Source organism: Natronoglycomyces albus (assembly GCF_016925535.1).
Taxonomy (GTDB): Bacteria; Actinomycetota; Actinomycetes; order Mycobacteriales; family Micromonosporaceae; genus Natronoglycomyces; species Natronoglycomyces albus.
In genome coordinates, this window is the sequence record NZ_CP070496.1 from 1785843 (window position 1) to 1843184 (window position 57342).

The 57342-nt window shown below is 60.8% G+C and carries 55 protein-coding genes and 1 pseudogene (2 of these 56 running past the window's edge); 33 read left to right on the forward strand and 23 right to left on the reverse strand.

The annotated features are described in order from the left end of the window. The 6 genes from JQS30_RS07530 to JQS30_RS07555 form a co-directional block, all read right to left on the reverse strand. Window positions 1-475, reverse strand: partial view of an ABC transporter permease gene (locus JQS30_RS07530; protein ID WP_213172739.1) — the 5' portion only. 2066 nt of this gene lie to the left of the window's left edge; the window shows 475 of its 2541 coding nt (coding positions 1-475); it begins with the start codon at window positions 473-475; its stop codon lies off the left edge, out of view. Next, window positions 475-1278, reverse strand: coding sequence for an ABC transporter ATP-binding protein (locus JQS30_RS07535; RefSeq protein WP_213172740.1), 804 nt, complete (start codon window positions 1276-1278; stop codon window positions 475-477). The genes JQS30_RS07530 and JQS30_RS07535 overlap by 1 nt, the downstream gene beginning before the upstream one ends. Before the next feature lie 461 nt (window positions 1279-1739). Continuing rightward, complete coding sequence (locus JQS30_RS07540) at window positions 1740-2903, reverse strand: low temperature requirement protein A (protein WP_213172741.1); 1164 nt, start codon at window positions 2901-2903, stop codon at window positions 1740-1742. A 797-nt stretch (window positions 2904-3700) separates the two neighbouring features. Then, on the reverse strand, window positions 3701-4306 hold the full coding sequence (locus JQS30_RS07545; RefSeq protein WP_213173007.1) for a response regulator: 606 nt from the start codon (window positions 4304-4306) through the stop codon (window positions 3701-3703). An 80-nt stretch (window positions 4307-4386) separates the two neighbouring features. After that, window positions 4387-5634 (reverse strand): sensor histidine kinase, encoded by a 1248-nt coding sequence (locus JQS30_RS07550; RefSeq protein WP_213172742.1) that lies wholly within the window; start codon window positions 5632-5634, stop codon window positions 4387-4389. An 84-nt stretch (window positions 5635-5718) separates the two neighbouring features. Further along, complete coding sequence (locus JQS30_RS07555; protein ID WP_213172743.1) at window positions 5719-6537, reverse strand: RecB family exonuclease; 819 nt, start codon at window positions 6535-6537, stop codon at window positions 5719-5721. A 50-nt stretch (window positions 6538-6587) separates the two neighbouring features. Between JQS30_RS07555 and JQS30_RS07560 the strand changes: the two genes are divergently transcribed. Together JQS30_RS07560 and JQS30_RS07565 are read left to right on the forward strand one after the other, a co-directional pair. Then, entirely contained in the window at window positions 6588-7694 is a 1107-nt protein-coding gene (locus JQS30_RS07560; protein ID WP_213172744.1) for a M50 family metallopeptidase, read from the forward strand. Between the two features lie 235 nt (window positions 7695-7929). Next, on the forward strand, window positions 7930-8799 hold the full coding sequence (locus JQS30_RS07565) for a tRNA (adenine-N1)-methyltransferase (protein ID WP_213173008.1): 870 nt from the start codon (window positions 7930-7932) through the stop codon (window positions 8797-8799). 208 nt (window positions 8800-9007) lie between these two features. Here the strand turns inward: JQS30_RS07565 and JQS30_RS07570 are convergent, their stop codons facing one another. Further along, window positions 9008-9289, reverse strand: a complete 282-nt coding sequence (locus JQS30_RS07570; protein ID WP_246498142.1) for a ferredoxin — start codon at window positions 9287-9289, stop codon at window positions 9008-9010. 123 nt (window positions 9290-9412) lie between these two features. Between JQS30_RS07570 and arc the strand changes: the two genes are divergently transcribed. The 10 genes and pseudogenes from arc to JQS30_RS17315 form a co-directional block, all read left to right on the forward strand. After that, window positions 9413-11200, forward strand: a complete 1788-nt coding sequence (gene arc, locus JQS30_RS07575) for a proteasome ATPase (protein ID WP_213172746.1) — start codon at window positions 9413-9415, stop codon at window positions 11198-11200. Between the two features lie 445 nt (window positions 11201-11645). Next, a complete protein-coding gene (dop, locus tag JQS30_RS07580; protein WP_213172747.1) occupies window positions 11646-13151 on the forward strand; it encodes a depupylase/deamidase Dop in 1506 nt (501 codons plus the stop codon). A gap of 476 nt (window positions 13152-13627) precedes the next feature. Continuing rightward, window positions 13628-13843, forward strand: coding sequence for a ubiquitin-like protein Pup (locus JQS30_RS07585; protein WP_213172748.1), 216 nt, complete (start codon window positions 13628-13630; stop codon window positions 13841-13843). Between the two features lie 763 nt (window positions 13844-14606). Then, complete coding sequence (gene prcB, locus JQS30_RS07590) at window positions 14607-15401, forward strand: proteasome subunit beta (protein WP_213173009.1); 795 nt, start codon at window positions 14607-14609, stop codon at window positions 15399-15401. 36 nt (window positions 15402-15437) lie between these two features. Beyond that, window positions 15438-16205, forward strand: a complete 768-nt coding sequence (gene prcA, locus JQS30_RS07595; protein ID WP_213172749.1) for a proteasome subunit alpha — start codon at window positions 15438-15440, stop codon at window positions 16203-16205. Between the two features lie 243 nt (window positions 16206-16448). Continuing rightward, a complete protein-coding gene (gene pafA, locus JQS30_RS07600) occupies window positions 16449-17807 on the forward strand; it encodes a Pup--protein ligase (protein ID WP_213172750.1) in 1359 nt (452 codons plus the stop codon). Window positions 17808-17817: 10 nt separating this feature from the next. Beyond that, a complete protein-coding gene (locus JQS30_RS07605) occupies window positions 17818-18138 on the forward strand; it encodes a hypothetical protein (RefSeq protein ID WP_213172751.1) in 321 nt (106 codons plus the stop codon). A gap of 181 nt (window positions 18139-18319) precedes the next feature. Then, window positions 18320-18676, forward strand: coding sequence for an ArsR/SmtB family transcription factor (locus JQS30_RS07610; protein ID WP_213172752.1), 357 nt, complete (start codon window positions 18320-18322; stop codon window positions 18674-18676). After that, entirely contained in the window at window positions 18673-19773 is a 1101-nt protein-coding gene (gene arsB / locus JQS30_RS07615) for an ACR3 family arsenite efflux transporter (protein ID WP_213172753.1), read from the forward strand. The genes JQS30_RS07610 and arsB overlap by 4 nt, the downstream gene beginning before the upstream one ends. After that, window positions 19770-20174: pseudogene (locus JQS30_RS17315) on the forward strand (arsenate-mycothiol transferase ArsC); the annotation flags it as partial. The gene arsB and the pseudogene JQS30_RS17315, both read left to right, overlap by 4 nt. 21 nt (window positions 20175-20195) lie before the next feature. On the opposite strand, the gene JQS30_RS07620 reads toward JQS30_RS17315, so the two are convergent. Further along, entirely contained in the window at window positions 20196-21593 is a 1398-nt protein-coding gene (locus JQS30_RS07620) for an FAD-dependent oxidoreductase (protein WP_213172754.1), read from the reverse strand. A 108-nt stretch (window positions 21594-21701) separates the two neighbouring features. Here JQS30_RS07620 and JQS30_RS07625 point away from each other — a divergent pair, with 108 nt between their 5' ends. From JQS30_RS07625 to JQS30_RS07640, 4 genes are all read left to right on the forward strand, one after another. Next, window positions 21702-22058 carry an ArsR/SmtB family transcription factor gene (locus JQS30_RS07625; protein ID WP_213172755.1) on the forward strand — a complete coding sequence of 119 codons (357 nt, stop codon included), beginning with the start codon at window positions 21702-21704 and terminating at the stop codon, window positions 22056-22058. A 101-nt stretch (window positions 22059-22159) separates the two neighbouring features. Then, the gene (locus JQS30_RS07630; RefSeq protein WP_213172756.1) at window positions 22160-23257 is read left to right on the forward strand and encodes an NUDIX hydrolase; all 1098 of its coding nucleotides are present in this window, start codon (window positions 22160-22162) and stop codon (window positions 23255-23257) included. Further along, window positions 23254-24021 (forward strand): hypothetical protein, encoded by a 768-nt coding sequence (locus tag JQS30_RS07635; protein ID WP_213172757.1) that lies wholly within the window; start codon window positions 23254-23256, stop codon window positions 24019-24021. The genes JQS30_RS07630 and JQS30_RS07635 overlap by 4 nt, the downstream gene beginning before the upstream one ends. Window positions 24022-24178: 157 nt before the next feature. Then, window positions 24179-25030 carry a hypothetical protein gene (locus JQS30_RS07640; protein ID WP_213172758.1) on the forward strand — a complete coding sequence of 284 codons (852 nt, stop codon included), beginning with the start codon at window positions 24179-24181 and terminating at the stop codon, window positions 25028-25030. 64 nt (window positions 25031-25094) lie between these two features. Here JQS30_RS07640 and JQS30_RS07645 read toward each other — a convergent pair whose 3' ends face one another. The 3 genes from JQS30_RS07645 to JQS30_RS07655 form a co-directional block, all read right to left on the reverse strand. Further along, window positions 25095-25757, reverse strand: coding sequence for an HAD family hydrolase (locus JQS30_RS07645; RefSeq protein ID WP_213172759.1), 663 nt, complete (start codon window positions 25755-25757; stop codon window positions 25095-25097). 147 nt (window positions 25758-25904) lie between these two features. Next, entirely contained in the window at window positions 25905-26252 is a 348-nt protein-coding gene (locus tag JQS30_RS07650; RefSeq protein ID WP_213172760.1) for a hypothetical protein, read from the reverse strand. Beyond that, window positions 26249-26551 (reverse strand): hypothetical protein, encoded by a 303-nt coding sequence (locus tag JQS30_RS07655; RefSeq protein WP_213172761.1) that lies wholly within the window; start codon window positions 26549-26551, stop codon window positions 26249-26251. The genes JQS30_RS07650 and JQS30_RS07655 overlap by 4 nt, the downstream gene beginning before the upstream one ends. 425 nt (window positions 26552-26976) lie before the next feature. On the opposite strand from JQS30_RS07655, the gene JQS30_RS07660 reads away from it, so the two are divergent. Both JQS30_RS07660 and JQS30_RS07665 read left to right on the forward strand, forming a co-directional pair. After that, entirely contained in the window at window positions 26977-27798 is an 822-nt protein-coding gene (locus JQS30_RS07660) for a helix-turn-helix domain-containing protein (protein WP_213172762.1), read from the forward strand. Continuing rightward, window positions 27776-28141, forward strand: coding sequence for a DUF397 domain-containing protein (locus tag JQS30_RS07665; RefSeq protein WP_213172763.1), 366 nt, complete (start codon window positions 27776-27778; stop codon window positions 28139-28141). Before JQS30_RS07660 ends, JQS30_RS07665 begins: the two co-directional genes overlap by 23 nt. On the opposite strand, the gene JQS30_RS07670 is transcribed toward JQS30_RS07665, so the two are convergent. Further along, window positions 28041-29126, reverse strand: a complete 1086-nt coding sequence (locus tag JQS30_RS07670; RefSeq protein ID WP_343076153.1) for a DUF3866 family protein — start codon at window positions 29124-29126, stop codon at window positions 28041-28043. The genes JQS30_RS07665 and JQS30_RS07670 overlap by 101 nt on opposite strands. Window positions 29127-29222: 96 nt before the next feature. Here JQS30_RS07670 and JQS30_RS07675 point away from each other — a divergent pair, with 96 nt between their 5' ends. The 5 genes from JQS30_RS07675 (at window position 29223) to tatC (ending at window position 32949) form a co-directional block, all read left to right on the forward strand. Beyond that, window positions 29223-30209 (forward strand): helix-turn-helix transcriptional regulator, encoded by a 987-nt coding sequence (locus JQS30_RS07675; protein WP_213172764.1) that lies wholly within the window; start codon window positions 29223-29225, stop codon window positions 30207-30209. After that, window positions 30206-31168, forward strand: a complete 963-nt coding sequence (locus JQS30_RS07680; RefSeq protein WP_213172765.1) for a helix-turn-helix transcriptional regulator — start codon at window positions 30206-30208, stop codon at window positions 31166-31168. Before JQS30_RS07675 ends, JQS30_RS07680 begins: the two co-directional genes overlap by 4 nt. Beyond that, on the forward strand, window positions 31165-31395 hold the full coding sequence (locus JQS30_RS07685) for a hypothetical protein (protein WP_213172766.1): 231 nt from the start codon (window positions 31165-31167) through the stop codon (window positions 31393-31395). Before JQS30_RS07680 ends, JQS30_RS07685 begins: the two co-directional genes overlap by 4 nt. 283 nt (window positions 31396-31678) lie before the next feature. After that, window positions 31679-31960 carry a Sec-independent protein translocase subunit TatA gene (gene tatA, locus JQS30_RS07690; protein WP_213172767.1) on the forward strand — a complete coding sequence of 94 codons (282 nt, stop codon included), beginning with the start codon at window positions 31679-31681 and terminating at the stop codon, window positions 31958-31960. Between the two features lie 110 nt (window positions 31961-32070). Continuing rightward, window positions 32071-32949 (forward strand): twin-arginine translocase subunit TatC, encoded by an 879-nt coding sequence (gene tatC / locus JQS30_RS07695; protein WP_213172768.1) that lies wholly within the window; start codon window positions 32071-32073, stop codon window positions 32947-32949. A gap of 129 nt (window positions 32950-33078) precedes the next feature. Here the strand turns inward: tatC and JQS30_RS07700 are convergent, their stop codons facing one another. Next, the gene (locus JQS30_RS07700) at window positions 33079-33816 is read right to left on the reverse strand and encodes an HAD family hydrolase (RefSeq protein ID WP_213172769.1); all 738 of its coding nucleotides are present in this window, start codon (window positions 33814-33816) and stop codon (window positions 33079-33081) included. Window positions 33817-34030: 214 nt separating this feature from the next. On the opposite strand from JQS30_RS07700, the gene JQS30_RS07705 reads away from it, so the two are divergent. After that, entirely contained in the window at window positions 34031-36748 is a 2718-nt protein-coding gene (locus JQS30_RS07705) for a DEAD/DEAH box helicase (RefSeq protein ID WP_246498113.1), read from the forward strand. Window positions 36749-36753: 5 nt separating this feature from the next. Here JQS30_RS07705 and JQS30_RS07710 read toward each other — a convergent pair whose 3' ends face one another. Next, window positions 36754-37647 carry a 5'-3' exonuclease gene (locus JQS30_RS07710; RefSeq protein WP_246498114.1) on the reverse strand — a complete coding sequence of 298 codons (894 nt, stop codon included), beginning with the start codon at window positions 37645-37647 and terminating at the stop codon, window positions 36754-36756. A gap of 381 nt (window positions 37648-38028) precedes the next feature. On the opposite strand from JQS30_RS07710, the gene JQS30_RS07715 reads away from it, so the two are divergent. The 7 genes from JQS30_RS07715 (at window position 38029) to JQS30_RS07745 (ending at window position 46071) form a co-directional block, all read left to right on the forward strand. Continuing rightward, window positions 38029-38922, forward strand: coding sequence for an ABC transporter substrate-binding protein (locus tag JQS30_RS07715; protein WP_213172772.1), 894 nt, complete (start codon window positions 38029-38031; stop codon window positions 38920-38922). Between the two features lie 6 nt (window positions 38923-38928). Further along, the gene (locus tag JQS30_RS07720) at window positions 38929-39750 is read left to right on the forward strand and encodes an amino acid ABC transporter permease (RefSeq protein ID WP_213172773.1); all 822 of its coding nucleotides are present in this window, start codon (window positions 38929-38931) and stop codon (window positions 39748-39750) included. After that, complete coding sequence (locus JQS30_RS07725; protein ID WP_213172774.1) at window positions 39747-40511, forward strand: amino acid ABC transporter ATP-binding protein; 765 nt, start codon at window positions 39747-39749, stop codon at window positions 40509-40511. Before JQS30_RS07720 ends, JQS30_RS07725 begins: the two co-directional genes overlap by 4 nt. A gap of 115 nt (window positions 40512-40626) precedes the next feature. Beyond that, entirely contained in the window at window positions 40627-42234 is a 1608-nt protein-coding gene (locus tag JQS30_RS07730; RefSeq protein ID WP_213172775.1) for an amidohydrolase, read from the forward strand. A 717-nt stretch (window positions 42235-42951) separates the two neighbouring features. Beyond that, the gene (gene lnt / locus JQS30_RS07735) at window positions 42952-44607 is read left to right on the forward strand and encodes an apolipoprotein N-acyltransferase (RefSeq protein ID WP_213172776.1); all 1656 of its coding nucleotides are present in this window, start codon (window positions 42952-42954) and stop codon (window positions 44605-44607) included. A 6-nt stretch (window positions 44608-44613) separates the two neighbouring features. Then, the gene (locus JQS30_RS07740; RefSeq protein ID WP_213172777.1) at window positions 44614-45396 is read left to right on the forward strand and encodes a polyprenol monophosphomannose synthase; all 783 of its coding nucleotides are present in this window, start codon (window positions 44614-44616) and stop codon (window positions 45394-45396) included. Between the two features lie 108 nt (window positions 45397-45504). Continuing rightward, on the forward strand, window positions 45505-46071 hold the full coding sequence (locus JQS30_RS07745; protein WP_213172778.1) for an FxsA family protein: 567 nt from the start codon (window positions 45505-45507) through the stop codon (window positions 46069-46071). A gap of 82 nt (window positions 46072-46153) precedes the next feature. Here the strand turns inward: JQS30_RS07745 and JQS30_RS07750 are convergent, their stop codons facing one another. The 7 genes from JQS30_RS07750 to JQS30_RS07780 all read right to left on the reverse strand — a co-directional run bounded on the left by JQS30_RS07750 (window position 46154) and on the right by JQS30_RS07780 (window position 53767). Continuing rightward, entirely contained in the window at window positions 46154-46495 is a 342-nt protein-coding gene (locus JQS30_RS07750) for an RNA polymerase-binding protein RbpA (RefSeq protein WP_213172779.1), read from the reverse strand. Between the two features lie 380 nt (window positions 46496-46875). Beyond that, a complete protein-coding gene (locus JQS30_RS07755; protein ID WP_213172780.1) occupies window positions 46876-47553 on the reverse strand; it encodes a thymidine kinase in 678 nt (225 codons plus the stop codon). A 93-nt stretch (window positions 47554-47646) separates the two neighbouring features. Continuing rightward, window positions 47647-49017, reverse strand: a complete 1371-nt coding sequence (locus JQS30_RS07760; protein ID WP_213172781.1) for an MFS transporter — start codon at window positions 49015-49017, stop codon at window positions 47647-47649. Between the two features lie 236 nt (window positions 49018-49253). Further along, window positions 49254-50039, reverse strand: a complete 786-nt coding sequence (locus tag JQS30_RS07765) for a glycerophosphodiester phosphodiesterase family protein (RefSeq protein WP_343076200.1) — start codon at window positions 50037-50039, stop codon at window positions 49254-49256. A 107-nt stretch (window positions 50040-50146) separates the two neighbouring features. Further along, window positions 50147-50686 carry a PadR family transcriptional regulator gene (locus JQS30_RS07770; RefSeq protein ID WP_213172783.1) on the reverse strand — a complete coding sequence of 180 codons (540 nt, stop codon included), beginning with the start codon at window positions 50684-50686 and terminating at the stop codon, window positions 50147-50149. A gap of 528 nt (window positions 50687-51214) precedes the next feature. Then, window positions 51215-52762 (reverse strand): helix-turn-helix domain-containing protein, encoded by a 1548-nt coding sequence (locus tag JQS30_RS07775; RefSeq protein WP_213172784.1) that lies wholly within the window; start codon window positions 52760-52762, stop codon window positions 51215-51217. A gap of 84 nt (window positions 52763-52846) precedes the next feature. Beyond that, a complete protein-coding gene (locus tag JQS30_RS07780) occupies window positions 52847-53767 on the reverse strand; it encodes a LysR family transcriptional regulator (protein ID WP_213172785.1) in 921 nt (306 codons plus the stop codon). A 285-nt stretch (window positions 53768-54052) separates the two neighbouring features. On the opposite strand from JQS30_RS07780, the gene JQS30_RS07785 reads away from it, so the two are divergent. After that, window positions 54053-54259 (forward strand): hypothetical protein, encoded by a 207-nt coding sequence (locus tag JQS30_RS07785; protein ID WP_213172786.1) that lies wholly within the window; start codon window positions 54053-54055, stop codon window positions 54257-54259. 230 nt (window positions 54260-54489) lie between these two features. Beyond that, the gene (locus tag JQS30_RS07790; protein ID WP_213172787.1) at window positions 54490-55248 is read left to right on the forward strand and encodes a MerR family transcriptional regulator; all 759 of its coding nucleotides are present in this window, start codon (window positions 54490-54492) and stop codon (window positions 55246-55248) included. A gap of 56 nt (window positions 55249-55304) precedes the next feature. Here JQS30_RS07790 and JQS30_RS07795 read toward each other — a convergent pair whose 3' ends face one another. Continuing rightward, on the reverse strand, window positions 55305-56498 hold the full coding sequence (locus JQS30_RS07795; RefSeq protein ID WP_213172788.1) for an alanine racemase: 1194 nt from the start codon (window positions 56496-56498) through the stop codon (window positions 55305-55307). Window positions 56499-56509: 11 nt separating this feature from the next. Next, window positions 56510-57342: the 3' portion of an IucA/IucC family protein gene (locus JQS30_RS07800; protein WP_213172789.1), read on the reverse strand. It continues 796 nt past the right edge of the window; the window shows 833 of its 1629 coding nt (coding positions 797-1629); the start codon falls outside the window, past its right edge; its stop codon occupies window positions 56510-56512.

The following is a 57342-nucleotide window of genomic DNA, read 5'->3' on the forward strand; positions in this document are numbered from 1 at the left end:
TGTCACCGATGCCTAGACCAGCTGTGGACTCAAACAAGGTTGAGACGGCCACTTCGTTGTTTTCAACAGGGCCCCTGCCGTCGAGCAGTTCGAGGGACGGGTCGTCGTCATTCCATGCGAAGCCCATATTGGGGGCGAAGTTGCCCACCAGGTCTCCGCGCACGTCAAGCGCGTTGACGAAGCCTTCGATGTTACCGAAGGTGCGTTCTGCCTCAGGTACGCCTTCCACAAGGTCCTTGATTTCAGCGGGAACTGTGTCATGCGTTCCGCCGCTATCGAAGGACCGATCCTCAGGCTGTACGACGACGTCGATTTCCGAGTAGGCATCAGCCAGAAGGTTCCCCGTGGCGTCGCCCAGGGAATTGGTCAGTACCATCGCGGCCGAAACGAAGAGGGCCGCCAGCATCACAGCTAGGGATGTGAGCAGCAGGCGCGCTTTACGCGCCAGCATTCCTCTCAGAGTTGCCCGAAACATTAACGGGCCTCCCCGGCGTCGGCGGCCTGGTTGGCCTCTTCCTTGGCAGCGACGATTTCTTCGAAGTGCTTCATCTTGTCCAGCACTGTTTCGGCAGTGGGGGACTGGAGCTCGTCTACGATCTGGCCGTCAGCGAGAATGACCACCCGGTCGGCATACGAGGCGGCGACTGGGTCGTGGGTGACCATGACGATGGTCTGGTTGAATTCATCGACAGACTGGCGCAGGAATCGCAGCACCTCAGTGCCGGACTTCGTGTCCAGGTTTCCAGTGGGCTCATCTGCGAAGACCACGTCGGGACGGGATGCCAAAGCGCGTGCGCATGCGACACGTTGTTGCTGTCCACCGGAGAGTTCCGAGGGACGGTGCTTGAGCCTGTCGCCTAGGTCGAGAACCTTGACAATGCGGCTGACCCATTCGCTGTCGGGCTTCTTACCCGCAATTCCCAACGGCAGCAGGATGTTTTCTTCGGCGGTCAACGTGGGAAGCAGGTTGAACTGTTGGAAGATGAAGCCAATTTTTTCCCGGCGCATCTTGGTGAGGGCTTTGTCTCCCATGCCGGTGATTTGTGTGTCGCCGACGTTGACAACGCCGTGGTCGGTGTAGTCCAATCCAGCCAGGCAGTGCATCAGGGTTGACTTGCCGGAGCCCGAGGGGCCCATGATGGCGGTGTACTGACCGGTGGCAAATTCGATCGAGACATCTCGCAGCGCGACGACTTGGGCTTCGCCGTGGCCGTAGGCCTTCCATAGGCCCTCGGCGCGAACCGCGTTGGTCTTGGCGACAGCTGGTGTAGTAGACACAGCTGTTCCTCCTTAGCTTCGTGTGAATCCGAGTAGTTCGTTATCGGTAGGTACAAAACTATGCTGATTACGGGCCGAAAACCTCCTGCTTGGGCAGGTTTTTGTATCTCCACCTGTAGGGGGAGAAGCAGCCCGATGGTCCTCCTGGGAGCGGGCCCACAGGAGGAGACAACCCATCGAGCGATGGACGACACACTCCTCCCATTTTCCGTAACCCCAGCTAGATAGCGCCCTATGACATATCGGACATCGTACTCGGGAGTGGCGAGTTGGGGCTCTTGTAGATGATGGGACGCCGCGATTCCTTGACGGAGGGCACTTTTCCGTGTGCGCGCGGAGACTCTATCCACGTTTGAAGAAGGGCACTCACGTCTGGGTGGGAGTCAGCATGGCGCGCATGCCATATTCCTGATGTCGTTGGCGCCTTGGGGCGCGGGACGTCGAGTGTCTCGCCGGTAGATTCAGGCACTGTGTGACGGCCTGGCTTGTCGCTGGTGAGCGGTGAGGGCGGCCAAACTTCCCGTGACCGTGAGGACGGCCAAGCTGAGCACCAAGATCGGAAGATCGTCGACGGCGAAGATGCCGGCAACTCCGATAACAGCCAGGACTCCCATGGCGAGAAAGCGGGATCGCGCAATCCGTCCAAAGCGAGAGCGGAGGAACAAGATGTTGCCGATGAGGTAGACCAGGGGACCGCCCACGGTGACGATCACAATTGCTGGTGTGAGGTGGTCGTGAGAGAGCCGCAGCTCGGTGGAGACTGCGACCAATATCGCGCCGAAGACCATGAAGGCATGGGCGTAGGCGTACGCCGACCGTAGAGCGCCGGTGGAACCGTCACCCCCTTTTGTATCGGGACCTGCAAGCGCGAAGTAGTTCCACCACAGCACGAACAAGGACGCGAACCCCACTAGGAGGCTCAGCGCCATCGACGGTGTGATCCCGCCTGCGTAGACGACGGTGCCACCCATCAACAAGATGGATTCGCCCAAGGCGATGATGAACACGAGGCGATTGCGTTCCGCCAAGTGTTCTGAGTCGGTCTCCCACAGATGCATGGGAGCAGCGCCGACTCCGGGAACTCGAAAGTGGGCCAACGGTGCAAGGTAGTCGATGAGAACCGCGATCAGCCACAAGATCAACCGTGCCTCTGGTTCCGCAGCCGCCCCAGCCACCCAAAACACTCCAGCGGCCAATGTCCATATGAGCAACATCCGGTAGTTGGCCGCGAGCTGTTCGCCTTTGAAGGTGAGCATGATGAAAACGGGCCGCAGGATTCCCATGAAGAGGTAACAGGCCACGAACAGCCACGCGCCGTTACCGAAAGCGTCTGGTATCGCGATCGACATGCCCAAGGCCGCCAACATGAGTGTGCCGGAGAATAGCTGTACTGATGTGCGGGAGGGATTGAGCCAGTTCATGGCCCATGCGGTGTAGTTCCACCCCCACCACACCGCACCGAACACGATGACTGTTTGAGCAGCTCCCTGCCACGTTAGATGCTCGATCAGCAAGTGTGAGAGTTGAATGATCGCAAAGACGTAGACTAGATCAAAGAATAGTTCAACCGGCCCGACTTCGGACTTGCTTCGACGGGTGCGGGTACGCCGGGACGTTGTATCCAAAGCCAGTCAGTCCTTACCGTTGTAGCGTATGAAGCGAGTCCTCAGTGACGGCGAGATTCACACTAAATCTCGCAGCTGATCCTATCTTCAAATGTCCTCGTTTTTTGAATTATGGAGATGTGTTGATATTTCGAAAATGGTTCGCATATGAGGGCGTCTCTTAGGTGGATGCCAGTGGCCGTCGCGCAGATGGGCCACTGTGTAATGGGTGAGAAGGTATATGACCTCCTAAGAGCTTCTATCAGGTTTCTCTTCCTACTGCGGTGGTGTGCTGTCGCGCCTGGCCGCGTTGTCAGCCCTTGCCCATACCCGCTGGGTATGAACAAGCACCTCCGCCTCCCCACGCACTGACAGCACACCATCCTCACCACGGAAACAAACCTGATAGGAGCTCTAAGTATTATCAATGAGGCTTATGCAAAAGGCACTTTCAGCGTTCTCGTCGGCTCGTTTACCCGCGTAAACTTCGCCTCCTGCGGCCTTGAATTTGCACTTTTGCATAAGCCTCTGAGTACGCTAACGATCTCATTTCGCGTAGTAGTATTTCGGTATCCTTGCGGCATTTGACGCAGGAAGCCGGAGTCGTGAATGTGCTTGAAAATGGGCTGAGTTCGCTCGACGAAAGGTTTCGAGCGTGCACTGTGGATGATAATGGTGAGGAAATTCAATCACAGTGGAGGGAAAACATACCTTACGGGATACTAACGTTTATTCGGTGTCGACGACCGATAGATATCCCGTGGTTACTAGTTTTGTGTCCGAGAGACGAAGGCGTTCTATACCAGTTTTTCTTGGGCTCAGGCGCCGGGCTGGACCAGCCCTGATTCGTAGGCCAGTACGACCGCTTGAACGCGGTCGCGGACACCGAGCTTGGCCAATAGGTTGCCCACGTGGGTCTTGACCGTGGTTTCACCGACGACGAGTTCGGCCGCGATCTCGGAGTTCGTGAGGCCCTTGGCTACGAGCATGAGGACTTCACGCTCGCGGTTGGTGAGGTTGTTCAGGGTCTCAGGCGACTTTGTCGCCGAGGTCGGGTCGTGTTCGGCGAAACGACCCAGCAGCGTCGTGAGGATACGCGGCGCGACAACAGCGCCACCGTTCGCGACCGTGCGAATCGCCTCGACCAAGTCTTCGGACGGCACATCCTTGCACAGGAAACCGGCGGCTCCGGCGCGCAGCGCCCCGACCACATATTCATCCAAGTCGAACGTGGTGAGGATGAGAACGCGGACCGGAAGATTCGCCTCGGTGATATCGGCCGTCGCTGCCACGCCGTCCTTGCGAGGCATGCGAATGTCCATCAAGATGACGTCGGGTTGCAGCTTGCGGGCCAGTTCGATGGCCTCCACTCCGTCGCCAGCCTCGCCGATGACATCAATGTCCTCTTCGGCCCCCAACACCATCTTGAACCCGACGCGCAAGAGTTGTTGATCGTCGGCCAGCAGCACCCGAATCGGCCGCTTTTCGGCGGTGTCCTCAATGGTCACGTGTGCGATTCCCTTCTCGATTCGGCGCTTGTCGGAGTCATCTGTGGATTCGACGGAAATGTGGCTCTCACCTGGAACCCGCCGCCTGGACGCGGCCCCAGCCACAGGCTACCCCCATACAAAGACACCCGCTCCCTCATCCCAACCAGGCCATGCCCCACCGTTCCGTCCAACGCTCCAGTGCCTTGCCCAGAGTCGGCCACTTCGACGGTGAGATCCTTCTCGTTGTAATTGACGACTATTCCGGCTCTGGCATTCTTCCCACCATGCTTCAACGTGTTGGTCAACGCTTCCTGCACGATCCGATAAATGGCCAATCCGACGCCAACCGGTGGAGCAAACGGTCGACCTTTAACAGTCATTTTGACTGGTAGACCTGCCTGCCGGGACTGAGAGACCAGGGTTTGCAGTGATTCTAGGCCCGGCTGCGGCATCATCTGTGAGGCATCATCGTCGGCGTCATTGCGCAAAACCTCGAGGATTGCGCGCATCTCCTGCATCGCGGTTCGAGAGGTGTCGGTGATGACCTCCAGCGCCTCGCGCGCCTGTTCGAGGTCCGTATCAAGCACCCGTTGCGCACCCGAGGCCATGACACCCATCGCGGCCACGTGATGCGCCACCACATCGTGCAACTCTCGGGCGATGCGACGCCGCTCGTCGGCAACTGATTGCGCCACCAAACCTCGCTGATTGGCTTCAGCAACCTCGGCACGATCCAACAACTCCTTGACCCGGGTTCGCCGATTCTGCGTCACCCAGCCAAAGAAGAACGCAGTCGAAAGCGTCATCCAGTTCGTGACGATCAGGATTGCCGTGATGAGAAGAACCTGTTCCTCAGGTGGAGACAGAATCAGCGACAGCGCCACGGGAGGCGTCCACAAAGTAAGCGACAGGAGCACAGCCTCTGGGAACTTCCGATACGCAGCCGCCGTGTAGGTCATGACCAGATACGCGAACACCTCCGCCGCGATCCATTCGGGAGATAGCGCTACCGCCAACACCGAAATCGCCATCAAGGCAACCGTGGCTGGCCACAATGCGACTCGCCGAAACGCGACCGTGGCCATACCCAAAGTCATGGTAATCAGGGGGACGACTACGCCCAACTCTGAAATCTCGCTACCCAAAAGGGTCAGAGGCAAACCCACCAAGGCCCACAAGCCAAACGCCAACAACGAGTCGGCAGCAACCGGGCGGTCACGCAACCAGGCGCGCAGGTGATGCAGATGAGTTTTCAGAAGCACATCTCAACGTTAGAGGCCTCCTGAAGGCTAGACCACCTGTTACAGGCGGAAACCAGTCTCCTACCCAGGGAGGAGAGTCCTGCGCTAGGTGCCCGCCAATGGCAGCGGTAGCGGATACGCCGGCGGCGTACCGCCAAACTCCGGGCACAACTTCTGGTGTGCACACCACCCACACAACTTTGACGTGCGCGGCTGAAAGTCACCAGTATCCATCGCCTCTTGCATCGCTGCCCACAACGCCTGGACCGTACGCTCGAACTTCTCCAGCTCCTCAGCTGTGGGGGAGTAGTCCAGCACCTGCTGGTCCTGCAAATACATCAGCCGCAGCAGTGTCGGGACAACCTCGTGCGTGCGCCACCACACAAGCGCGTAAAACTTCATTTGAAAAAGGGCCTTGTCCTGATACGCCTGTGGAGGGGCCTTGCCCGTCTTATAGTCCACCAGCCGTACCTGACCGGCCGGGGCGATATCGGCCCGGTCAAGGACCCCGCGCAACCGCGTACCGTCAGCCAACGTCGCCCCCACAAACGACTCCCTACTCGCTGGCTCCAACCGCGATGGGTCCTCCATGCCGAAATACGACTCCACCAAGCCGCGAGCCGACTTCAACCACAGCGACTCCTCAGTCGAGGACGCAAACAAGTCAGCATATTCCTCTTGATGCTTCTGTCGCAGCTGCGACCACTGAGGCTCCAGCATCGTCAACGCCTCCTCGACCGTGCGCCGCCGCGCGTCCACCTCATAGAGCTGATCGAGCACCGCATGCACAAGCGTCCCCTTCACCTGCGCCTGCGACGGCGGCTCTGGCAATTTGTCGATCGCGCGCAACCGATAAAGAAGCGGACACTGTTTGAAGTCGCTGGCGCGAGAAGGCGACAGCGCACGAGGACGAGAAACAGACATGAGTCGACTGTATCGCCTAGGTCCGACGCGTTTCCGTACCATGGATCGCGATGGCTTCCGTAACTTCGATGCGCCGGAGTGGATTCACGATTCTCCGCCTTGGCGGCATCCCGATCATCCTCGGCTACACCTGGCTGCTCCTGGCCGGACTCATCGTGGTCATCTACGCGCCCGTGGTCGACCGACTCGTCCCCGACCTTCCCACTGCCGCCCTGTTCGCCGTCAGTTCCCTCTTCGCCCTCACTTTGCTGCTGTCAGTCCTTCTGCACGAGCTGGGCCACGCGGTGACAGCCCGCCTCTGCGGAATCGGCGTCACCTCCATCACCCTCGATGGGCTAGGAGGCTTCACCGAAACCACCCGCGAAGCCCCACGACCAGGCATTTCAGCTGGAATCGCGTTGGCTGGCCCCGCAGTGTCCGCCGCTTTGGGCCTAGTCGGCATCGCTGGCATGCTTGCCCTTCCCAGCCAAACCATCGTATGGACCGTGGCCTTCCAAATCGCCATCGCAAACCTGCTGGTCACCGTCTACAACCTGCTGCCAGGGCTGCCTTTGGACGGGGGCCGCGCCTTCCATGCCCTGCTATGGAAAGTCAGCGGCAACAAAGACGGTTCGTATGTCATCGCCGGACAAGCGGGCCGCGCGATCGCCCTAGCCACAATCGGCCTCGGGTTGTACCTCTTTTCCAGCGGTTGGCTATCGCTACTTGGGCTAGTCATCCTCGCCATCGTCGGCGTCGAACTATGGTTCGGAGCCTCCAACGCCGTCACACTCGGTCGGATGCGCAGCAAACTCACGCGCGTCCGTGCCGCCGATCTATATCTACCTGTGGTGGAGGTCCCCCTCGGAACTCGGCTGAACCACCTACCCAGCGAATTCGGGCCCCAGCGCCCCGCGATCGTCATCGACAACGGCAGACCAGTCGGAGTCGCCCACTCCCACATCGTCGGCTCAGTGCCCCCAGAACGCACCGGGGAACTGGGCATCGAGGACCTCATGCGTTCGCTACAGCACTTCCCGAGCCTTGAGGTCGATCTGACAGGCGGCGACCTCATCGACGCGATGCGTGCGCGACCAGCCGACGAGTACCTTGTCTGCGACGGCGAGGAGCTCAAGGGAATTCTGCTCGCCTCGGCCGTAGTACGACGCTTGCGCTAAATCAGCTCGCCACCTGTGCCACAGCCCCCGATATCCCCCTGGCCCGCCGCACCGACATTGTGCGGGCCGTACCATGAACGAGTTTGTGCGCCGTGTGAGAGGAACATTTGTGGAGCCTAAAGTCAGCGAAGCCGCGAGGAACGATGCCTCCTGCGAGGAGGAAACCCTAGCCGCGGCACCAGAGGTGGCCGAGTCGGCTGAAGCGACGCCGACCGCGCCAGAGCTCTCCCGCACCATGCGACCGGGCGATCGCGTCCAGCTGACCGATCAAAAGGGCCGCCACTCCACCATCACCCTCGCCGAAGGCGGCTCATTTCACACCCATCGCGGACAAATCAACCACGACGACCTCATAGGCGGCCCTGACGGGGTCGTGGTCGAGTCCTCAGGCGGCACCGCATACCTTGCCCTCCGTCCGTTGCTGCCCGACTACATCCTGTCGATGAGGCGCGGGGCCCAAGTCATATACCCCAAAGACTCCGCGATGATCCTCACTTACGGCGACATCTACCCAGGCGCCCGCGTGATCGAGGCAGGCGCCGGTTCAGGAGCGCTGACCAACTGGTTGCTGCGAGCCGTCGGCGAAACCGGGCACGTCCACTCCTGGGAACTGCGCGAGGATTTTGCTCAGATCGCCCGCCAGAACGTCGAAAACTGGCAGGGCAGGAAACCCGACAACTGGACGCTCACCGTCGGCGATGTCTCTGAATGTGATGTCGAATCCGCCGACCGCTTCATACTCGACATGCTGACTCCCTGGGAAGCCCTCGACACCGTCGAGAAAACCCTTCGGCCCGGCGGAGTCTTCGTCGGCTACGTAGCCACCACGACGCAAATGTCGGATCTCGTCGAAGCATTGCGTGAGAGGGGCTGCTTCACCGAACCCGCAGCCTTCGAATCGATGGTGCGAGGATGGCACCTCGAAGGGCTCGCCGTACGCCCCGATCACCGTATGATCGCCCATACCGCGTTCCTGGTCGTCGCCCGCAAGCTGGCCCCGGGAACAAAGGCCCCCCAGCGCAGGCGCAAGCCTTCGAAAGGTTCGCAGGCGCTGGCGGACCGTAAAGCTCGGCAGGCGCAACTCTCAGCGGGGACCGATGAGTAGTTCGAAAATTTGCGGCTAGCTGCCAATTTTCGGCGGTAAGCGGTTGCGCAACCGCTTACCGCTTCCCGTTGAGGCGAGGCATTCCCGCCATGTGGAAGCTTCGCTACCCAGTGTTGTCGGATAGTTGATTTTTGTCATTCAAGCACAGCGCGCCCAAGGCGATTTTTTCTCGTCTTGGGCGCATTTTTTATCGGACGGCGTGGTGCCTTTAATCCTCGGCGTTGGGGCCCGCGACGTCCTCTCCGTTGCGCGCGTTGCGAACATAGATGCACTCGCCCGGGCAGTCTCGCGCGGCATCGACGATATCGAGTCTCAGGTGGTCAGGGACTGGAACGCTCGCCCCTTCGGCGGTTTTGAGCTCGCCCGAGGAGTCTTTGACATACGCCAATCCGTCGATGTCGAACTCGAACACGTCGGGCGCATACTGGACACAGAGACCATCTCCGGTACACGCGTCTTGGTCGATGAGAACTGTGACATCTTCTGGCATGGTAGACACATTCCTAGACTAATTGCCGTCGAGATGCTGGCGCAATGACAGTGTCGAGTCTTACTATGGGCTACCTTCAACCGTTACGGTTGAAGCAGGACCCTCACCCGGGAGGTGTGACCCGTGGCACGAAATGATGACGACCGTAGGACAACCGTTGGCGCAAACACTGATCCCGAGGACCTCACTCAAGAGGTAGAAGAATTGCAAGACGAACTCGCAGCGGCGCGACGAAAGCTCACTGAGTCTCCGCGCCAGGTCAACATGCTCGAAGAGCGGCTCGCTGCCGCGCAGGCTCAAGTTGACCGCCTGGGAGAACAGAATGATCGACTGGTTGCCACCTTGAAAGAGGCCCGCGACCAGATCGTGTCCTTGAAAGAAGAAATCGACCGACTTGCTCAGCCCCCGTCGGGCTACGGGGTGTTCCTCCAAGCGAGGGAAGACGGTACGGCCGACGTGTTCACGTCGGGCCGAAAGTTCCGGGTATCGCTGGCGCCGTCGATCGAGGTTGAAACCCTCGAAAAGGGCCAAGAGGTGTTGCTCAACGACGCTATGAACGTCGTCGAGGTGCTCGACTATGAACGCATCGGAGAAGTTGTCACCCTGAAGGAGCTGTTGGAAGATCCCGAGGGGGGATCTCCCGACCGGGCCTTGGTGACTAGCCACGCTGACGAGGAGCGCGTGGTCTACCTGGCCGACATTTTGCGGAACACTCCGCTGCGGGCGGGAGACTCGCTGATGGTGGAGTCCCGTGCTGGCTACGCCTACGAGCGCATCCTCAAGAGCGAGGTCGAGGAACTGGTCCTGGAAGAAGTTCCCGACGTCGATTACTACGACATCGGTGGACTCGATGGGCAAATCGAGCTCATCCGTGATGCCGTGGAGTTGCCATTCCTGCACGCGGAGCTGTTCGCCGAGCATCAGCTACGTCCGCCAAAGGGAGTGCTGTTGTATGGGCCTCCTGGTTGCGGTAAGACGCTGATCGCTAAGGCCGTTGCCAATTCGCTGGCGAAGAAGGTCACCGAACTGCGCGGTGATGGCGGAGAAAACCAAACCAAGAGCTTCTTCCTCAATATCAAGGGGCCGGAGCTACTCAACAAGTACGTCGGAGAGACCGAACGCCACATCCGACTGGTCTTCCAGCGGGCACGAGAGAAGGCTTCCGAGGGCCTGCCGGTGATCGTCTTCTTCGACGAGATGGACTCCGTGTTCCGTACTCGCGGCTCTGGTGTCTCCTCGGACGTGGAGAACACGATCGTCCCGCAGCTACTCAGCGAAATAGACGGCGTGGAGGGCCTGGAGAACGTCATTGTCATCGGGGCCTCGAACCGGGAAGACATGATCGACCCGGCTATCCTGCGACCCGGTCGTCTTGACGTCAAGATCAAGATCGAACGCCCAGACGCCGAGTCCGCCAAGGACATCTTTTCGAAGTACATCACCACTGATCTGCCGCTACACGCGGATGACCTGGCCGAGAACGACAAGGACCGAGAAGCCACAGTGCAGTCGATGGTGCAGGCGGTCGTGGAACGCATGTACGCGGAAACCGATGAGAACCGTTTCCTTGAGGTCACCTATGCCGATGGCGACAAGGAAGTCCTGTACTTCAAGGACTTCAACTCAGGGGCCATGATCGAAAACATCGTGGCCAGGGCCAAGAAAATGGCGATCAAGGACTTCCTCAGCACGAACAAGAAGGGTATCCGTCTGAACCACTTGATGGATGCGACCGTTGACGAGTTCCGGGAAAACGAGGACTTGCCGAACACCACCAACCCCGATGACTGGGCTCGAATCTCCGGTAAGAAGGGTGAGCGCATCGTCTACATCCGCACCTTGGTCAGCGGTAAGGGCGATGACTCGGGCCGTTCCATTGACACGGTGTCCAATACTGGCCAGTACCTATAGGTTGTCGATGTCGTCTCAGAGGCGCACTGTTGAAGTGCGGTGATGGGTATTTCTCGACGTGACTAAGAGTTCAGCCCGACCGCAGGTCGGGCTGAACTCTTAGCAACTGGTCGGGTATGGCGGCATCGCGGCGAACATGTTCGTACCACCCGGCGAATATGACAGCTGCGAATGCGCCAACGGCACAGCCAGATTTCCGCAACAGTCACGACCAGGTTCAGTGGCCTCAGGACAGTGAGGCCTTCCCAGGCAAGCAACCTGCGAGGCGCGGCCGAACAATTCATCATCGGTACCGTGTTTCGTTTTGATGCCGAAGCCTAGGAGGCCCCTCGCTGTTCGGGGTCAAACATCCGTTTCGCGGTCCATTCAGCACGCAAGGGCCGAAATCGCCAGATTTCATCGCCGCATTGGTGCCGCGTTCAGGGGAAACAGTTAGGCTCAAAGCATGACCGTACGTCGCATCATGGGTACAGAAATCGAATATGGCATCAGCGTGCCTGGTCAGCCAGGCGCGAATCCGATGGTGACCTCCTCCCAAATTGTCAACGCCTATGCGGCCCGGCCCGAGTTGGCCAAGGGCGGACGGGCTCGCTGGGACTATGAGGAAGAAACTCCGCTGCGGGATGCGCGTGGGTTCACCTATTCCGGGGCGCTCTATGACCCGGCCGAGAACCTCGCCGACGACGACACCGGGCTGGCCAACGTCATTTTGACCAATGGCGCGCGGCTCTATGTCGATCACGCCCACCCCGAATACTCCACGCCGGAGGTCACAAATCCGGCCGAGGCGGTGCTCTATGACAAAGCTGGCGAAGTCACCATGGCTGAGGCTGCTGCCCGAGCGGCTGCCACTCCGGGTATCGGCGCGATTAACCTCTACAAGAACAACACAGATAACAAGGGCGCTTCCTACGGGGCGCATGAGAATTACCTCATGAGTCGCTCCGTACCCTTTTCCGACATCATTTCGCACTTTACGCCGTTTCTTGTGTCGCGGCAGGTGATGTGCGGAGCGGGGCGTATAGGTATTGGGCAAGACGCCTCGGAGTCGGGCTTCCAGATAACGCAACGTTCGGACTTCTTTGAAGTCGAGGTCGGGCTTGAAACGACCTTGAAGCGGCCGATTATCAATACCCGTGATGAGCCGCACGCGGATGCGGAGAGATATCGACGTCTACACGTGATCATCGGCGACGCCAACCTGGCTGAGTACGCGACATACTTGAAGTTGGGTACCGCCTCGATCGTGCTGGCGATGATTGAGGCGGGAGCGTTTGATGGGTCACTATCCATTGCGGACCCAGTTCCCGAGTTGCGGGCCGTTAGCCACGATCCGACTCTCCAACACGAGATCCGCCTGCGTAATGGTAAGAAATTGACCGCCGTGCAATTGCAGCAGGAGATTCAGAAGCAAGCCGAGGCTTTTTGCGGTACTGACCCCGATGATGAGACCAAGCGGGTCTTGGCACTGTGGGGAGAGGTTCTGGATAAGTTGGCGCGTGACCCGTTCGAGTGTGCCGACCTATTGGACTGGCCGGCGAAATTGCAACTGCTCAACCGCTACCGGGACCGGGAGAGTCTTGATTGGAACTCGACCAAGTTGCAAGCTATCGACCTGCAATATCACGATGTTCGACCTGAAAAGGGGCTGTACCACCGTCTGGTTTCGCGGGGGCGGATGCGGCGTATGTTTACCGACGAACAGGTCAATGAGGCAATGTTTGAACCCCCGCATGACACTCGTGCTTTCTTCCGGGGCCGGTGTCTTTCTCGGTATCCATCGGAAGTGGTTGCCGCATCGTGGGATTCGGTCATCTTCGATGTCGGATCTGACTCGTTGGTGCGAGTGCCCATGATGGAGCCTGAGAAAGGTACGAAGGCTCATGTTGGTGATTTGTTCGACCGCTGCGCGGCGGCCAAGGACTTGCTCGACATCATCACAGGTGATTAGGGATTGCTCTCTAGGAGGTCGTAACGTCCGCCCGTAGTATCCGGGGCCTAGGGGTGCGGTGCCATTGTGCGGTGGCCGCGAAACGCCATGTGGAACATGGAGCATTGCTCTGGTTTGCAGTGAGGCTTATGCAAAAGGTGCTTTCGGTTTCTCGCCAGCTCGTTTACCTGCGTAAACTTTGGCTACTGCGGCTTTGAGTTTGCCCTTATGCATAAGCCTCGGTGTCGGAGAGATGGATTTCACGGCAGACCGAACCGGAACGATCAGCCGTTCTAGCGGCGGCTTTGCCAGAGATTACGAATCGTGAACCCGCTTTGGTCGGGAAGTTGCCGAACCCGGAAAGGGGTTTTTGTGACCAAAGCTCGGAATCGGGAATATGTAGCCGAGGTTGGGCGTAGGACTAGTAAAAGGTCGTAGACGCGCGGTAGTGTAACGGTCATACGACACGGATAGCTCTATATAGAGGGGAGTGCGAGATGGCTACCAAGGATTCAGGCGGGCAGTCACAGTCGCAACGTTCCCGTCAAGAAACCGAACACGAGGAAACCGAAGCCACAGTCGACTCGGATGTGGCTGAACGACACGAAGAGATCACCGAGGAAGTCGATGACCTACTCGATGAGATCGACGATGTTCTGGAGACGAACGCCGATGAGTTCGTGCGCTCGTTTGTCCAGAAGGGCGGCCAGTAGTCGGCTGGCCCGACGGCACGCTAAGCGCGCGGTCGGCCTCAACGTTCGTCGCTGAGGCCCAGGGGGTTTCGAGGCCGTCTGATTTCGGCAATCATGCATTGCGGTAAACGGGGCTTCGAAAACCAGGAACGACGTTATACGGCAAGAAGAAGCAGGTGTCTGGTTGTCGACCTACCTGTTCGCACTCGATAGCCGTATGGCAGGTCCACTGACCCCCGTGCCATGCGTTCGTCTTGGATGGAATGCTGAACTTCGCTACGACGTGAACTGACCGCTGTGACTGTCTTGACGCAGTCGAGTTCGACGTCGAGATCCAAACAACCACCGGGCGCGACTGCGGTGCGTTTGTTCGGGTTGTCGGCCGTCGCCCCCGTAACATATTGGGGCACCACATCTTGTGAACAAACCGAGAATCCACGATGGTGGACCCGCAGGTTGGGTCCATTATTATTTTGGGCGGCGCAGGTGATGGGATGAACATACGCAGGCGTTGTGACGTCGCTAGTTGGGCTAGCTGCGTTGCGGTGCAACGTCTCGCCGGTGGTTCGCTGGTTGCGAAAATACGCCGGCTACCGCTTGCGTTCGAGCCCGATGCAGAGCAATCTTAGGGACAGCCTCGCGCGTTGTGCCGTTACGGTTGGTCGATCGGTTTGATCGAAACCGGTGTGGTCGCATGGGGCACCGATGATGAATATGGCGAATATTAGGAGGTCAGGTCGTGACTACAGAGCAAGGATTCCCAGGCAAACTGCCGAGTGCGTATATGACGGCCGGCACCTCATCTTTTACTGACTTTCTTTCCCAGGTGGCACCGGATTTGTTGCCAGGGCGGCGTCCGTTGCCGCCGGGAGACTACAGCGACTCCACCGCGCACGCGACGACGATCGTGGCGCTGCGGTGTGCCGACGGAGTTGTCATGGCTGGTGACAGGCGTGCTACTCAAGGAAACTACATCGCCAACCGGGACATGGAGAAGGTGTTCGCCGCCGATGCCTACTCGGTGGTTGGGATCGCTGGAGCAGCGGGCATGGGCTTGGAGTTGGTTAAGCTTTTCCAGCTTGAGCTTCAACATTATGAAAAAATTGAAGGCCAGTCGATGAGCCTCAATGGTAAGGCGAATCGGCTGGCGACGATGCTGCGCGGCAATTTGGCGGCCGCGATGCAAGGCCTAGCGGTGTTGCCGCTGTTTGCCGGGTTTGACACCTCCGCGGCGTCGCCGCAAGAGGCGGGCCGAATATTTTCCTTCGATGTCGTAGGCGGGCTCTACGAAGAGCGTGACTACGATGCGATCGGTTCGGGTTCGTTGTTTGCCAAGGGCGCGCTGAAAAAGCGCTACAGCCCGGGATTGGACACTGATGCGACCGTCCGGTTGGCGGTTGAGGCGCTGTATGACGCGGCTGACGATGACTCGGCGACCGGTGGCCCGGACTTGACCCGCAAGATCTTCCCTGTCGTGTACACCGCGACGGCCGAAGGCGCCAACCGCATTGATCCCGACGAGGTGGCCGAGGTGTCGCGAGCCGTCGTGGAAGCCCGTCACGAAAACCCTGGTGGATAACAACCCCCGCAACTGCTTATATGAAGGAGAACTGTTATGGCTATGCAGTTTTACACCTCCCCTGAACAGATCATGCGGGATCGCTCCGAGTACGCCCGCAAGAACATCTCTCGGGGCCGCAACGTCGTGGTGCTTTCCTGTGCCGATGGCGTCCTGTTCGTGGCTGAGAATGTCTCGGCCTCTCTACATAAGGTCTATGAGCTGTATGACCGGATTGGTTTTGCGGCGATCGGCAAGTACAACGAGTTCGAGAACTTGCGTACCGCTGGTGTTCGTATGGCTGACTTGCGCGGCTACGCCTATGACCGCACTGACGTGACGGCGGCGTCCTTGGCCAAGGCCTATGCGCAGACATTGGGAACGATTTTCACTGAGCAAACGAAGCCTTTCGAAGTCGAGTTGTGCGTCGCCCAAGTCGGTCCGAACCCGAAGTCCGACGAGCTCTACCAGCTCACTTTTGATGGCGTCATCAACCCGCAGCCGGGTTACTTCGTCATGGGCGGGCAGGCCGAACAGCTGGTTGATCGCATCAAGGAAGGACACTCATTCGAGGCGGGACTGGCCGAAGCGTTCCGCTTGGCGGTCCAGACGCTGGGCTCAAATGAGAACTCCGACCGGGAGATCACCACTGACGTGCTGGAAGTGGCGGTGTTGGAGCGAGCGCGCCCAGGGCGGGCGTTCCGTCGAATCACCGGCGCGGCGTTGGAGGCACTCATGCCTGAACCGGAGGCCGCATCGGAGTCCGAATCAGCCTCTGATGACGATTCCGACGATGAGGGAGATTCCTCCGCCAAAGACTCCTAATCCGACGGCGACGGCCCGTACCGCCGTCACCTAGCGCACGCCGTGCGCAGCCGGTCGCGGAGTGTGTATTCAGCACCTACCGTGGTGTCAGGACTGCGCACGGCTTTGCCATGTCGGAACTGTGATGCACTTGCGCCCCTTGCTAACTCGCGGGATTCCTCGGGCCCTGGCTGGGCCGTCTCATTCTGAAGTCATTCCGCCACAGGGGGTGTTTTTGTCAGGCGGACGGGGTAGAGTCTGCCCATGGATAGGCGCATTTTCGGGATCGAAACCGAATACGGAGTGACCTGTACTTTTCGTGGACAACGGCGACTGTCGCCAGATGAAGTCGCGCGATACCTGTTCCGGCGGGTCGTTAGCTGGGGGCGTTCCTCCAATGTGTTTTTGCGCAATGGGGCCCGCCTGTACCTCGATGTCGGTTCTCACCCCGAGTACGCCACTCCCGAATGCGATTCCATCGAAGATTTGGTGCGCCATGACCGTGCCGGGGAGCGCATTCTCGAAGGCTTGATGATCGACGCGGAGAAACGGCTGCACGATGAGGGCATCGCGGGTGACATCTATCTTTTCAAGAACAACACCGACTCAGCGGGCAACTCATATGGTTGTCACGAGAACTATTTGGTCTCGCGGCACGGAGAGTTTGGCCGGCTGGCCGAGGTTTTGATTCCATTCCTGGTGTCGCGGCAGCTTATTTGCGGGGCGGGCAAGGTGCTGCAGACTCCGCGCGGGGCTCGTTATTGCCTTTCGCAGCGAGCCGAGCACATCTGGGAGGGTGTCTCCTCCGCCACAACTCGGTCTCGCCCCATCATCAACACTCGTGATGAGCCGCATGCTGACGCGGAACGCTACCGCAGGCTGCACGTGATCGTCGGGGACTCGAACGTGAGCGAAGTGACCACCATGTTGAAGGTGGGATCGGCTGACTTGGTCTTGCGCATGATCGAAGCTGGCGTGGCCATGCGCGATTTCACCTTGGAGAATCCGATCCGGGCGATCCGGGAGATTTCCCACGACATCACCGGCAAGCGCAAAGTCAGGCTTTCCAACGGCAAGGAAGTCTCCGCGCTGGACATTCAGAAGGAATATCTGTCGAAGGCGATGGATTTCGTTGATCAACGTGGCGCCGACGCGACCACGAAGCGGGTCATCGAACTGTGGGGCCGCACGCTGCAGGCGGTTGAATCGGATGATTTGGACATGGTGGCTCGTGAGATCGACTGGGTTGCGAAATTGGCCCTGATCGAGCGCTACCGGTCCAAGCGGGGCTTGCCGTTGTCCTCGCCCCGAGTGGCGCAATTGGACCTCTCCTACCACGACATTCGACGCGGGCGCGGACTGTTCGACATGCTGGAACGTCACGGCAACGTCGACCGCATCACGCAAGATGTCGAGGTTTTCGAGGCGAAGGAAGTGCCTCCACAGACCACCCGGGCGCGGTTGCGAGGGGAGTTCATTCGCAAGGCGCAGGAGCGTCGCCGCGACTTCACCGTCGACTGGGTGCACCTGAAATTGAACGATCAGGCACAACGTACCGTTTTGTGCAAGGACCCGTTCCGTTCGCGTGATGAGAGGGTCGACAAGCTGATCAACAGTATGTGAGAGTAGACCGGTGAATGAGCCTCGCCCCGACTTTGACGTGGCCGCATCCGACGGTGTCGCCGAAAAGGCGACCTCTGAGCGCAACGCGCACGCTAGCCGCGCGGAGCCAAAGGTGGGTGATGACACCGCATCAAAACTCTCGCCTGCGGGATCCGCAGCGCCTCGTTCCAACAGCATGGACCCATGGGTGCGCCACAAGCAGCGCTCACAGCGCATCCGCGAGGAGATAGCGCGAAATCGGCGGGGCGAGTACACGATCCCAACCTGGGGTCTGATCCTCATCCTGCTAGGCCTCTTGGGCGTGTGGGCAGGCATCATCTGGCTGCCGTGAGGCGGCCTTGCCCGCCGACGTAGCTTCGGCGATGGCTGGCTGCTTTATGTGCGCTAGTGCGAAGCAGGCCCGCGTAGCTCCGGGAGGTCGCCGCTAGACACAGTGCGACCTCAGCGTGAAGATTCGGTGAACTACGGCTCGATTCATTGCCGATTGATTCGAGACCTGTCAAATTAGACGCATGTCGAATCAATCTAATGAAGTCGTCGTCGATTGTGCGCGCACATTCGCCATCGACCACAACCTGACCGCTGCGCAGGCGCCCCAGCTCGCCGCAGCCTTCAAAGCCCTCGGAGACCCGGTCAGGCTGCGCCTCGTCGCCATGATCGCCGCGAACGCGGGCGACGCGGTATGCGTGTGCGACTTGAGCGAGCCCTTCGAACTGAGTGCCTCGACGATGTCCCACCACCTCAAGGTGCTACGTGAAGCGGGCCTGGTCAGCCACGAGCGCCGAGGAACCTGGGTGTATTACCGCCTCAATGACGAGACCTTCACCTCTCTGTCTCAGGTGCTCCTCCTCAGGCAGGCGGTCCAATGAGCAACTCTTCTCCCACCGCGGCGCGCTTGAGCACCCTCGACCGCGGACTTCCCGTGTGGATCGGGCTGGCAATGATTCTCGGGCTGGGAATCGGCCGTCTCATGCCAGGCTTGGGCGACGTACTTGAATCCTTCACCATCGGCGGTATCTCCGTGCCCATCGCCGCTGGTCTGCTTCTGATGATGTACCCGGTCCTAGCCAAGGTGCGGTACGACCGGCTCGATACCGTCACTCGCGACCGGAAACTTCTCATCGCCTCACTGGCGCTAAATTGGCTGGTCGGCCCCGCCTTCATGTTTGCCTTGGCGTGGCTTTTTCTGCCCGACCACCCCGAATTCCGCACCGGCCTCATCATCATCGGACTCGCCCGATGCATCGCCATGGTCGTTATCTGGAATGACCTGGCACTGGGCGACCGTGAAGCCACCGCCGTCCTGGTCGCGTTGAACTCCCTGTTCCAAGTAGTGGCGTTCGCGGGCCTCGGATGGTTCTACCTAGACCTATTGCCCACCTGGCTGGGCCTCTCCGCCACCGGCCTGGACGTCTCGCCGGCGGCGATCGCGTTGAACGTACTGGTGTTCCTCGGCGTGCCCTTGGCCGCCGGTTACCTCACCCGTCGCGTCGGTGAACGTCGTCGCGGCCGCGACTGGTATGAGAACCGTTTCCTACCCCGAATCGGCCCGTTCGCGCTCTACGGGCTCTTGTTCACGGTGGTCATCTTGACCGCGTTGCAGGGCGAGGCAATCACCTCTCAACCCCTTGACGTGGCTCGCATCGCCATACCGCTGTTGGCATACTTCAGTCTCATGTGGGCGGGCTCGTTCGTTCTCGGCCACGCGCTGGGATTGAACTACCCGCGTACGACAGCCTTGGCCTTCACCGCCGCCGGAAACAACTTCGAACTGGCCATCGCCGTGTCCATTGCCACGTTCGGCGTCAGCTCAGGCCAAGCGCTCGCTGGCGTTGTCGGTCCGTTGATCGAAGTGCCCGTCCTCGTGGGCCTCGTCTATGTGAGTTTGTGGGCCCGCCGATTCTTTACCGATTCCTCGACCGCCACCTCCGTGGCAGTACCCGTTACTAGCAAGGATTCGTCATGACCTCACCTCCACAAGTGCTCTTCGTCTGCGTCCACAACGCGGGCCGTTCCCAAATGGCCGCCGCTTTGCTGTCGCACTACTCGCAGGGACTCATCACAGTGCGCTCGGCCGGTTCGGCCCCGGCCGACACAGTGAATCCAACCGCCCTGGCTGTCCTAGCCGAACGTGGACTCAACGTGGAAGGCGCCTTCCCGCAAAAGCTCGACCCGGCCACAGTCGAGGCGTCGGATGTCGTAGTCACGATGGGATGTGGCGATGCATGCCCCGTTTTCCCAGGAAAGCGATACATGGATTGGAAGCTTGACGACCCGGCAGGTCAGCCCATCGAGGTCGTGCGCCACATTTGCGACGACATCGATACCCGGGTGCGGAGCCTGGCCCAGGAACTTCTGGAACCGGCCCCGCCCCGAATCGATAACGGCTTATCCACAGCAACCAGTAGTCGCGGGAGCATCTTCAGCCGGGTCCTGTACGTCCTCGTCCGCGGAGTAGCCGTGCAGGACCCCGGTGGTCAAGCCAAGGGAAGCGCCGGCCTGGTTTTCCACGAGATCAGTTGAGCACACGCCGGTTTCAGGCAAACTCAGACGCACTTGGTCGGCAGCGGCTTGATCACCGGCGAGCGATGCGGCGATAGAACGCACTTGCTCGTACCCCGTCGCCAAGAGAAATGTCGGAGCGCGCCCGTAGCTTTTCGACCCCGCGAGATAAAACCCGTCATCGGGGTGGGCCAATTCCTTTTCTCCATGGGCGGGAACGGTGCCACAACTGTGAAAGTTCGGATCGATCATCTGGGCGAGTGCCACCGGGGCCTCGACCGCCGGATCAAGACTGAGCCGAACTTCCCGTAGGAAATCTAGCTGGGGCCGAAAACCAGTGGCGTTGACAATGACGTCGACGTCTAGTTTGTGCTCAGCCTCGAGGGTATGCCCGTATACGGTGGCCGGACCCGCCGAGGGGCCGCCCGCGGCACCCACAATTTTGTCGACGGTGAAAGTTCGGATGAGCCTGACGCTGTCGGACTCGACTAGCTTGCGAAGGCGATCGCCCAGCGCTCCCCGGGCGGGCAACGCGTCGGCCGCGCCACCGCCGTATGCTCGCCGCACCGAAGCGGACCGCACGGCCCAGGTGATCGTGGTTTCGGGTTCCGCCTCAGCTAGGGCCGCCAGATTGAGTAGGCTGTTGACCGCCGAGTGACCCATACCAACGACTAGCGTGTGTTTACCAGCGAAACGTTTGCGATCCTGGCCGAGCACATCGGGCAGTGGGCCAGCGACGTAAGCGGCCGATTCCACTTCGCCGGGGGCCAAGAGTCCGGCCGAACCCATCGGGTTGGGTTGATTCCAATTCCCGGAGGTGTCGATGACGGCATCCGCGGCGATGTCAGTGACCGCCCCGTTTGCCGTTGACACCCGCACCAGATACGGGCGACCTTCCCGACCAATGGTGCGACTCTTATCCATTCCCTGCCTTGACACGGCCTCGACGGTGCTGCCTAGGCGCACATAGGCACTTAGTTCCTCGGCCAGGGGTTCCAAATACAGGCCGACGAGTTCGGCTCCCGTGGGCAAGGCATCGAGATCGGGGCTTGACCAGCCGGTTTTCTCCAGCAAACGTACTGAAGCGGCGTCGAGGTTGTATCGCCAGGGCGAGAACATTCTGATGTGGCCCCAACTTCGCACGGCGCTGGCGATGTGGGGGCCGGACTCTACGACCGTGGGGTGAATGCCTCGTTCGAGTAGATGTGCGGCGGTGGCCAGGCCCACGGGTCCCGCTCCGATGACGATGGCGGTCGCGGCTGGTGGGCGGCTTGTGCGTGACATGGGTTGTCTCCTTGAGATGGGCGATGACGAACATCGCACCCTTAAACAGCTGATCCAATTAATAACAGTGAATACTGGTATTGGCAAGCGATGTGGTTTACTTGACCCATGTCCAACGCTCGTGACCTCGCCTCTGCCACATCGGCCCTGCCGGCTGTCACCCAACGAGCCCACAAGCTCGCACCCTGCTTCAAGGCACTCGCCGACGAGAACCGGCTAGCCCTGATCTTGCTGCTGGCCGAACGGCCTCACAGCGTCCGCGAACTCACCGAGGCCACCGGGATGAGGCAAACCCTGGTCAGTCACCACCTGACGCCGCTACGGGAACAAGGACTCATCGTCGCCCAGCCCAAAGGCCGTAGCAATATCTACTCACTTTGCTGCGATGCGTTGGAGGGCCCATTGAGAGAGCTCGCCGCATTGCTGCTCACTGATAGGGACGCTGAAGGAAACTGGCTGACCTGAGGGACATCGATCCTGCGCGGTTTTCGGACGCATGCGCGCCTGCGCGGAGGCTAATCCAGGTAGAGTGCGGTACTCATCAGTTACGCGAGAGGTTGTATCCAGTGTCGGACTCCAATCTGCGAACAGCATGGCTTGCCGATGAAATCCGAGCACAAGTCGCCTGTGGCCTGCACTATCCAGCAGATGAGGCAGACACCCGACGATTGCTAGCCCTGCGAGATCTCGCAGCTACCTTGCTGGCAACGGTAGAAAAACGCGACGAGGGAACCCTGCGCACCTCATTTAGCCGTGACCAGGGACTGCGCACGCCTTTGGTCGCGATCGCACTAGGACACGGCGACACCTGGCGCGCCACCTACCTTCGTGGCGACCACCTACTTGGGGACGTCCTCGATCGTCTGGAAAGCCACGGCACCCGAATAAATCGCGAACGCCTGCGAGTTGTCGACAGCCACAACCTCTCGCTAGCGATCCCACACACCTATATCCTCGCCTACCAGGCCGACCCGAGCGATACCTGGCCGTCAATGGAGGTCAACGAGCGGCTCTCCGAGACGCTAGGAGAACAAATAGATTCTGACCGGCTCAACGAGCTGGGGGCGCAGCTGCCTGAGAACGTCAGCCTCGAAACTGCCACTGTGTTGCGCCAAATCCACCAGCTCACCGCCACAGCAGCTCGCGAGAGCACCGATCGCCACAACCAACATCGGTTCGCCTATCTGCGGCGGGCCACGGCAAGCTATGAGGTCGGGGCAGAGCCGCAAGCCCGTCTCGACGCGGGTGCTCTCAACGTCGCCACCCCAACCACAGGATCCGAAGCCGCCCTACTGCGCGGCGATCGCATACTACTGATGAAACGCTCTGACACCGGCCAATGGGCCATACCCGGCGGCGCCAGCGAAGTCGGAGAGTCCTCCGCGGCCACCGCGATCCGCGAAATGCGCGAAGAAACCGGACTCGACGTCACCGTCGACTCCCTACACAGCGTGCTCGACAATCGAGAAGTCTGCCAGGGGCCAACGGCGATCCACCTCATCGCCATCTGGCTGGTCACCCTCAAGAACCAGGCACAAGAACCAACCCGGACCGCTGAAGCGACTGACTTTGGTTGGTTCAATGCCTCCCAGATCGACGATGTGGATATGTTCGACGGCCACCGGTTCAAGGCCAAGGCGGTCCTGGATGGGGGACAACCATGAACGGGACAGCCAACGCACGCGCCATCGAAGCCGTGATCACCGCGAAGATGTCCTTCGATTTCGCCTCAGCTAGTGGGGTTTTCTCCGGGGCGCACATGCAGTCCTTTGGCGGGACGGTCGCCACCAAGCTGCCCGAACTGGGCCATCTTCCGCAATACAACAAAGCCCGTGGCTTCGGAGCCGACGAACTACACCTGCTGCCAGACATCATCGACTACTACCGCGAAAGCGACCTTGCCGCCGCCATCGAAGTCTGGGAAGACGACGTGAATGAAGAAGTGGCCACTGCGCTGCGAGACGTGGGCCTGCACCCGCGAGATCACCTAGTTACGCTTCACGCGCCGCTACCGGGAAGCACGAGATCTCACACCGTTGAAGTGCGAGAAACCGAATCCGACGAGGAGTATCTGGACATCCTCTTCGCCGGCTATGAAGTCCGACGAGAACAGGCACACTTCCGCTCGATGCTGACAATCGAACACACCACGGCCGAGCTGAGACGATATCTTGCCTTCGTCGAGGGCACACCGGCGGCGGCGGGGGCGCTGTTCATGCGCGCCGGTACAGGTCTCCTGGCAGGGGCGGCCACTATCCCTCAACTGCGGGCTAAGGGTTGCCAGAGTGCCTTGATCGGCCGCCGGATGGCCGACGCGGCATCGGCTGGGTGCGATTTGGTCGTCGTCACCGCCGCGGAAGATTCGCCCAGCCATATCAACCTACGTCGCCAATTTAGGACCACCCATCGGCGAACAGTGTGGCGATAAGTAAACCAGCGAGGCTCACACACAAGGCACTTGCGGCGTTCTCCTCGGCTAGTTCGCCTGCCTAAACTTCGCCCCTCGCGGTCTTGAATTCGCACTTTTGCATAAGCCTCAGCGTCATCTTGACCAGCAGAGCCAGGGAAGGGGGATAATCGACTTTGTGACCGCTACGGACTACTTCCTTTTGAGCCTGGGCCTCGCAGGCGTCGCAGGTGCGATCATCGCGCCCTGGTGGTTCATTGCGGCCGCATACCGCCGGGCCTGGAGCGCCGGAAGGCCCACTCAGGACCCCGATCTGATCGACTGGGGGCATCGCCATGGCTGCACTTATTCGAAACAAGACGACCGCTGGCTTGAGATCAGTGACGCGGCCCCGCTGCGAAAGGTCGACCCACAAGAAGTACAGCGAACCGATGGCGACGTCGTGTACTTGGACGATGTGGAATGGGCGTTCTTTAACACGAAGCGCAACGTGGTCGAAGAACATGCCAACGACGTTCTAGTCCGTAACCGCGAAGGCCAGAGGTTTGTCGCGTTCACCCACGGCCCGATCGTGGGTAAGCCGAGCGTCAAGACCCCTGGAGCGCAAGCCGTGGTGGCGGTCGAGATGGAACGTGAGGTGCCTTTCCTCTTGGTCATGCATAAAGTGGGCCCTTTGCGGCTACTGGAGTCAGCCGAAAGCAAACTAACGTCGCCTCCATTCGATTCTGCCCAGCTGGACTTCAACATCCGCTACCTGGTCCAGGGAGCGGATGAAGAATTCACCCGCGCATTTCTTAACGTTGAGAACATGGACTGGCTGCAACAGAGCCCCACATTCCATGTGCCGGGCCGAGGCCGAGGCGCTCTGGTGGCTCATGGCAGATGGGCATACTTCATCACCGCCGAACCACCGGTTCCCGATCTGTTGCATGATCGACTGGCCCTGGTCAAGGAATTCACCCAACGCCTCCTCTCGGCATCGTCGGCGGAGCAGGTCAGCGGCACGAACGAGCCGGAGAACAACGTCTAACGACCGTGGCACCCACAACCACGATCATGATTAGACGGTCGATCACGGTGGACTCCCGGCTGATTCACCAGGCGCCGATCCAGTTGCGCAGTTGCGGGCTCTGCAAAGATGTGACCACTAGCTCGGCGGGAAAGTCGAAGTGTTCGAGCGTGGGGACGGCGACAAGCTTCATTCCGGCGGCGCGTGCCGCGCGTGCGCCGGTCATCGAATCCTCAAAGGCCAGTGAATCTTCGGGGGAGAAACCAAGTAGCTCGCACGCCCGGGCGTACATATCCGGCGCAGGCTTGGGATTGCCGACCTCGTCGGCGGCGATGACGACAGGGAACACCTGGGCAAAGCCTCCACGTCGCAACGTCACCTCGAGCAGCGAGCGCGGGGAGTTGCTGGCGACGGCGACCGGGACCTTATCCGCGATGAGTTTAACGAGTTCGTGTGCGCCCGGCATGGCTTCGGCCTGGGTCGCGATGACATCGGTGACCAGCTCTAGCTGTTCTTCGATTAGCGCGGGACCGGAGTTCGGTTCGTTGAACATGACCGCCATTGCCTCACTGGCCGCTGCGACTGACTTGCCGATGACCTTGGCCTTCTGCTCGGGCCCGAACGGCAGGCCACGGCGGGCGAACATCTGAGTTTCGGCGACCGTCCAGCATGGCTCGGTGTCCATGAGGAGGCCATCGCAGTCGAAGACGACGGCGGATGGTGACCAGTCCAGCAGCGTGAAGTTCATGACTGGATGCTAGCTGAGCCGGTAAGTCATGGCCCGGACGTGGTGTTTGCTGTGGATGGTGAGGCGCTGGCCGGATGGTGTTTTCCGCTAGGGCCACTTGTGCCCGGCTCAGCCGCGCGACTGAGCCGGGCACAAGTGTTGTTCGGCTTATAGGTCGTGGTTTTCTGATAGGTGTAGAAGGAAGTTGGCCCGGAAGCGGGTGAGCCCTTCGGCTGCGGGGCCGAAGACATACCATTGAATCCACCATCCGCCTTTGGGCGTCAGGTAGGCGCGGCCGATGGGCTTGTCTGTGCGGGTCTCGGTGCGCATGATCTCGATGGAGTCTCCCCGGGCCGAGCCGTAGAGGTAGAAGTAGTCGTTCTCGTTGAGAAAGCGACCGTAGTACTTATCAGGTTTGACGTTGGCTCCCCAGGTGTGGAGTCCGAACCGGTGTCGGTTGGCCGCCAGCGATACGGTTGTATTGGCGCTGCGGGTTAGCCGGATGCGTGGCCTCATACGGGCTCCTTCATGGCGGGGTCGCAGTTTTCGGTAACGAGTTCGCCGATGGCGTCGTGCCATTGGCTCGGGTAGCCAGAAAACGGCGTTTCCCATTCGATGCCGAGGATGCGGCCGCGTTGGATGAGGATGGTGGCGACGCGGATGGGCATGCTGTGCCCTTGCATAGTCAGGGCGAGCGCCGAGCCGCGTTCGGGATGCGGCGACACCATGTAAGTGTCGAAGTTGTACACAAACTCCACCACGGCGTCGCTGGTTGTCTTTTCGGCCTTGGCGGGACGGTCGTGGGTGTCATTCATCGCGTGTGGCCAAAGAACTGAGTCGAAACATGAACTCATGACGCGCCCGATGAGTGAAGCGTCGCGAACATGACAGTAGAGTCGGTGAAGACATCTCGAAACTCGCTTTCGTTGTGTCGGAGGCGGCCGCTGAATAGTTTGCAGACCGTGCAGCGGCCGCCGTCTCATCGCTGGTTGCAAGCCACGTCTGTTGTCAGGAAACGGTTCCTGAACAGCAGGTCAGCGCCAACGTGGTTCTGGGAAGCTCAACCGATCACCAGCGGGATACGGCCGAGAGTCTATGCCCCGAATGAGGAACATATCCTGACGATACGGCCATGTTGTTGCAACAGAAAGAGATTGAAACCCAGTTAGTTTGATCGGGTTCAAATGACCGGACAAGTTGAGATCCAAGTCGGTGTTGAATTCGTGGCAAACTGCTATGCATGAGCAACTCTCCTCAAATCGCGCGGTCGATTCTCGGCCAGCAGCTTAGAAAATTTCGGAAGAGAGCGGGCATTGGAGTCGCTGAGGCTTGTCGAGAGACGGGTATTTCGGAGTCGAAGCTTCGTAAACTTGAAAACGGAACGAACGATGCCGTCAAACTCCCCGACATTTATGCCTGCGGCACTGTCTATGGCTGCTCAAGCTACGAGGTATCACATCTGAAAGATCTGGCGCTGGGTGCGGACCAGGCGGGCTGGTACCACCCCTATGACGTTCCCACCGAGTTCGCGCACTTCATCGAGCTGGAAGGCGCAGCTAGAACGATCCACATCAATGAGATGGAAGTGGTCACGGGTCTGTTCCAGATTCCTGAGTACATCGAAGCTCTACGTGCGAGTGCCACCGACCAGGAGCAAGCAGTTGACTCAAGCTTCAGAACTTTGAGACAACGCCGGGTCTTGGACAGCGTGGACCCGCCGGAAGTCACTTATGTGACTAGTGAGAGCACGCTGAGGCGGCAGGTAGGAGGGCGGGAAGTCGCGCAAGCTCAGCTTCGTCACTTGGTGGTAATGGCTGAGAGGCCGAACATCTCGATCCATGTGGTGCCCTTTGCGGCAGGGGATTACCCAGCGATGATTTCACCATTCATAGTCTTCCAGTTCGACTCCGAGTTCCCCTCAGTCGTATATATGGAATACGGTTACGGCAGCCGGTACGAAGAGGGCGAATGCGTTAACTACCAGCTGGACGTCCTGAAGCGTACGATGCCTAGCGCAAAACCTATTGGGGAGTTCGTCAATGAAGCTAACCTCTTGGCGTAAAAGCAGCCGCAGCAGTAACAGTGGACCTGACCAAACGTGTGTTGAGTCCCGGCTTGCCGAGGTGAACCAGCAGTTCAGGGACTCGAAGCTTGGTGACTCTTCGCCGATTTTCACCGTGGCGAAGTCCGACTTTGCTGCCCTTCTGAACCACGTCAAGTTACCCTCGCAACGTATGAAAGTAGGGCCGCGCGAAGCGCGGCCCTTGTGTTGTCTTGCGGTTGCGTTTGGCTCTTCTTCTCGTCTTAGCCGTTCAGCAGATGCGCCGCGTGGCGGCCTGCGGCTGCGGCGGCCACGAAGTAGCCACGGTCGCGGTCTAGCCCACGTCCCATCGTGGAGAGCCTGACGGGCAGTTTTTCCATTTCCTCCACCAGGCCGTCGGTGTTGATCTGGATCTGTCGATGCCGCTGGGGCAGCTGGGCCAGCTGGGCGCGGATCTTCGCTTCCCATTCTTTTGGCAGTTCGGCGGGCACGGGCACGTCGGCCCCGGCGAGGGCGACCTTCCCATAGGCGGTCATGGAGTGGTGCGAGATGCCCTGGTGTCGTTCGCGCGCGTCGCCCTCCGAGATGCGCAGACTCGCCACAGGCCGTCCCGATAGCACGGCGGCGGCGTTGATGGCCTCACCGGCGGCGGTGCCGGAGAAGCCCCAGCGCGTCCCGGTCCCAAGGTTCCCCGGCCCTTGCGCCACGATGGCGATATCAGCCTCGGACACGACCTTCGCGGCTATGAGAGCGTTGTGAACATTCGTAGCCTCAAGCTCGCCGCCGAAGCACTGGCCTGCGGTGATAACGACTTCGATCCAGTCGCTTAGCTGATCGAGGCTCTTGGAGAACCACGAGGGCAGCGACCCGCCGTCGGTCATGATGTAGGCGACCCTCGTTCCAGGCCTGGTGGCGGTGATCCCAGCCAGAATCGGAGCGAGCGCCGAATGGAGGTCGGCGACGACGACGGGCATACCGTCCAACGAGTCACACGATTCGACAGCCTCCCTGTATGGCGAGTCATCCTCGTCCACGGCAAGCGTCATCGCCTGCATGGGGGTGTAGCGGGCCTTGACGATGTGTCCGACGTTTTCCGGGTCGGCCGGAAGCCGGTCCACGTTGGCGACGACCATCGCGTATCCGCCTGTGCCCAGCCCTTTGGCTATGGCGTTGCAGTTGAGCAGTAGCCGGTCTCCTACCTGGGCTTGCCCCACAAGCTTGGTATAGGCCAACGCCTTGACCTGGAGCGCATCCTCGCCCTGGCGTGCCTCGGTGTTAACGGTGAGTTCCTGGCAGCCATTCCAGCCGCCTCGAATGCCCTCTACGGTGCCGTATCGCCATCTCATCACGGGCTTGGACGCTACCAGGCCGACCAGATGGAATTCCCATGAGCACCGGGGCGCATTCCTGTGGTGAAGTCACGCGCGAGAGCATAGGGTAGTACCGTGTCGAACGATCGCACTGAAAGACTCATTAACCTGGTGCTTTGTCTGCTTTCGCAGCACCAGTTCCACACTGTGGAGAAAATCGCGCAGACAGTGCCCGGATACGAGCACAATGTCGATGATCCGAAAGCGCATGAAGCCTTCCAAAGAAAGTTCGAGCGAGACAAGGCCGAGCTGCGCCGATTGGGGATTCCGCTCGAGTCGCGAACGGATGCCTCGATTGATTGGGAAAAGGGCTACCGCATCCCACGGGGTGACTTCGAGTTGCCTGAAATCGCGCTGACGGCCGAAGAGGCCGCTGTGGTCGCGACGGCGGCGAAGATGTGGCGCGAGCCGCAACTGCAAACCGGTGCCCAGTCGGCGCTGTGGAAGTTGCGTGCATCGGGCCTGGATATCGACATGACCGAGCCCAGCGCGGTCCGTCCCCAGATTATGGCCGAGGAGGCCTTCGCGCCGATCATGGACGCCATCGAAGCTCGCCGGGTGGTGAAGTTTGACTACCTGGGCCGCCGTGACGAGGAGCCGCAGCGGCGCACCGTCCATCCCTATAGCTGCGCCTCGTGGCGCGGACACTGGTACATGGTTGGTTTTGACGTGGACCGGGGCGCTGAACGGTGCTTTCGTCTCTCGCGGGTACGCGGCAAAGTCCGCCACACTGGGCCGGCGGGAGGCTATGAGATCCCCTCTGAGGTGGACGCGTTGGCTTACCTTTCAGACATCGATCCACCGCCGACAGCTCCGCAGCGAGCCAAACTACTCATACGCCCACGTGCCGCATGGGGAGTGCGGCGGCGGGCGGACCTGATGGGCCCGCGCACCAAAGACGGCGACGAGGTCCATCTTCCCTTCCACGATGTGGAGCGCACCGCGACATGGCTAGCCTCATTCGGCTCCGACGTGGTGGTGTGCGCTCCGCCAGAATTGGTCAAGGCGACCATGACGGTGTTGCACGGCATAGCCGATTCCTATCCTGGGGAGGACCGATGAGTACCAGCGCCGACCTTTCCCGGTTGTTCAACCTCATCCCATACTTGGCCGCGCGTCCCGAGGGCGTCAGCTATGAACAAGCGGCAGCCGACTTCGGGACGACCGTTGAGAAATTGCAACGGGACTTGAAACTGTTGTGGATGTGTGGCCTGCCCGGATATGGCCCCGGGGACCTCATCGACATCGCCTTTGACGATGATGGCGTTCGCGTCAAGTTCGACGCGGGAATGAGCCGTCCGGTGCGCCTGGCCCCACAGGAGGCTATGGCGTTGCAGGTGGCGCTGCGGGTGCTGGCTGGCACCCCAGGAGTGGCCAACCATGAGGCCATTACCAGCGCCATGGACAAGATCGCCTCTGCCGCCGGCCGCGCCCATGTTCCCTCAGCCACGGTGGCCGAGACGGTGGCCGAACGTAACGCCTCGGAGTTTGTCGCCTTGGTTGAGTCGGGCCGTGCCGCGCGCATCACCTATTATTCTCCGGCGCGCGACGCCTCCTCCGAGCGTGTCATCGACCCGGTCGAGGTTGTGACCTCAGGCGGCCACGCCTACCTGCGGGCATGGTGTCGTTCCTCGGAGTCGATGCGTCAGTTCCGGCTGGATCGGATCGATTCGTGCACCTGGCTCGACGAGGAGGCTGTCACCGACCGGGTCAGCGACGAAGAGCCGGCCGCGCCGACGGATTTCCTCTCCGGCCAGCTGCCGGTGCTGGAATTGAACATCGGCACTAGCTTGCGGTGGATCGCCGAGGCGTATCCGTGCGAGGAGTTGACCGCGGTGGCCTCGGGGCGCTGGCGGGTGAGGTTGCGGTACCGCGATATCGACTGGGCGAAGCGGTTCATTCTCGGTTTGGGACCGGATGCCGAGGTCATCGCGCCCGAACAGTTGCGGCGTTCGGTGGTATCGGAGGCACGGGCGGCGCTGCAACGATATGCCGACTTGGAGGATAGGATCGCGCTGTGATGTGGATTTCGGGAGCTTTGATCCTGCTTGGCCTGATCGTACTGGTGGTCGCGGCGCTGATGGTGCTGCCACATGTTGCCGGTCTGACGAAGCGGTTGGAGCGTTTGCAGCGACGTAAGCAACAAGTCGAGGTATTGCAGACGCGAGTCGAGGAGTTGCAAACGGACGTGGAGGCTCTACAGGAGAAGCTTCCCACCCCCGATTCTCTCCCGCAGGGGCGACGGTAGCGGAACCTTGCGCTGTGGTGGCCGTTTGGGCCTTTTGCGCATGAGGTGAATTAAACTAGTATTTATAGGTGTGCTCCGTGGGCCGCAGCTGCCGTGCTAGCGGCTGGCACAGTAGGCCACAATATGATTAACAATCTTTAAATTTTACTGGTTGACCTTGACTCACAGCAGTCACATGCGCGAAGCTGAGTCCGCCCAGGTCAACCAAACCCACAGCGGTCTGGATTCATAAGACCAAGCAGCATAGGATTGACTACCCGACCGCAACCGGAGGTTTTGAAACATGGGTGCATTTAAGCCCTGGCACATAGTCGTCATGATCCTCGTGGTCGTGTTGCTCTTCGGCTCGAAGAAACTGCCCGACATGGCACGCGGGCTAGGCCGCTCCATGCGCATTCTCAAGAGCGAGACCGAAGCCATGCGCGGCGAGGACAAAAACGACGAAGACGATGGCCGCGCAGAACCCAAGCACTCCCGCCAGCCACTGGACAGCCAGCCCGCCGACAAGACCGATAGCGCAGTGATCGAAGGGGAGTCCGTCAAGGACGACCGCAAGACCTACTAGCGAACACCTAGCAGCCAAAGGACGCCCCCACCTAACCGACTCAGATGCCTCTGTTCAAAAGAAAACGTGCAACTCGGTTCCAACGTGCTCAAGACGGTTCCATGTCCCTCATGGAACATGTGCAAGATCTACGCTCCAGGTTGCTGGTGGCAGTCCTCGCCATCGTCGTGGCCACAGTGATCGGCCTCTTCTTCTCGCAAGATGTGATCAGCTTCCTCTCGCAGCCCTATTGCACCATGAAGGAGAACTTGGAGGGGCGCGAGCAAGAAATCTGCCAGTTCAACCTCTCCTCGCCGATTTCCGAATTCACCCTCATGCTGAAGGTGGCCCTCTACATGGGGCTCGTCGCTTCGGCTCCCATCTGGATGTACCAACTGTGGGCCTTCATCGCGCCGGGCCTCCACCGGCACGAACGTAAGTACGCCTACGCCTTCGCCGCCATCGCCACCCCCTTGTTCGCCGGAGGGGCCTTCCTGGCCTACTTCGTCGTTTCGCGAGGCATGCAGTTCTTCATGAACATCAACCCCAACTTCAACATCACGATCGACCTGGAGAAGTACATCAACTTCTACCTGGGGGTCATGATCGTGTTCGGCCTTGGGTTTGAGTTCCCCCTCATTATGCTGATGCTCAACGTTGTCGGCCTCGTCACCGCCAAACGGATGCTCAGCTGGTGGCGCATCGTCGTATTCGTCAGCTTCTTGTTCACCGCGATCATGACGCCCACGCCCGACCCGTTCGGAATGACGGCGCTGGCGATCTGCATGATCATCCTGTACCTAGGAGCGGTGGGGATCGCGAGTATCAACGACAAGCGACGTGGCCGCAAGGAAGAGTCGCTAGCCGACGATGAGTCTTCCGATATCGAGGAGGCCACGGGTGTGCAAGTGGCGTCCTCCCTCGACGAAGACGACTCGGAGGGCGAGGAAGGGACTGTCCGACGCGGTCGTTTCGGTCGCCGCCGCAACTTTGACTCCGATGCGACCTAGCCACAAGTAGCGAGACATAGTGCCGTTGACTCTCCCGCGTCTATGGGGGAGTCAACGGCACTATTGGGCCCGATGCCATTTGTGGCCACTGCGGCGGCCGGCGTGGGCGCGGCTTCGCGCCTGAGATGATTAAGGGCACGAGGAGGCGAGCTTGATGACCGCGTCCAGCCCCAGCGTCTCTCCTGGTCCGGCATGGGGGAGCAGATAGGTCCGGCAGCCAAGTTCATTGGCTCCGGCGTCGGCGAGGGTATCGCCGACCATGAGGCTACGGCGCGGCTCGACCATGAGCGCAAGGCACGCTTCATAGAAGATCCGGGCATCAGGTTTGCAGTAGCCGACTTCGTAAGACAGTATCCACGCGTCGATGAGGTGGTCAAAGCCCAGATGTTTGATGATGGGGCGTGCGTCGAAACCGATGTTGCTGACCAGCGCGATGGGGAAACCCTGAGCCTTGAGGCCCATGAGCGTAGGGATGGTGTCGGCAAAGGCGACCCACCCGTCTGGAGTCAACAAGCGGTCGTACAGAGCCTCGGCGAACCCGTCGAAGGTGCCATGTGCCTGGTCGATCAACGCGGTGAAGGCTTCACGATGGGCCTCCTCGCTCAGGTCGCGGTCGGCCCAGGCGGCGGCGAAATGGGGCCGCACGCGCGGAGCGATCCCGGTGCCGACCCAGCCTTGCGCTCCGACCGACTCGGCCAGGGCGGTGGCTTCCAGGTGCGATAGCGTTCGTCCGCAGCGCTCGGCTGCCAGGGTCACCGACTTGGTCAGCGATTCCACTTGCGCTAGCGTGCCGTGGAAATCAAAGAGGACCGCGCCGATGCCCGGTTTGTCGAATTGATGTCCGCTGTGAGAAGACCCCTCATGCACAGACGGACCATACCGCGACTTGTATCGCCGCTCACAGCCGGTGCGGCCCTAAGAGGTGTGACCCGCACTGACGCGCCAAGACTCGCGAGAAGTCCGCTGTTTGCCGATGCGCGGATATTGATGACGGCTACGAAGCGCGGCCAGAGAGCGTCAATTGCTGTGGTCGGTGGTGCCGGTGTCGCCGATGCCATTTTCAGCGCCTAATCTGGGGGACATGGTGTCTTCTGCCTCCCCGTCTCCGGCCGAGCGTTATAGCGCTGCCAAACTTCGCTCCGAATACCAATCTTTGAGCGCCTTTCAAGAAACGTATCCGTTTGAACTCGATGAGTTTCAAATGGACGCCTGCCAAGCCGTGGAGAAAGGTCATGGAGTCTTGGTCTGCGCTCCCACCGGCGCGGGTAAGACCGTGGTGGGGGAGTTCGCCGTTCACTTGGCGCAAGAATACGAGGGAAAGTGCTTCTATACGACACCTATCAAGGCGCTGTCTAACCAGAAGTACCACGACCTGGTGGCCGCCTACGGTACCGAAAAAGTCGGTCTTCTCACTGGTGACACGGTTATTAACCCGGATGCGTCGGTGGTCGTTATGACCACCGAGGTTTTGCGGAACATGATTTACGCGTCCTCTCCGGCGCTGAAGAACCTTCGCTATGTGGTCATGGACGAAGTTCACTACTTGGCCGACCGTTTTCGGGGCCCGGTGTGGGAAGAAATCATTATTCATCTACCACAGTCGGTGGCTGTGATCAGCTTGTCCGCCACAGTCTCCAATGCTGAGGAATTCGGCGACTGGCTCAAAAGCGTGCGCGGATCGACCGAAGTGGTCGTCTCCGAAGAACGACCCGTGCCGTTGTGGCAGCACATGATGGTCGGCAATGTTCTGTTCGACGTATTCGACCACCACGGCAACCTCAATCCCGACCTGCGGCAAAAGGCCAAGCGCAAACTCGAACAGGGGGAGCGGTATCGGGGCCGGGGAAAGAAACGACGCAGCTTCGCCGACCGAGCCCAAATCGTGGCCAACCTCGATCGGGAAGCGCTGCTACCGGCGATCTACTTCATCTTTTCGCGCGTCGGTTGTGACGCGGCGGTAGAAGAGTGCGTTCATTCGGACCTGAAACTGACCACCCCCGAGGAACGTTCCCAAATTATGGCGCTGGCCGAGGAACGCACCGCGCACATTGAATCAGATGACTTGCAAGCAGTCGGGTATTGGCGGTGGATGGACGGCCTAGCGCGTGGGGTGGCCGCACACCACGCTGGGCTGCTACCGGTGTTCAAGGAAACCGTTGAGGAGTTGTTCCTGCGCGGCTTGATCAAGGTGGTCTTCGCCACTGAGACCTTGGCACTGGGCATCAATATGCCCGCCCGCACGGTGGTGTTGGAACGGCTGGTCAAGTATGACGGCGAGTCGCACGTGATGCTGACTCCCGGGCAATACACACAGCTGACGGGCCGGGCCGGCCGACGGGGAATCGACGTGGAGGGCCACGCGGTGACGATCTGGAGCGAGGAAGTACATCCGCGAGATGTAGCGGGCCTGGCTTCGAAGCGAACCTATCCGTTGAACTCTTCGTTTGCCCCCTCGTACAACATGGCGGTCAATCTTATCGGCACGGCTGGGCGCAAGCGCGCCGCCGAAGTCTTGTCCTCGTCGTTCGCTCAATTCCAGACCGACGCGGCGGCGGTACACATATCAGAACAGGCCCGGCGGGCCGAGGCGAAAGCCGACGCGGTGGTGGCCGATCTGGAGTGCGATCGCGGGGACTTCTTGTCCTATTACGAGCTGTCGCAGGAACTGGCGAAGGCGGAGAAACAGGCCCAGAAGCGTAACCGTGGGCTGCGGCGCGATGAGGCGATTCATACGCTGAACAACTTGCGGCCAGGGGACATCATTTGGATGTCTTCGGGTAAACGCGCTGGCTGGGCGGTTTTCATTGATCGTGGGTTGGGTCGGTCTGGTTCCGAACCGCGTCCGTTGTTGTTGACGGCCTCGGGGTGGGCGGGCAAAGTCGCGGGTGCGAGCTTGCAGTCGGGGGTGGAGAAGCACGGCTGGATGAAGTTGCCCAAGCGGTTCAACCATCGTGATCCGCGGCAACGGCGTGACCTGACGGCGAGTTTGCGGGAACAGACGAAGTATCTTGATACGCCGAAGCGGCGACGGCGCACGCGCAGCCAGGAGGACCCCGAAGTCGATCGTCTGCGTGAGCAGTTGCGGTCGCATCCGTGTCATGGCTGTCCGCAGACGGCCTCGCATACTTCGATTGCGGCCCGGTGGTTCCTGCTGAATAAAGACGCCAAGGTGTCTCGGGAGCGGTTGCAGAAGCGGTCCTCCTCGCTTGACCGGCAATTCCAGGCCGTTTGCGCGGTTCTAGAGGAGTTCGACTATCTCTCCGGTGACGCGGTGACCGATTCGGGACAGCTGCTGCGACGGATTTTTTGCGAATCGGACCTCTTGGTGGCTCGCTGCCTAGAAGAGGGCGTGTGGGAAGGGTTGCAGCCAGCGGAGCTGGCGGCGGTGGCTTCGGCGGTGATCTATGAGTCGCGCTTCGAGGAGGATGAGTGGCTGGTGGCGATACCCTCGGGCCGAATCGCCGATGTCATGGAGGTGACCCAGCGCCGCTGGGACGCCATCCACGGATGCGAGAAACGCAATAACGTGGCTTTGACGAGCAAGCCGCAAATGGGGTTGGTGTGGCCGATGTATCGCTGGGCTCGTGGTGAACCGCTGGCGCAGGCGCTCAAAGCCGCCGATGGGCCCTACCCGATGCCCGGTGGGGACTTCGTGCGGTGGGCGCGCCGCACGATAGACCTCTTGCACCAAGTAGGGGACGCTGCGAAGGCAATCGACACTTCAGGGTCGCGCGACTTGGCCAATAAGGCATTCGCCGCCGTTGACTTGGTCCGACGGGGAGTGGTGGCTGACTTGTAGCCGGGTCAGGGCCTGACTTTGGCCATAGTCGTGGTGAGCCGTTCGATCACGTTGGCTAGTCCCCATTCTTTGACCAAGGACTCCACCTGGTCCGCCTCGACGGGTTCTCTAGGCAAGGTGGGGTCAATGTCGGGGATGTCGACGCTGGTGATGGCCGTGGAGACGCTGGCTGCCTTCGCTAGATAGTGTTCGGCCTCTAGCAACGCGGTGCGTTGCCGTTTGGGGATGGTCGACTCAGCGTCATGGGCGATCATCACCAAGTCGTCGAGGTCGCCGTATGCGTGGAGGAGTGTAGCGGCTCCCTTTTCTCCGATTCCCTTCACGCCCGGCAGCCCGTCGGAGGCATCGCCACGCAAGACGGCGAAATCGCGATACTGATCGGGCCGTACTCCGTACTTTTCCATCACGGCCGCAGCGTCCCAACGTTTCGATTTGGCCAGGCCGCCACCCATATAGATCACGCTAATGTCGCGCTCGTCGTCGACGAGTTGGAATAGGTCGCGGTCTCCCGTGACAATCGCCGCTGGCCCTTCGGATCGCTGCACGAGCGTGGCGATGACGTCATCGGCCTCAAAGTCGGGGTGGGAGGCAGTCGCGATGCCCAGGGCCACCAGCAGCTCTTCGATGGCGGCCACTTGTTCGTCAAGGCCCTCGGGAGTGTCTTCCGAGCCATCGGCCAGAGTGCGGTTTACCTTGTATCCCGGCAGCAGGTCCAACCTCCACTGTGGCCGCCAATTCCCCTCCAGGCAGCACACCATTCCCGTGGCGTCAAATTGGCCGGTCAAGAACGACAGGCCATCGAAGAATCCGCGAATCGCACCAGAGCGTTTTCCGTTGGGTGCCGTCACTGAAGACGGGATCGCATGATATGACCGGTACCACAACGATGCTGCATCCACATACAAGTCCATATGCTCAAGCCTGCCACGAGTCCCTGACACTGTATGGCAGAGGGCGAGAACGGCGCAGTCTGTTCCCTGGCGATCATGGCCCCAGTTCGTTAGATGGCCTGAGGCCTTTGCCGGAAGTATCGAGCCATGTGCCAAGGCTTATGCGGTTTGGGTTCGAATGAGCAGGGCGACCCATTGCCGCCAGCCTGTCCGGATTTTATCGGTCGATACATGCTCATAGAAGCGCCACCCTGAAAGGAACGCTGAACAATCCCGTGTTGAGTGACACAATCGCAGGTAGAAGAACAATGCGCCATCAAAACTGAAGCTACTTTCAGGACTGACTATATATTCATAAGACTGATTAACTATTACAACTGGGGAGTTCCGGTGAACACCAAAGCCCAACCCGTCCGGCGCAGCGCCGCTGCCGCCGCCGCGGTCGCACTGTCCCTCGGCCTTGCCGCCTGCGGCCTCGGAGATGACGAAGACACCCTAGTCGTGTGTACTTCGATTCCGTTTCACCCCTTTGAATTCCGCGAGGGGCAACTAGACGAGGACGAAGAATCCGGCGAAGAAGACCGCGGCGAAGTCTCCGACATCGTCGGCTTCGACGCTGACATGATGGCCCTCCTAGCCGATCGCACCGACCAAGACGTCGACTGGCTTGACGTCCGCTTCGAATCGATCGCCTCCTCCCAAGCGTTGAACGCCAACCGCTGCGACATCGCCGCGGCCGCCCTGTCCATCACCGAAGAACGCCAGGCCGCCATGGGCATGTCCGACCCTTACTTCCGGGTCGACCAATCGCTCGTAGCCCCCACCGACTCGTCGGTGAACTCCCTGGAAGATCTCGACGGCCTCCAAGTGGGTGTCCAATCGGGCTCCACCGGTGAAGCCTATGCCGAATCCGTCGCCGACGAATATGGCTTCACCCCCGTGTCCTTTGACAACATGGGCCAAGTCCAGCAAGCCCTCACCGCAGGGACCGTGGACGCCTCCTTCGCCGATATCGTCGCCTGGTCCTCCATGATCGAACGCGGTGGCCTCGACCTGGAGGTTAAGGAAAGCTTCGAGACCAACGAGTACTACGCCTTCGCCGTCCAACGCGACAACACCGACCTGCTCAACGAAGTCAACGCCATGCTGGCCGAAGCCTTCGAATCGGGCGAATACGCCGAGATCTACGAACGCTGGATCGGCGAACCCTACGAGGGCGGCGCCATCGACCCCGACGCCGATGCCGACATCGACATCGACGACGAAGAAGATAGCGACGAGTAAACCTCGATGGTAAAAACCGAACCCACAACCACACCGAACAGGAAACTCACCGTACGACAGCGGCGGCGACTAAGCCTGACCATTCAGTACCTCGCCTTCATCGCCGCAGTGGGCATCGTGGCCTGGATTGCCGACTGGGCCACCATCGCCGACTCGTTCTTCGACCTGTCGGTAGCCTCGGGAATGTTCCCCGACGCCTACCGGGCGCTGGCCAACACCGTCACCTATACGGTGCTCGCCTACGCGGTAGGTTCGCTCATCGGCGTGCCGCTAGCGCTTATGCGCATATCGGCGAACTTCGTCTATCGATGGTTCGCCATGATCTACATCGAAATCTTCCGTGGGCTGCCAGCCCTGCTGGTGCTATTCCTGGTCGGTTTCGGTCTTCCCATGGCCTTCCCAGGGCTCTCCTTGCCCGGCGGGGTCTATGGCACCGTGGCCCTGGCACTAGGTCTCACCTCCTCGGCATACATCGCCGAGACAGTGCGCGCTGGCATCCAAGCGGTGCCCTCGGGGCAGGTGGAGGCGGCTCGGTCGTTGGGAATGTCGCACTCGCGCACCATGACCACGGTCGTGTTGCCGCAGGCGATTCGCATCGTCATTCCGCCGTTGACAAATGAGTTCGTGATGCTCACCAAGGACTCCTCCTTGGTGTTCGCCATCGGGCTCACGGCGGCGACGATGGAGATAACCCGATTGGCCGACAGCACGCTCAATGCCGAGGCCAATGCCACGCCACTGGTGGTGGGTGGCCTGCTGTATCTGATGTTGACCGTCCCCTTGGGATATGTGGCCCGGTTGCTAGAGAACAAGGGAGGTCGCTCATGACCGATGTCGAGGCCGATCAGTCCCCACCCATCGTGTCTGTGTCGCAGTTGCATAAGTACTTCGGCAAGAATGAAGTCCTCAAAGGCATCGACCTGGAGATCAACGAAGGAGAGGTTGTCTGTGTCATCGGGCCCTCTGGCTCGGGCAAGTCAACCCTGCTGCGTTGCATCAACCTGTTGGAGGAAGTCACCTCTGGCTACATCTGGGCGGCTGGACATGAGATGACCCACCCCGATTGCGACGTCGACGCCGCGCGGCGTGACATCGGAATGGTCTTTCAGCACTTTAATCTCTTCGAGCACATGACGATTCTGCAAAATGTCACCATCGCTCAACGCAAGGTGCTCAAACGTTCCAAGGCCGAGGCGGGCCATATGGCACGTCAACAGTTGGAATCGGTGGGAGTGGGGGAGAAGGTCGACGCCAAACCCTCCCAGCTCTCCGGCGGACAAAAACAGCGTGTGGCTATCGCCAGAGCCTTGGCGATGCAGCCACAGCTGATGCTGTTCGACGAGCCCACCTCAGCGCTCGATCCGGAGCTAGTGGGCGACGTGCTGGCGGTTATGAAGGAACTGGCCACACAGGGCATGACGATGATCGTGGTGACCCACGAGATGGGATTTGCTCGTGAGGTGGCCGACCGGGTGGTGTTCATGGACGGCGGCGTGGTCGTCGAACAGGGGCCGCCCTCCGAGGTATTGACCGATCCGCAGGAAGAACGCACCCGCAGTTTCCTGGCGCGGGTGTTGGAGAAGACCTAGCGTCGAATCCGCCAAACCGCCAGTGGGGTGGGATGCCGTGCCAGCGGCGTCCCACCCCACTGGCGTGAGGACGGTCCGGGGTGGGACGCGCAGGGGCGGTAGAGATAATGAGGCCATGAGCGCATCGTCTGATTCCACGTTTCCCCCACATGTTTCCGCGACGCCGAACGCCGCCTCTGGCGCTGAGACGACGCTGTGGAGATCAAAGTCGGTGGTGAGTCCGGTCAGCCGCGATGCCGACGCCATCCAGACCACCGGTGAATTCATCACCTGGGTTGGCCGGGCGAGCGAAGCCCCGGCCTCGGATACCACGGTGGACCTGGGCGCGACCGTGGTGACACCGGCCTTCGTCGACTCCCATGCGCATATGCTGTTCACCGGATCGGAGCTATCCAACCCGAGTTTGTCGGCGGCGACCTCGGCGGAGTCGTTTCTCGACATCGTCGCCTCTCACGCGGCCACCCTCGCCCCAAGCGACCCGGTGATTCTGCGAGGCTGGGACGAGACCACCTGGGCTGATGCGACCTTCCCCGAGACCGAGAAATTGGTCAACGCCGCAGGAGGGCGCGATTACTACTTTCCACGCGCCTGCGGCCATATCGGCCTTGCCTCCCCGTCCTTGGTCGCCGCGCATCCGCAGCTGGCCCAACTTGACGGCTACGACGCTGGCGGCATTATGCGTCAGGCCGCCCACCGGGCCACGTTTTCCCTGTTGACCCGGCATGTTGGCTTGTCGTTGCGTCAAAGTTGGAATTCGGCGGCACTCAAACACGCCGCCAGCCTTGGTGTCGCTGCTGTGGTGGAGTGCGCGATCTCCACCGACGACCCCTACTGCGAACAGGACTTCCAACAGCTGCTCGCCCTCGGTGAGCGCAGCGACCACCCAGCGGTCTTCGGGTGGTGGGCCGAACTGTGCGCCGCTGAGAAAGCACGTGACCTCGGAGCTTATGGATGCGGGGGTGATTTGAACATGGATGGCTCCATCGGCGCGCGCACCGCGGCGCTGAAAGAACCATACTTCGACGAGGAGTCCACCAGCGGCCACCTGTACTTGACGGCCGACCAAGTCCATGAGCATTTGCTCGACTGCCGTCGTTTCGGCCTACCCGCCGCGTTTCACTCGATCGGTGACGCCGCCACGGCCACGGTCATCGACGCATTCCATAAACTGGCCGCCCACGTGGATGTCGAGGAGATCCGGCTGGCCCGCCACCGGGTCGAACACTGCGAAATGGTCGACAAGGACCTCATCGCCGGCCTGGTCAAGTATGGCCTGTACGCCTCAGTGCAACCGTCGTTCGACGCGGCCTGGGGCGGGCTGGAGAAGATGTACGCCTCGCGGCTGGGTAAGCAACGCTCACTCGAGGCCAACCCCTTGGCCAGCTTGGCTGGAGTCGGTGTTCCCCTAGCGTTCGGTTCAGACTCGCCGGTGACGGCAATCGACCCCTGGGGTGGGGTGCGCGCCGCAGTTCATCTGCACAACCCGACGCAGCGGCTCGGGATGGCCACGGCGTTTGCCGCCGCCACTCGCGGCGGATGGAGGGCGTTGGGCATCGACGACGCCGGGGCGATCATGCCCGGCCAACGGGCACATTTCGCGGCTTGGGAAATCGCCCAGGACAGCCTCGACGCCACCGGTTTGCCCGACATCGCCGACCAAAGTGTGGCCACTCCCCGTTGCGGCGCCACAGTCTCCTCCGGGCATCTCATACACCAAAATTAGGGTCCGCGCGGGGGCTTGCCCGAAGCGAACGTGCCACTTTTCACGCGAGGCCCAAGCGGCGAATTACGTTGCTACGCAGGCAAAACACAATCCACAATGTAAAGATGAATAAATTTGTAGAACGGGTTTTGCGGACCCGGTTGACAGCCCCCCATAGGGAGGGCTTACCGTTTGTAAGTCCACGGCGAACAGCGCTTTGCTGGACGTCAATACACTCGGGGGCGACTCGACTTGTTTCTCTCCCACGCAGACTGGACAAACGGTGGCTCGCGGCCGCAAGCCACCGGCGGCCAGGTCCAGATCGCGGGGGTCGGCGGAGCGAGGCGAGCAAGTCGCCGGTAGCGCCTTCTTAGCTGCCGATAACGATCAGTAGACAACAGTTCGTTGCCGCTCAGCCTGACGGTCACGAATTGGTCCGAAGGTCGTTGTCGAACGCAGAGAATGCGCTGGCCGTACAGGGACTGGGAGAAACCCGTGCGAGGGGCGCAATGCATCTGAGGCATGCGCCCCTTTGCCGTATCCACCAACAGCCCACAAAACGGTGAACCCCCAGCGGCGCCAATCGCCCCACTCGACCTCGCCGCACACCCCAAACCACCCCAAAAACACCGCCACCGAGCCCCGGCCCATAACGGCACCAAGCAGGAGTGGGACCAAAAACGACCACCGGCTACAGTGGTGCCCGAACCGATATCCCCACCGGTCGCAAGGAGACCAATGACCACCAGTGAACCACCGCCTTCGCCCTTGCCCCGACTCGTGGCGTCACTGGTCACCGACTCCGCGCCGAACAAAGCCGCCCCCGGCCCCCGGTTCACACTCCCCGTAGCACTCGCCCTCGCCATCATCGCTGGATTGGCCCTCGTAGCCGCATTCCCACCCATAGGCTGGTGGCCCCTAGCCCCCATCTCCGTGGCGCTCATGGCCGCAGCAGTCCACCGCCGGCGCCCACGCGGCGGATTCGGCATCGGATTCGTCGCCGGACTCGCCTTCTTCCTACCCCTGTTGTCATGGGCCTCCACCCAAGTGGGCCAATGGCCCTGGATCTTCCTCTCCGCATTGCAAGCGGTCTTCCTAGGACTCATCGGCCTAGCCCTAGCCGCCGCCAGCGGCCTCATCGACCGCCACCGCGCCCTATGGCCCCTCGCCATCGCCCTAGCCTGGGTCGCGCAAGAAGCCCTGCGCTCCCGCCAACCCTGGGGAGGATTCCCCTGGGGCCGACTGGCCTTCAGTCAAGCCGACTCACCCACCGTCGCCGCCGCCTGGCTCGGCGGAGCGCCACTAGTCACCTTCATCACCGCGCTGGCCGCCGGAACACTCCTGACCGCAGCCTGGAGGCGGCGCTGGTTTAGCAAACCATCCCCACAGACCCTCACCAGACCACTGGCCCTCGCCGGTACCGCCGCGATCCTCATGGTGGTGCCCATGTGGCTGCCGCTGCACCTGAGTGCCCCCGACGGCGACGACATCACCGTGGGCGTCGTACAAGGCAACGTGCCCCGCATCGGGCTGGACTTCAACGCCCAACGCCGAGCCGTCCTCGACAACCACGTCCAAGGCACCATCGAGTTGGCCCAACGCGCGGACGCCGGAGAGATCCCCCGGCCCGACCTAGTCGTATGGCCCGAAAACGCCTCCGACATCGACCCCATCGCCAACGAAGACGCCTACGAGGAGATCTCCCGCGCGGCCGAAGCCATCGCCGCGCCCATCGTCGTTGGCGGCATCGTCCGTGACCAAGACGGTCTGCACAACGCCAGCCTGGTATGGGACCCCGTCACCGGCCCCGGGTACATGTACTCCAAACAGCATCCGGTGCCGTTCGCCGAATACGTTCCCGCCAAGGACTTCTTTCGCACCATCGCCGGATGGATTGACCAACGTATGGCCGATGGCCTCGACTCCGTCGCCGGATTCACCCCCGGAGACCAACCAGGCGTCATCCCCGTCGCCGACACCGCCATCTCCGGCATCATCTGCTTCGAAGTCGCCTATGACGGCCTGGTCGCCGAAGGAGTCCGCGAAGGCAGCGAAATCATCGCCGTGCAAACGAACAACGCCACCTTCAACAACGCCGAAGCCACCCAACAACTGGCCATGGTGCAGCTGCGCTCAGTCGAACACGCCCGCCACGGCCTCATGGCCTCCACAGTCGGCGTCTCGGGCTTCACCGACGAATACGGCAACGTCTCCCAGGCCACCACCTTCAACACCCCGGCCGCGCTCTCGCAGACACTCCAACTGGGCGAAGCCACCACACCCGCCACGAAACTGGGTATCCTTCCCGAAATGATCATGGTCGCACTGGCCCTGATCGCACTCGGCTACACCGTCGCCGTGCGCACCCGAGATCGCCGGGCAGGAAAGGGCTGACCACACATGACCGACACGCCACCACCCGAAGAGAGTGGGGCTGAGGCCTACAACCCCGGAAAAGTCCTCGTCGCCATCCCCACCTACAACGAACGCGACAACATCACCGACATCGTCGCCGCCGTGCGAGAACACGCGCCAGCGGCCGACATCCTCGTCGTCGACGACAACTCCCCAGACGGCACCGGAGCCATCGCCGAGGACCTCTCCAGCACCTCTAAGGCCGTCCACGTACTCCACCGCGCCAAGAAAGCCGGACTTGGAGCCGCCTACCTGGCCGCATTCGCCTGGGCCCGCGAACAACACTACGACGTCGTCGTCGAAATGGACGCCGACGGCTCCCACGACGCAGCCGACCTACCCCGCCTGCTCGCCGCCCTCGACGGCTGCGAAGTCGTCATCGGCTCCCGCTATATCCCCGGCGGACGCATCGTCAACTGGCCCAAACGCCGCGAGCTGCTTTCGCGCGGAGCCTCCCTGTACACGCGCTTCATGCTCAGCCTGCCCATTCGCGACGTCACCGCAGGCTTTCGCGCCTACAAAATCCCCAGCCTGCACCGACTCGACCTCACCTCAGTGACCTCAGTGGGCTACTGCTTCCAAATCGACCTCACCCGCCGCGCCGTCGCCGCAGGTCAGATCGTCACCGAAGTCCCCATCGTGTTCACCGAACGACGCCTCGGAGCCTCCAAAATGAGCGGAACGATCGCGGTCGAAGCCCTCCGTAACGTCACCAGATGGGGCCTCACCCATCGCCTGCACCAGCTACGACGCCTGATAAAAAAGTGACAACCACCGCCGTCGACACAGGCCACAGCGCAAACGCAGTGCCAACTGCCCCCATCCAGACCGCGCAGGATTGCACCCCAACAACCCTCAAGTGGCACAATGGGAACCATGACAGACCCACGCACGCGATCCGGACAGCCCGGACGAACCTTCACCGGCCGCATGAGCTACCCCATCCGCCTCTCATTCGCCCTGTGGCTGATCGCCGAATTCGCGCTCGTCGTGCTCGCCGTATGGGGCCTGGGAGTGGGTTGGACCATCGTCCTCTTCCTCGGCACCAGCGTGCTCGGCGTCATCCTCATCAACATATGGGGAATGAAATCCCTGCGCACGCTTCAGGAAGCTTACCGGCTGGGCAAAGACCCCCGTAGCCACATGCCATCCGGGTTCGCCACCGTCGGCTCAATCCTGCTCATCGTGCCCGGATTCGTCACCGACCTGCTCGGGTTGCTGCTGATCCTGCCGCCCACCCGATTCCTCTTCAAGAAACTAGCCCTCTACATCAGCGCGATGCTGCCCTCACCGGCCACCATCATCAACCGCAACCGGTCGGGCCGCGACACCCCACTAGGCGAGGACATCATCGACGGGGAAGTCCTCAACGACGACCCACCCATCCGCAAACCCGCCGAAGACCCCCGCCGCATCGAAGGCGAGGACCCACCCAAGAACTAAACATCGGTTGGGCCCCGAGAGCATGCTCTCGGGGCCCAACCGATGTTTACATCGACCCGGGCCTCAGGCCCGAAGTCCTAGCTTATGACTCACCGCGCCGAGCCCGCATCTCCTGCAGGCGCTCGTTGAGAATCTCCTCCAGCTCCTCCATGGAGCGGCGCTCCAGCAGCATGTCCCAGTGGGTGCGCGGAGGCTTCGTCTTCTTCGTCTGCGGCTCCTCGCCGTCGACCAACTTGGCGACCGAACCGTCAAGCCGGCACTCCCACGTAGCCGGGATCTCCGCCTCGGCCGCGAACGGCACCTCAAAACGGTGACCCTGCGGACACACGAAGTCCCGAGACTGGCGCGGAGCCAGTTCGGTATTGCGGTCAGATTCGTAGGAGACAGCCCCAAGTCGGCTGCCGCGTAGCATTCGCTCGCCCATTATCCCTGCACTTCCCCTTGTAGCCATCAACCCAGCGCGTCGACATTGACCGTGCTCAGAGTTCAACGACGCACACAGCCGAAATGTTTCCGGCCCCGACCATCTCACAGTCGACGCACCTGACGTTTCGGCCCAACTCACCATCTTCCCAGCAAGTGAGGCTTACGTCCCTCAAGTGTTACCGATATCGCGTCATCTCGCCCGCATCCGACCCCATGAATGTGACACAAGACTAGCTACAGGCCACGTCAACTCTACCCACAATCGCCGCCGACGTCGCAACGGCAGGCAACCACACACAAGCACCAGCCGCCCACAACCCTACGTCTGGCCACCTCAAAGGGCCGGTGGACTCCGGACACCACCACGAACCCGGCCAGCTAACTCCCCACATTGGGGGACAACTCACCGCGCATATAGTGCTTGCGACACAGCACCTGATAGTGCAACTCGCCCTCATCGGTATCCCCGATGACGACCCGCTGCCCCTGCCGCACCAAATCACCTCGGAACACACGCCCATTCAACTGCCCAGCAGCCCCACACCAGCACAACACCTCCACCTGCAAACGACACACCTCATCGGCCAACTCGAACAGACGCGCGCTGGCGGGGAACAAGGTCGAGGTGAAATCTGAGTTCAAGCCGAAGGCGTAGCAGTCCACTCCGTGTTCGTCGACGAGAGTCGCCAGCTGTTCTATCTGTGGGATCGAGTAGAACTGGGCTTCGTCGCCGATGATGTAGTCCACGTCCAAGGACCGTGCCAAGGCTAGGACGTCCTCTTCGTCACTGAGCAGGTGTGCGTCCTTGCTCAGTCCGATGCGGGTGGTGACCTGTGAGTGTCCGGACCTGTCGTGGGCGGTCAACAGAAGCCCACGTCGCCCTTGGCGAGTGTGGTTGTAGTGGATTTGCAGAGCCAGAGTGGACTTTCCGCAGTCCATGGGGCCATAGAAGAACTTAAAACGGGCGGCCGGGCGTTGATGGGCCGCGACACCTGTAGCCGGTTGCAAAGGCACTTGGCCGGCCCCGAAATCCTGTGCACCACTGAAATTTGTCACGGGCGTCGAGCTTAGTGGCGGCGCGCCACCTGAGCGCACGCGGGAGGTGGCCCGCACCGGTGCGGGCCACCTCTGCTATGTGCGGGTTGGCACCTAGACCTTCGCCGGTGGGGTGTTGCCCACGGCTTCGATGGCTTTGCGAATGGGCACCATCGCCAACAGGATGAAACCGAGGATGAAGAAGGCCAGTAGGGCGAAGATCCCGGCGCGCATACTGCCGGTCATCTGCACGATGACACCGAAGACGAGTGGACCGATCCACGAGGTGCCTCGGTCGGCGATTTGGTAGATGCCAAAGTAGGCCGCTTCGCGGCCCTCGGGGATCAGCTGGCTAAATAGCGAACGTGACAGGGCCTGAGTGCCCCCCATGACCATGCCCAAGGCCACACCGAGGGCTAGGAACCACCCTGGTGACCCGGCGGGCATCCAAAAAGCCGCCAAGACGACGCCGGACCAGCCTATGAGGCCCAGCAGGATCGTCTTTTTCGCGCCGATGCGCACTGCGATCGCTTTGAGAGTCAGGGCTCCGGCGAAGTTGACGAACTGGACGATGAGAATCGTCAACACGAGTACATCGGTGCTCAGGCCCAGCTCTTGGTCGCCATAGGTGCTCGACAGGGCAATCACTGTGGAGATGCCGTCCGAATACAGCAGGAACGCGCCCAGGAACAGCAACGTGTACGGGTAGCGCTTCAGTTCAGAGAAGTTTTGCTTGAGTTCCTTCAGGGAGCCCTTGACCATGCCCGAGTCGGTGAACTTCGATTCCAGCAGCGGGCGGTTCTCTAGGCGGGAAAGTGTGAACATCGTCCAGGCGATCCACCAGATGCCGGTGGCAGCCATTCCATACTGGACTGCGATGAGTGGGTTGATGCCTTGAGCTTCGGCCAGATTGAGCGTCAATAGGTTGAGCATGAGGAACACGCCACCGGAGATGTATCCGCCAGCCCAGCCGATGCTAGAGACTCGGTCCCGGTCGGCGGGTCCCGCCAACTGCGGAAGGTAGGAGTCGTAGACGACCGAGGCGCACGCGTAGAAGATGTTCGCCCCCAGAATCAAGAACGCCGCGAATAGGTAGTTCCCCGAGTCAATGCCGACGAAGACAAACGAGAACATGAACAGCGCGCCGATGACGGCGAAAAAGACCAATAGTCGTCTTTTGTTGGGGCTGCGGTCGGCGATCGTGCCGACAATGGGCAGCATCACCACCGCGAAAAGCACCGATACCGATGTCGTATACGCCCATAGTGACCCGATGGGGATGTCGAACCACAAGACCGGCACCTGGCGGTCGGCGCAGCCGCCTTGGTCGGGGTTGCAACCGGCGGCGATGCCTGCCAGCCGGGTCAGGTAGATGGTGCCGAGCACGGTCATCACGGTCGTGACGAACGGTTGGTCGGCAAGGGCGTAGGCGTACCAGCCGACGCGTTCGCGGCGAGTGGAGTGCGTGTTGGCTATGGGGGACACGTCGTGACTTTCTGGGCGAGTCGAAAAGTGGGCGAAAAGGTTGTGGGGCGGGCCGAAGCGGACGGTTACGTTGTCATGGTGGTTGGGAACGGGTCTAGCGCAGAGCATTCACTGGAGTGGCCCAACCGAGTCCTTGCCGAGTTCGCAGGGCGAGCAATCGGGTGGTGCCTACGCGGGTGATGCTTTGTCGAGTAGATCCGGTAAGACCGTACTGCCTCTGCGGTGGCAGCGGGCGGTCAGCTGGAATCGGGCGTTTTGGGTGGGTGGAGCGGCACCGGCCAATGGCCTCTTTCGTGGTAGACGTGGGTGAGTGCGGCAAGGTCATCGGTCATGATGCCATCGACACCCATGTCAAGTAGCGAACGCATGGTGTCTGGGTCGTTAATGGTCCATACGTGTACTTGAATCCCCAGTCGGTGGGCCCAGTCGACAAAACGGGGAGTGACCACGCGCACGGCACCGGATCGGGCAGGCACTTGCACGGCGGGCACATTGCGCACGAATCCCCACCAACCGGTGCGGCCGCGAGAGGCCATCCAGAGGCGGGCGACTTCGCCTAGGCCCATGGACGTGGCCAGGCGGGGCCCGGCTAGTCTTCGGGCGCGGTGGAGGCGCCAATCAGAGAACGATGCTACGAGGACCCGGTCGAAGGCGTTGCTGCGTCGGATGGTCTCGAGGGTGATGTCTACGGCGGCGTCTACTTTGAGGTCGAGGTTCCAGCGAACATCGTCCCAGGAGTTGAGGGCTTGGGCCAGGGATGGCACGAGGGGGTTCCCGGCGATGGTGATGGTACGCAGTTGTGCCCAGGTGAACTCGCAGATGGGGCGCTGGTCGCCGGTCATGCGTTCCAGGGTTTTGTCGTGGAAGAGCACGGGCACGCCATCGGCGGTGACGTGGACGTCGGTTTCCATGAACCAGCATCCTGCGTCGACGGCGCGTTGAAAGGCGGCCAGTGAGTTTTCGTCCTGGGAGTCGGACCAGCCACGGTGTGCGAAGGCCAGCGGCGTCGCGCCAGCGAGCACGGGATAGGGGCCGACTGGGCGGCGTAGCGCCTGGGGTGTGAGTCGGCGTCGCGGTGGACGTGATGAAAGTGACACGTGCTAAGTGTGCCTCATGTGTGCCAGGCCTGTCAGTACCCGGCCCGGTTGTTGAGTTCTTCGATGGTCTTCTCCAGCCAACGGTGTTCGGCGTGGTTGGACGAGCGGTGGATGCTGAGCAGACCGAGCCGGAAGGGGTCGGTGATGTCCTCGGCGTCTTGGGCCCGGCCGTGTTCGTCCATGAACAAAACTGCGGGGGTGGAGAGGAATGCGAGTCGTTTTTGCAGTACGAGTGCTTGTTCGCGGGGGTTGTCCAGGTGGCGTAGAAAGGCCAGGAGCACATACCAGCGATTGTCGTCGGTGATGAAGACCGGCTTGGGGTCGCGCAGCCATCGACGGAGTTGGTTGGTGCCTTCTTGGGTGATTTCGAGCATGTGGCGGGGGGCGGCCACCGAGCCTGGTGCGGTGCGTCGTGTGAGGTAGTTGGCCTCGTCGAGGCGCTTGATGGTCGGATAGAGGGTTCCGTCTGCGACGGGCCGCACGTGTCCGGCTAGGGCGGCGACTCGGGTCTTGAGGTCGTATCCGTGGAGTGGGTAGTCGCTGAGGAATCCCAATATGGCCAGTTTAAGCATGTTTCCTCTCCTCTCACCGTTTTCGCAAATATATATCGGCAGCGAGGTTTAAGCAAGATGCCGCTGCGCGGCGTGTCCCGGTTCGATGAGTGCGGGCCTGAGACTGGTTGGCAGGGGTTTCGCGGGGGCGTTGTCGGCTTTTGTGTCCGGGGTGTGGCCAACGGATGGGCTCGGGCCGGGTGAGCGGTTCGCGGCCGGGCAGCGGCCAGGGGCGGGGCGAACGTATTTGGTGTCGAGCGTCCTTCCTAGGGCAGGGGTTGGGCCGGTGTGATCGGCCGAGTGTGGATGGTTCCTCGTCGGTGATTTTTCCATCTATAATAGAGATATATCGACATGGAGGTAGGGCCTCCTGTGGTCAGTTCCGCTCATCTGTCGACTCACCGTCGTGAAGAAGGAACGCAGGCTCCGCCTGCGCACTCACCAAAAAGAGAGCTGTTTGACCCGGGTGAGTGTGTCTAGGTCGTCCATCCTTTACCGCAGCACTGTGGGCCCTCACGACTACGTGAGGGCCCACAGATGTAGCTGTGTTTAGTCTCCTCGGAAGACTTCAATCTTCGCCCCGAGTTTGCCGAGCCTTTCGGCCAGCTGCTCGTAGCCGCGGTGGATGACGTTGACATGGCGCAGCACGGAGGTCCCCTTGGCTCGCAGCATGGCCAATAGCAAGACGACGGCCGGTCGCAAGGCTGGCGGGCAAACAATCTCGGCGCCTGACCAGCGGGTGGGGCCTTCCACCAGCACCCGGTGCGGGTCCATAAGGGACACATCGGCTCCGAGTCGGTTGAGCTCTGCCAAATAGATGGCCCGGTTTTCATACACCCAGTCGTGGACGAGCGTTGAGCCCTCGGCGCAGGCGGCGATAAGGGCGAAGAATGGAAGGTTGTCGATGTTGAGCCCGGGAAAGGGCATCGGGTGAATCTTGTCAGCGCGGGCCACCAGAGTCGAGGGATACAAGGTGATGTCGGCAAGCCGTGTGCGGCCGTTCTCGGCCGGATACTCCTCTGACCGTCGATAGTCCAGACCCATCTCCTCGAGCAGCGCGAGTTCGATTTCCAGGAACTCGATAGGCACCCGGCAGACACTGATTTCAGATTCGGTGACGATCCCCGCGGTGATGAGGCTCATCGCCTCGATAGGGTCCTCCGAGAGCGCGTAGTCGACATCGGCGTCAATCTCGGGTTGTCCGTGGACGATGAGGGTCGTGGTGCCGATGCCCTCGATGCTGACGCCGAGTTTCTCGAGGAAGAAACACAGATCTTGCACCATGTAGTTGGGTGATGCGTTGATCAAGGTGGTCTCGCCTGGGCAGCGGGCGGCGGCCATGATCGCGTTTTCGGTGACGGTGTCTCCGCGTTCGGTCAAGACAATCTTGCGTGGCGCGACAGTGCCATCAGAGACCGACGCGTGGTAGGTGCCGTGGGAGGTCTCAACCTCCAGACCGAAGGGTCGCAGCACGGACAGATGCGGCTCGACCGAACGGGTGCCCAAGTTGCAGCCCCCGGCAAAGGGCAGATCGAACTGCGGGTGATCATGGAGCAGCGGGCCCAAGAACATGATGATGCTGCGGGTACGGCGGGCGGCCTCGGCGTTGATATTGCTCAGGTCCAACTTTGCCGGGGGAGTGATCTCCAAATCCCCATTGTCGCCCAACCACCGGTATTGCACGCCCATCGAGGCGAGCACTTCCAGAATGCGGTTGACCTCATCGATCCGGGCCACTCGACGCAACGTCGTGGTACCGGAGGTGAGCAGGCTAGCGCACAGCAGGGACACCCCGGCGTTCTTGGAGGTCTTGACATCGATGGAGCCCGATAGCGTCACCCCGCCATGCACTCGCAGATGCACTGGAGTGGGAGAAGAGGGTGCGGATGCCTCGGCCTCCAAAGCGGCCGAGACCCGAGAAATGACGTCCGGGTCCAAGGCTATAGCGCCTTGCTCGATGTGTTCCAGGACAGACATGGGGACGCCGGCACGCTTAGCCAATTGGGCGCTTTCCATTCCCTGCCCGCGCCGAGCGGTGCGAATCAGAGAACCGATCTGGGTTCGGAACCTCTCGGGTCCGCCTGCGTATGTGTCCATGTGGAAAAGGCTAGCCTACGAAATGGCCCCCAGGGCGCAATACCTCTCCTGGCACGTCAGAGGCGGTGTGGCGCGTGGCGCGGCTCAGGTGCCGATGACAGCCGCTTCGCTCACCAGCTCATCGAGAATGGCCAGGACAGCGGACACATTGGGCCGGTTGCGGGCCCCACGCAACGTCGCGGTGAGAAAGTGGCGGAAGGGAAGGTGGGGGCCAGTGATGGGAATCCGACACAACTCCAAGTGTGGCGGCAAGTCAACTAGTCGGGGGATGAGCGCGACACCCAACTCGTGGGCGACAAGCGCGGCCACAACAGACCATTCACGGGCCTCGTGAGCGATCGTGGGACGAAAACCCGCGTTCGTGCATGCGGTCAACACGTGTTGACGGTGCACCGACCCGGGCACCCCGATAATCCACCCCTCGCGCATGAGACTGCGCAAAGCGACCGCCTTTTCGTCCCCGGCCCAATGGCGAGGAGCCACGACCAGGTCAAACGGGTCGTAAAAAAGGGGCTGCTGGTCAAAACGGATGTCATCGAGCGGCGGGCTATCGGTCGTGGCCTCGACTACGGCCAGGTCGGAGCTGCCAGCAAAGAGCCGATCGAAGCTCTCTTCGGCTTCGGCCTCCCGTAGCCGCAACTCCAAGGATGGGTACTCGCGGGAGGCCCGTTGCGCCAGTGGGGCCAAGAGCGTCGCGGTAGCGGTGGGAAATCCGCACAAACGCAGGATGCCTGACGGCTCGCCCTCAGTGGCTTCGATCTCGGCTTCAGCCAGCCTCCACATAGCCTCAATCGCATCGGCGTGAGCCATCAAAATCTGGGCAGCCGAGGTGAGTTTGATGCGCCTGCCGATGGGCTCAAGTAGCGGCACACCGAGCTCTTTGGAAAGTTGCCGGATCTGTTGGGAGGCAGCCGAAGTGGACATGTGTAGAGACTTGGCCGCTCCTGAGACCGTCCCATAGTGTGCCACTGCTCTCAACACGTGCAACCGACGTAGATCAATCACAATAAAACACCTGGTCACAAACTGAATACAAAGGTTAACTCAATACTTCACGATCACGTTAAGAAATTCAAGACACGCCTGTATTGTGCAGGGAATCAGGGAAGAATAGGCTCGAAGAGTACCAGAAAATCAGTATTCCTTCGCATTCACCAGTGCTTTGTAAGACACTCGAAAGCACGGGATCTTGTGAATCGAAGGTCTGTGACCCCGGGGGCTGCACAAACACGTCATTGTGCGTCGACCGGGTGATTCGAACCCATGTTGACAACGTATCGGAGGAGGACAATGAAGATGTGCTGCCCATTCTGTGGATGGCCAGACGAACAGCCGTACACGACCGTCTCGGTGCATCAGACCAATTCCGGTGCCACGATGTGGACTCGATGCATGTGTGGTTCGTTGCAAACGCGGGTTATGCAAGGCGCGCAGGCGGTCGTGACCGCCCGTGGCAAGCCCACCAACCTCGAAGTGGTCAACCAAGCCGCCGCCTAAGACACCACCCGTTCCAAAACTGTGCAAAGACGATCTCTGCTCGCCTGCCGAGCAGAGATTTTTCATGTCCACAGCCGGTGAATCCCTACCAGCCTCCCCACAGCCCAACTCGCGGAACGAAAACGACTTGCGGTTGACTCAACGTCAACTTCTAACGTGGTGTGAGTCAGAACAACACCCACCAGCCACCCGGGGAAACGCAACCCAGGCGAGCTGTTGAGGAGGTCCACATGAGCTGGTCGACGTCCCAAGTGGCGTCCATGGCACACCTGACCGCACGCACTCTGCGGCACTGGGACGCCATCGGGCTACTTCGCCCTGCCCACACCGCAAGCACAGGGCTGCGCTACTACAACGAAGAACAACTACTGCGGCTGCAACAAATCCTGCTGCTGCGCCGACTCGGACTCCCCCTAGCCCACATCGGCAAAATCCTCGATGGAGACCTCGACCAGGTCGCCGCCCTTCGTCGCCACGGTGACCAACTCCGCCAAGAGAAGGAACGCCTGGAAGCACTGAGTGCCACCGTAGAGGCCACCATCCGCCAACTAGAAGGACACGCACCCATGTCACCAACCCAATGGTTCGACGGACTCACCGATGAGACCCGAGCCGAATACGAAGCCGAGGCCCGCCGCCGCTGGGGCGACCAAGCCGTGGACGACTCCCACGCCGCACTCGCGGCCCTACCCGAAACAGAGCAGCGCCGCATGGCGCGACAATGGGAGAACCTCCACCAACGTCTGGCCGACCTAGTCGACCAGGGACACTCGCCTAGCGACGCGGCGATTCAAGAACTCATTGCCAAACACCACGCCCTGGTGAGCAAAGCCTGGACCCCAGAACGGACCTCATACATCGGGCTGGGCGCCATGTACGTGGAGGACCCGCGCTTCCGCGCCACGTTCGACCGTATTCACCCACGCCTAGCGCACACCCTGCGCGAAGGCATCGACCACTTTGCTCACCAACACCTCAACGACGCATAGGACCGACATTGACCCGAACGGGGGTAGCCAACCGAGTTTGGTTGGCTACCCCCGCCTCAATCGGCCAACAACAATTGCGGCGGCTCATGCCGCAAAAACCGATCATGCGAAATCTCCCACCCATAGGCTCCGGTACGCGCAAACACCAGCCGATCCCCAACCCGAAGCCGACGCACCGGCTGCCGACGCGCCAACACATCCTTAGTCGTACACAACTCCCCAGCCACCGTGACCAGCTCATCGACCAGGCCAGGTCGATCCCACACATACGGCCACTCGTCGCGCTCCACCACCACAAACGGATGACTATAACCCCAGGAAGCCGGAAGCCGGAAATGATGTGTCCCGCCCCGCACCACCGCAAACGCCTGCCCGTGACTGACCTTCACATCCACGACCTCCGTGACATACCAACCCGCATCAGCGGCAAGATAACGCCCCGGTTCAAACACCAACTGCGCCGAGCCCACCTCACAGTCAGCCAACAACTCGCCCAGCACCTTCACATCAATGCGATCCCCACGCGGATCCGCACCCAAACCCCCGCCCACATTCACATACCGCAATCGCACGTCAAACTGCCCAGCCAGTCGCCGACTATAGGCAACCGCCTCGCGCACATGATGCGCGTACGTACGCGCATCCACACAATTGGACACCGCATGGTGATGAAAACCCACCACATCGACATCCCTCATCCCCAACGCCAGCGCCAATACCGAAGGCACTTGGTCCTCACTGATTCCAAATGCCGTTGGCTCTCCTGACATGCGGTGTGAACCAGACACTGGGGAGGAGGAGCGATTAACTCGTAGGGCTACCTGTGCCTTGGCTTTTGCGGTCTTGGCGGCGGCCGCCAGACGATGTAGTTCGTGCACGCTTTCCACGTGCACCACGATGTCAGCTTCTGCTGTCAGTGCCGTTTGCAACGCCATGTCGCTTTTGGCTGGGCCTGACAAGGCCACTTGCATTGCTCCTGCTTCTAGCGCTGCGACCAATTCTCCGGCGCTGGCGACTTCGATGCCGTCGCATGAGTGGACCGCTCGTGCCAAGAGGCCAGGTATGGAGCAGGCTTTCATCGCGTAGAGGATCTGTGCCCCTGCTGGTAGGTGTGTGCGTAGTTGTTCGATGTTGCGCGTGAAGGAGTCTCGGCTGTAGAGGTAGGCCGGGGCTTCGCATGTGGTGGCGAGGTCGGCCACGTGCGTTGGTATGGCATCGGGTGTGGGTTGGTCGTGGTCGTGAAGCGTCACAGAGGTCTCTCCTATGGTGCTCTGCGTCGTTCCCGATGAGCATGTAGCGGATTGTCCACGGGCAGGTATTGATCAGAGGTCTGCCGCAGCCGCATCGTCAACATTGCTTTGGTGGGAAGCGTCGCGGCGAAGTAGTAGTCACGGTCCTGGGCGGGTATGTCGGTTTGGGCGATGAGGTCGGCAACGATCGCCCATGCCTCTTGGTGCTTGATGAGACTGTCGCTTACCAGTGCCTCGATGACAGCGCCAAGGTGGTTGTGTATCACCGTGAACGCGACCTTGCGGTGGGTTTGCATGCGGTCGGTTGTGGCGATGGGAGCGTTGTCTGGGAAGTTGACTGTGAAAGGCAATTGTGGTTTCCACAGACGTATTCCGCCCAGGTCTCGCACAATAACCGCTTCTGGGTGTGGACCGTTGAAAGCGATCAGCGTGTTTTGTTGGTGTCCTTCGATTCCGATGCCGAAGTGAGCCGATAGATGTAGTGCGGGTGGCAGTAGGAGGCGCACATATTTTTCCAGCCAGTTTTGCGCGGCAACCTGTGGCGCACACGTGTTTTGGCTGGCTGCCCAGGAGATGTATTCGCCGGCTAGGGATGTTGTTGCGGTGGGTGAGGGGCATGGCAGCGCGAGTGCTGGTACTGGGGTGGTTCCGGGTGGGGTTACCTCGGCGAGGCTGGATCGGGCGATGGCGGTTATGTCTCGACTGTGTGGATGCCAGGCGGAGGCGGTGTCGGTGAGAAATCGCCAGTTTTTGAGGATTGGGTCTTGTAGGGCGTTGAGTTTGCGCGACAGCTTTGGTGCCAATCGGGCTGTGGTTGGTGAGATTCCGCGGTCGGTTGAGGTGA

What these genes read in the sequence shown, in the direction of transcription:
- JQS30_RS07730 (WP_213172775.1), top strand. Translation starts at nt 40,627, where the DNA reads ATGAGCGCATCGTCTGATTCCACGTTTCCCCCACATGTTTCCGCGACG.
- JQS30_RS07740 (WP_213172777.1), top strand. Translation starts at nt 44,614, where the DNA reads ATGACCGACACGCCACCACCCGAAGAGAGTGGGGCTGAGGCCTACAAC.
- JQS30_RS07620 (WP_213172754.1), bottom strand. Translation starts at nt 21,593, where the DNA reads ATGTCACGCACAAGCCGCCCACCAGCCGCGACCGCCATCGTCATCGGA.
- JQS30_RS07725 (WP_213172774.1), top strand. Translation starts at nt 39,747, where the DNA reads ATGACCGATGTCGAGGCCGATCAGTCCCCACCCATCGTGTCTGTGTCG.
- JQS30_RS07750 (WP_213172779.1), bottom strand. Translation starts at nt 46,495, where the DNA reads ATGGGCGAGCGAATGCTACGCGGCAGCCGACTTGGGGCTGTCTCCTAC.
- prcA (WP_213172749.1), top strand. Translation starts at nt 15,438, where the DNA reads ATGGCTATGCAGTTTTACACCTCCCCTGAACAGATCATGCGGGATCGC.
- JQS30_RS07610 (WP_213172752.1), top strand. Translation starts at nt 18,320, where the DNA reads ATGTCGAATCAATCTAATGAAGTCGTCGTCGATTGTGCGCGCACATTC.
- JQS30_RS07625 (WP_213172755.1), top strand. Translation starts at nt 21,702, where the DNA reads ATGTCCAACGCTCGTGACCTCGCCTCTGCCACATCGGCCCTGCCGGCT.
- JQS30_RS07785 (WP_213172786.1), top strand. Translation starts at nt 54,053, where the DNA reads ATGAAGATGTGCTGCCCATTCTGTGGATGGCCAGACGAACAGCCGTAC.
- JQS30_RS07705 (WP_246498113.1), top strand. Translation starts at nt 34,031, where the DNA reads ATGGTGTCTTCTGCCTCCCCGTCTCCGGCCGAGCGTTATAGCGCTGCC.
- lnt (WP_213172776.1), top strand. Translation starts at nt 42,952, where the DNA reads ATGACCACCAGTGAACCACCGCCTTCGCCCTTGCCCCGACTCGTGGCG.
- JQS30_RS07545 (WP_213173007.1), bottom strand. Translation starts at nt 4,306, where the DNA reads ATGGTGTTGGGGGCCGAAGAGGACATTGATGTCATCGGCGAGGCTGGC.
- tatC (WP_213172768.1), top strand. Translation starts at nt 32,071, where the DNA reads ATGGAACATGTGCAAGATCTACGCTCCAGGTTGCTGGTGGCAGTCCTC.
- JQS30_RS07790 (WP_213172787.1), top strand. Translation starts at nt 54,490, where the DNA reads ATGAGCTGGTCGACGTCCCAAGTGGCGTCCATGGCACACCTGACCGCA.
- JQS30_RS07770 (WP_213172783.1), bottom strand. Translation starts at nt 50,686, where the DNA reads ATGCTTAAACTGGCCATATTGGGATTCCTCAGCGACTACCCACTCCAC.
- JQS30_RS07775 (WP_213172784.1), bottom strand. Translation starts at nt 52,762, where the DNA reads ATGGACACATACGCAGGCGGACCCGAGAGGTTCCGAACCCAGATCGGT.
- JQS30_RS07680 (WP_213172765.1), top strand. Translation starts at nt 30,206, where the DNA reads ATGAGTACCAGCGCCGACCTTTCCCGGTTGTTCAACCTCATCCCATAC.
- JQS30_RS07565 (WP_213173008.1), top strand. Translation starts at nt 7,930, where the DNA reads ATGCGACCGGGCGATCGCGTCCAGCTGACCGATCAAAAGGGCCGCCAC.
- JQS30_RS07745 (WP_213172778.1), top strand. Translation starts at nt 45,505, where the DNA reads ATGACAGACCCACGCACGCGATCCGGACAGCCCGGACGAACCTTCACC.
- JQS30_RS07570 (WP_246498142.1), bottom strand. Translation starts at nt 9,289, where the DNA reads ATGCCAGAAGATGTCACAGTTCTCATCGACCAAGACGCGTGTACCGGA.
- JQS30_RS07720 (WP_213172773.1), top strand. Translation starts at nt 38,929, where the DNA reads ATGGTAAAAACCGAACCCACAACCACACCGAACAGGAAACTCACCGTA.
- JQS30_RS07635 (WP_213172757.1), top strand. Translation starts at nt 23,254, where the DNA reads ATGAACGGGACAGCCAACGCACGCGCCATCGAAGCCGTGATCACCGCG.
- pafA (WP_213172750.1), top strand. Translation starts at nt 16,449, where the DNA reads ATGGATAGGCGCATTTTCGGGATCGAAACCGAATACGGAGTGACCTGT.
- JQS30_RS07665 (WP_213172763.1), top strand. Translation starts at nt 27,776, where the DNA reads ATGAAGCTAACCTCTTGGCGTAAAAGCAGCCGCAGCAGTAACAGTGGA.
- JQS30_RS07555 (WP_213172743.1), bottom strand. Translation starts at nt 6,537, where the DNA reads ATGTCTGTTTCTCGTCCTCGTGCGCTGTCGCCTTCTCGCGCCAGCGAC.
- arsB (WP_213172753.1), top strand. Translation starts at nt 18,673, where the DNA reads ATGAGCAACTCTTCTCCCACCGCGGCGCGCTTGAGCACCCTCGACCGC.
- prcB (WP_213173009.1), top strand. Translation starts at nt 14,607, where the DNA reads ATGACGGCCGGCACCTCATCTTTTACTGACTTTCTTTCCCAGGTGGCA.
- JQS30_RS07650 (WP_213172760.1), bottom strand. Translation starts at nt 26,252, where the DNA reads ATGAGGCCACGCATCCGGCTAACCCGCAGCGCCAATACAACCGTATCG.
- JQS30_RS07660 (WP_213172762.1), top strand. Translation starts at nt 26,977, where the DNA reads ATGAGCAACTCTCCTCAAATCGCGCGGTCGATTCTCGGCCAGCAGCTT.
- tatA (WP_213172767.1), top strand. Translation starts at nt 31,679, where the DNA reads ATGGGTGCATTTAAGCCCTGGCACATAGTCGTCATGATCCTCGTGGTC.
- JQS30_RS07655 (WP_213172761.1), bottom strand. Translation starts at nt 26,551, where the DNA reads ATGAATGACACCCACGACCGTCCCGCCAAGGCCGAAAAGACAACCAGC.
- JQS30_RS07645 (WP_213172759.1), bottom strand. Translation starts at nt 25,757, where the DNA reads ATGAACTTCACGCTGCTGGACTGGTCACCATCCGCCGTCGTCTTCGAC.
- dop (WP_213172747.1), top strand. Translation starts at nt 11,646, where the DNA reads ATGACCGTACGTCGCATCATGGGTACAGAAATCGAATATGGCATCAGC.
- JQS30_RS07560 (WP_213172744.1), top strand. Translation starts at nt 6,588, where the DNA reads ATGGCTTCCGTAACTTCGATGCGCCGGAGTGGATTCACGATTCTCCGC.
- JQS30_RS07585 (WP_213172748.1), top strand. Translation starts at nt 13,628, where the DNA reads ATGGCTACCAAGGATTCAGGCGGGCAGTCACAGTCGCAACGTTCCCGT.